Raw genomic sequence first — 56,238 nt, forward strand, 5'->3', positions numbered from 1 at the left:
ACGCAGGGCACGAAGCATCGACCCGCGCGGGTCGGCGTCCCTCGACGACTGCGACTCCGCAGCCAGTTGGCGGGACAGCGCGGCTTGACGTTCGTGCTCGGCGTCCACACGAGCTGCCCACGTCGCCCCTGCACCACCGAGAGCTGCCACGAGGCCCATCGCCAGTCCCGCGACCAGGACGCGTAATCGGCGCGTAGCCCTCTGCTGGACGTGGTTGCTGGCAGCCAGGAACTCGTGCTCGGCCGCGGTCAGGTCGTCCCGGTCCTGTGCCCACGCCTGGACCGAGGCGAGTCGCCCGCCCCGCAACACATCGTCGCCGGAACGCTGGTGGGCCAACCAGTAGCGGACGGCATCGTCGAGCTGCCTTCGGATCAGCAGGCCCTGCCGGTCCTGAGTCACCCAGTCCCGCAGCCGCGGCCACGCGGCGAGCAGAGCCTCGTGACTGATCTGCACGGTGTCCTCGTCGGCTGTCACCAGTCGGGCTCTCACCCACGGTTCCAGCACGCTCCCGGGAAGTTCCCGGCGGTCGACCCTGCGCCGCACCGCGCCGTGGTCCTCTCCCACTGTCACCAAGCGGAGCATGACCGACCGCAGCGCACGCCGGTCGAACTCCCCGAGGGTGGAGTAGACGGTCTCCGCGGTGGCAGCCACCGAGTAGCCGATCCCACCGGTGGCCAGATACCCGGCCGTCGTCAGGCTGTTACCGAACCGGTTCTGCCAAGTGGCGTGCAGGGCGTGCGCGAGCAGTGGCAGCGCGCCGGCAGAGTACTCGGCACCCTCGCGAGCGCCGAGGTCAGCGATCATCCGGTCGACCAGCCCCGGTTCCACCTGCAAGCCGGTTTGGCGGGCAGGTTCCGCGATCACCTGCTCCAGCTCTGTCGCGCTCATCGGCCCCAGGACGAACTGCTCGGACAGTGCCGCGGTCAACGCCTCAAGGCGAGTGCACTGCTCATAGAAGTCCGCACGCACTGCGATGACCACGACAGCGGGTGATGCGCCGGCCAGCGCCGTGGCGAACGCGGACCGCTCGACGGGATCGGCACACTGGGTGAACACCTCCTCGAACTGGTCGACGACGATCACGAGGCGAGACGAGGAGCCGTGGCCCAGCCCGACTTGCCGTGCGAGGGCCCCGAACTCCTCCGGTGCCGTGCGGAGTTGACGTGCCAGGTCCAGCGAAGGCACACCCGCGACCGCTCCGACGCGTGCCGCGAGTTCGCGCAAGGGGTGCGCCCCGGGTCTCATGACCACCCTGGGCCACTGCTCCGAACCGTCGATCGGCACGGCACCGGCGGCGAGGGAGGGCAGAAGGCCGGCGTGCAGGAGCGACGACTTGCCCGCGCCGGACGCGGCCACGATGACGACGGGCACACCGGTGTCGAGCCGTTCGAACAGCGTCGTGGTCAGTTCGGCGACGGCAGCTTCCCTACCGTAAAACCACCGCGCCTCACGCGGGCCGAAGCTCACCAACCCCGGGTAGGGGCAGGGCCCTGTGGAAAGGCTTGCCACCTCGGCCGGTGGCTGGCGGAGCGCTTGCCGCAGTTTGGTGATCGCGACCAGCGCTCGGTGGGTCATGGTGGACTGGGTGCGCTGCTCGCTGCGCGCGGTGGCCAGTTCATGCGTCAGCTCCGCGATCGTGTCCATCCTGACGCGCAAATCGTCATACATCCCACGGACGTCTTGGAACTCGGCGATTGCCAGCACCAGCTCCTTGTGCAATGCCTTCGCATGCACCTTGGACTCGTCCAGTGCGACCCCGACACCGTGCACGGCCTGCAGCACCCGGCTGATTTCGTCGAGCAGTTGGTCGGAGCGAGCATCACCGCGCTCCAGTGCGGTCGTCAACGCTTCGCCGAGCGCTTGTCGCAGACGCTCCTCGGACACTTCCCCCTCGCGGTCTCGCAGCGAGCGCGCGGTGTTGCCCATGACGTCGGCGAGGTGATTTCCTCCCATACCTCCCAACAAGTCCCCCAGAGGCCCTACGAACTCCCCCGTCACCCCCAGTGCGGTTCCCGCCAGCGGTGCTACCGCAGCAGCCGTCAAGAAGGCGTAGATGCCGTACGGCGTAGCCTTCCGCGCCCCTCGCCCGGTGGTCCGCCCCGCCGAACGCACCCATTCCCGCACACCGCGCTTGGCTCGCCGCCGAACATCGGATGCTCCTGCGTCGTCCGACGACTCTCCCACTTCCCCGTTCTCTGGCGTGATCACATCCGATACATCGCAGCAACCCGATGGCACGCACAGGTTTTCGGTAACGATCGCATCACACCACCAACAGTGATCCGCAATTTTACGGACAAGTCTTCGGCGGCCACCAAAATCCATCCCTGTGCCTGCCGATAACTCCGTCCACGCAGGTGGAGAGCGTACGGAGCCCAAGTCCTCGAAACGCTCACGGGCACGGCTGCCATCCGCCATGGCGCCGACCAGCGCGGCATGATGACCGCTGTGCCGCTCCGACTGGCCTGCCTCGGCGTGACCAACGCGTTCGCGCTGCTGCCACTGCTGTCCATGAGCGACCGGGATAAAGACATGGAGATCCTGGCGCTACGGCACCAGATCACCGTCCTGGAACGCCGACTCGACAAGACCCGTCCGGGGTTCTCACCCGGCGACCGCGCGTTCCTCGCGGCACTGCTGCACCGACTCCCCGTCGCCACGCTTCGTCGGCTCCGATTACTGGTGCGTCCGGAAACGGTCCTGCGCCAGCACAGGGACCTCCTCGACCTCCGCCACGCAGCCGGCTCTCGTCCCAAGCGGCCCGGCCGCTCACGGACCACCCGCTCGATCCGACTCCCGGTGCTGCGACTGGCACGCGAGAATCCCGCATGGGGCTACCGCCGCACCCATGGCGAACTACTAGCCCTCGGCATCGCAGTCGCCGCGCCCACCGTCTGGCGGATCCTCGAAGACGTCGGGGTCGCCCCGGCTCCCGAGCGCGCCCCGACAACCTGGTCGACCTTCCTCCGCTCGCAGGCCGAGGCGCTCCTGGCCTGCGACATCCGCAGACGGCAACGACTGGGCGGCATCCTCAACGAGTACCACCACGCCGCCTGACCTGCACGGGCGACATTTTCGGCAGGCACAACGCCTTCACCGGCCTGGACGGCGGCCTGCTGCGCCGCACCAACTTCCGACGCCGCACCTGGCTGCCCGTCGTCGGCGGCGACGCCCGGCACGGGTGGACGCCGATCCTGCCCGGCCTGCACTTCCACGACCTGCGCCACACCCACAAGACCTGGCTCATCGAGGACGGCGTCCCCGAAGTCCTCCAGCACAAGCGGCTGGGCCACCGGATGCCGGGCATCCGGGGCACCTACTCCCCTGTGACCAGCATCATGGTCGATGCCATGCTGGACGGGCTCCAGCGCCGATGGGAGCGATCAGCAGTGACCCCTACACCGGAGGCGAGGGTGACCACATACGATGATGTCGATCACACCAAGATCGCTTGCTCCCAATCTGCTCCCACGACAGCCGGAAAGCCGGTTGGTGAAGATCACCAACCGGCTGTCTGACCTGCATATATAGCTGGTGGACGATACTGGGATTGAACCAGTGACCCCTACCGTGTCAAGGTAGTGCTCTCCCGCTGAGCTAATCGTCCGAGGCGGAGACGGGAATCGAACCCGTGTACAGGGCTTTGCAGGCCCTTGCCTAAGCCACTCGGCCACTCCGCCATTGTTCCCGGAGCTTAGCACCAGGAAGCTGGCCTGAGCCCAAGGGGCCCTCTGCCGAGCGGATGACGAGACTCGAACTCGCGACCCTCACCTTGGCAAGGTGATGCGCTACCAACTGCGCTACATCCGCATACCCCGTGGATTCCCGGGGCTTTCGCCCTTTTGGGGCCTTGCCGTTCCGGTCTTCCGCGGTGCAGGGGGAACTTTATTACACACCCGGCCGCGGGATCAAATCGGGGGGTCCCGCGACCGCCCGCAAGCCTGTCACCTGCGCTTTCAGGTCAGGTCGGTCGAGATCAGGTGGGTCAGGGCCTCGTCCACGTCGACCCACAGGTGCTCGTTGCCCGGCACCACGACGTCGTAGGTGCGGTCCAGGAAGTCGGCCAGCTCCTGCGCCGACGCCTCGAACATCGCGTGGCCCGACGGCGAGCTGAGCTCGATCACGACGACCTCGGGGTCGTCGGCGGCCGGCCGGATGCGGACGTCGCCGTCACCCGCGTCGGCGATCAGGCCGTCGGCCAGCAGGTCGCGGGCGAACACCCACTCGACCCACCCGGCCCGGCCGGTGCGGAACGCGGCGACCACCGCGTACGGGTCTTTCGTGTCATAACGAAGCTCCACCTGCACCGGAACCGCGGGGGTTCGTGGTGCCAGCAGGTCGAAGACCGCCGTTGAGCGGAGCGTCACGTGATCATTGCGCATCGTCGTTACCCTCTTCTCCCTTCCGGTCCAGGAAACGACCGAGTTCTCCGGATGTGACGCGTTTGTGGCGAGGAACGCTCGACATCGCCGGGTTTATCACCCATTCGGGTTCATTTGACTCCACTGGGCTACCACCCCACTGCGTTCCGTGTTCAAGCGCCCGCGCCGCACCACATCTTGCTGGGTTTAACCTGAACCCGGTACCGGCCGTTGCGCGAATGTTGGACGTGAGGACATCTCTGGTGGCTGACGCACCCGCCCCGGCGCCCCGGCCCGGGCCCGACGGGCGTCCCTCCGACGCGTCGCTGGTCGAGAGGACCTCCACCGGCGACCGGGCCGCGTTCGAGGCGCTCTACGACCGCTACGCGCGGCCCGCCTACTCGCTGGCCCGGCGCATCTGCGTCGACCCCGACCTCGCCGAGGACGTCGTCCAGGAAGCCTTCCTGGCCCTGTGGCGCAACCCCGGCGCGTACGACCGGGCGCGCGGCGGGTTCGGGACGTGGCTGATGACCGTAGTGCACCACCGGGCGGTCGACTCCGTGCGGCGGGAGAGCACCCAGCGCCGGCGCACCATGCCGCTGACCGACGAGGTGTCCGAGCGCGGCGGCACGCCCGTCGCGGGCGCCGACGACGCCGCGCTGGCCGCGGTGGTCGGCGCGGAGGTCCGGGCGGCGCTCGACCGGCTGCCCGAGGACCAGCGGCAGGTGATAGCGCTGGCCTACCTGGGCGGCTACACGCAGGTCGAGGTCGCGGCGCTGACCGGCGTCCCGCTGGGCACGGTGAAGTCGCGCACGTTCGCGGCGGTGCGCAGGCTGCGGGCGCTGTTGAGATCGGCCTGGGCCGGCGAGGCCGGCGGAGAGACGACGGGAGCACACCGGTGACCGGGGAGCAGAGGGACGGCTGGTGCCCTCAGGAGGAGCTCGCGGTCGGCTGGGCGCTGCGCTCGCTCGAACCTGACGACGAGGCGCGGCTGCGGGCCCACCTGCCCGGCTGCGCGCGGTGCCGGGAGGTGGTCCGGGACACCGAGGAGGTGGCCGCGGCCCTCGGCGGTTCGGTGCGGCAGTACGACCCGCCGGCGCGGCTCAAGGCGAAGCTGATGGCCGCGGTCGAGCGGACGCCGCAGGAGCGCGTGGCGCGGGAGTCGGTCGCCCTGGCGGAGCGCGCGGCGCCGGTGGTGCCGCCCGGCGCCCGGCGCCCGCGCCAGACGGGCGGCCCGGGACGGCGGTTGCTGGTCGCGGCGGCGGTCGTGGTCGCGGTCGTGGCGGCGGTCGCCGCGGTGGGCGTCACGGCCGTGCGGTTCGACCGGCTCGACGACCGCGTCGCCGTGCAGGAGCAGCGCAACCAGGAGCTGACCGAGGCGCTGGCGCTGGCGTCGGACCCGGGCACCAACCGCGCGGTCCTGCGGGCGGAGTCCGGGGACCCGGTGGCGATCGTCCTGTCCGCCGCCGACGGGGCCGCCGTCATGGAGGTGGGCCTGGCGCCCAACGACGCGCGGGACCAGACCTACGTGGTGTGGGGCGCGAGCACCCCGGAACCGGTGCCGCTGGCGACGTTCGACGTGTCGCCGGACGACGGGCGGGTGCGGCTGCTGTCGCACTGGACGCCCGACGCGCACAAGCACACGCGGTTCGGCATCTCGCTGGAGCAGGGCCGGACCGCACCCGCGAAGCCCTCGGCCGTGCTGGCTTCGGGTCAGGTGGGCGCGTCGTGAGCGATGATGGGCGCATGACGACCGAGCAGCGCGACGGGACGGCCGAGCCCGCCGGCGACACCCGTCCCTGGTTCCGCCGCAACGCCGCGATGAACCTGACCTACCGCATCGGCGTCGGCGTGGTGGGCGGGCTCGTGCTGGTCGGCGGGATCCTGATGATCCCGTACCCCGGGCCCGGCTGGCTGGTGGTGTTCGCGGGACTGGCGATCCTGGCGACGGAGTTCGAGTGGGCCGGGCGGGTGCTGCGGTTCGCGAAGCGGTACTACGACGCCTGGGTCGCGTGGCTCAAGCGGCAGAACCTGCTCGTGAAGGCCCTCGTCCTGACCGCCACCGGCCTGGTGGTGGTCGTGACGTGCTGGCTGCTCGGGGCGTTCGCGCTGGTCGGCGGGTGGTTCGGGCTGGAGTGGCCGTGGTTGGCCAGCCCGATTTTTGGATCCGGGGGATGATGTTGTAAGCTGTGCGCACACCGCGAGAGCGGGTGGGAAAACCGAATACGGGCGATTAGCTCAGCGGGAGAGCGCTTCGTTCACACCGAAGAGGTCACTGGTTCGATCCCAGTATCGCCCACAGTGTGTTGTACCAGGTCAGCGGCTCGTAGACGGTCTTCGTCTGCGGGCCGCTGATCGTTGCGGGGAGTATTCGGGGAGCAAGTGATCCCGACCACAACGTATTTGCGAAGGTGGTCATGGCGTTGTGCTCCCCGTTTGCTCCCAGCGGTGCTGGAGTCCGGCGAGCATGGACTCGACCATGGTTGGGGTGACGTGGGAATAGACGCCCATGACGCCGTGGAACCTGTGCCCGATCCGCTTGTGCTAGAGCACTTCGGGCACGCCGTCCTCGATGAGCCAGGTCTTGTGGGTGTGCCGCAGGTCGTGAAAGTGCATCCCGGAACTGATCCACGGTCGGCCGGTGTCGCCGCGCAGTTCCGGCAGCCAGACACGGCGACGGAAGTTCGAGCGCCGATGGAAACCGCCGTCGGCTCCGGTGAACACGAACCGCGCATCCGGGTGGCGGTCGTGGTGGTCGTCGAGCAGGTCGGCCAGGAACTCGGGTAGGTGCACGGTGCGGACGCTGGCCGGGGTCTTGTGCAGCCCGAGGGTGAGCTGGCCGCCGACCTCGTGCAGGGCGCCGTCCTCGGCATCGACGCGGATCTCGCCGAGACCCGTGTCGACCCTGCTCCATCGCAGCCCGGTCAGTTCGCCCCAACGCAGGTCGTAGGTGGCCCAGGTCACCGCACTGACGTCATGGGCCGAACCCACTCGCGCACCAGTCCCCGAACCGGGTCTGCGCCAATCGGGGATCGACCAACCTCCCCCGACGCTGATCGGACTCCACATCCCGCGTCCGGCCCTCCGCCTCCTGACGCGTGCCGAACCCGTTCCACGAGTCGCCGGGCACCACCCGCCAGCTGAACTTTGGACTCTGTCGATCGAGCAATTCCGTCACCGATTGCGGGATCAGAGCGCTCGACGGCTCGCCGAGCCCCGCCCTCATGACTCAAGACGCCGTCGCCGGTTTCGAGCAGGCTGGGGCGTCGGCGTCGCCGAAGATAACCCAAGTCGAGATGCCGTGCGCCGTGACGGGTGGCCAGTCGGGTGAGGGTGCGGCGGCTGGTGATCAGGACCGTTGCGACGTGTCCGCCTGGTCGAACGGATGCCCGGACAAAACCCGGTCCACCAGGATCCCCCTTACTGCATGCGCACACCGAAGCCACCCTCTCACACTGGCCCCCAAAAGCCACTTAGTTCAACGAGAGCCCTCTACGTCGATCCGCTCCGCCATGTCAAGCAGGTACTTGGGAAGCTTCGAACTCGCATCTAGCACCTCGACACCAACCAGGAATCCACTCTCGTCGAAGTCGAGGTTGATCATTCCTTCAACCTCAACGGGGTCGCAGGGGTGCATGCGCGCCACCTGCGTGTGCACTCTTGGATCGGTGAAGTATATATACGCAGCATTCGCCCGACGATCGTACGTGACTCTAACATTCACCATGATCAGCGCCTCTTCCGCGAATTACCGACATACGCCCGATCCACCCCAGTCATCACGGTATTTACATTACCATAGATCGTCTCGGCGACGAACACCCTGAAATTCGGGCCACAGTAGCCCGACTTCCGCTGATCCTCGTGAAAACAAGAGAAGGGCTCCCCCCCGAGAACAGCCCGTGCATCCTCCACCGACACCCCGCGCTGCTCCAGGCGCCGGGTAGCGTGAAGCGTGAATTCGCCGGGTACTGCCGTACCTCCTGGATCAGTGCGCGACCGTTGCCTGGGGTGTTCAACTCGTCACCGACTTCGAATTCAGCGGCGTCGTCCCAACCCTGAGTGGCGGCGTTGCAGATCGGGTGGTGTGCTGTGGCGTGGATCGTGCGGGACCCTTCGGGCGTGGCCACGGTCAGGGCGACGTAGTCCTCAGGTCACGATGACGGCCAGCACCTCGTGCTGTTCCGTCTCCTCGCTCTCCGGTTCGCTGTTGGCGACCTTGTCGCCGACCTCGATCTGGTCGATCCGCCTGGTCGACCCGTCGGCCATCAGGACGAGCGTGTCCCCGGTGAAGCTGTTCTTGCACTTCTTCGACTGCCCCGTCAGATCACCGAACTTGACAGATTTATCCGGACCGCGTGCCCCTGCGAGGAGCATCGCGGCCGGCTTCCCACCCGGTATCACACCAGCACACGCATCAAGCACGTCGACGGGCGCGCCACCACCTTGTCTCCCGCCGAGATGTGCCGTCTCGGCGGACCGGCCGGGATCCACGTCGGACGATCGAGTGCAGATCGGTCTCGGAGAACCGGAGTGCTTGTCCGGAAACGTGCACGCGTTCTCCCGCCGCCCCGCCACCACCGCCTCCGGCCGCGGCTCCGCCATCCCGGACACGTCACCCGGTCCGGCACGTACCTGCATGAGCGGTTTCGCCTGCTGCGTCGTCAGCCGGTTTCTTCCACCAAGGTCCACACCTGCTTGAGCGGGAGGTCGGCTCGCACGTTCACGGGCAGTGCGGCGTAGTGCTGGAACACACGTGCCAGGAGGTCTCCGGAGTTCCAGACCTTGATGGCGAAGCGCTGCGTGGACAGGTACTGGCGTGCCTGCCTGGTGATGCCGCCCCAGGCGACGAGCAGGCCGACCGCGCCGTGGGCGGCCATCGCACCCTGCAGCTGCTGCACCACCGGAAGACCGACCTGACCGGCCTCGGACTTGACCTGCACCACGAGCCTGGGCTCACCCAAGCCGAGGAGTCCGGTGCCGGCGATGATGTCCACGCCCTGGTCGGTCCCCTCCGGGGAGATCTCACAGGTGAACCCGTCGGCTTCCAGCACCGCCGCGGTCAGGACGGCCAGGCGGTGCCCGGCGAAGGTCTCGATCAGCCGGCCGGCGATCCGGTCGGTGGCGTACTGGGCGATGTCCACACCGAGTTGTGCGGAGTCGGTGGCATCGTCGACCGTCTCGCCGGCCCCGTTGTTCGCCCTGCTCTGCTTGACCGACACCACCGGAGTTCGCGAGCCGGGGTCGCGGCCGTCTGCAAGCAACTGCTGCAGGCGCCAGGCGGCGTCGTTGCGGGACAGCTCGCAGACCGTGGAGAAGGCGCCGAGCGAGTACAGCAGATCCTGCTTGATCACCGTCCGGGACAGGTCGGTCACCAGCCACTCCACCGGCCGCACGTGCCGGCGGTCGGGTTCGGGCTCGTCCCCCAGGTAGCGGTAGTCACCGGTGACACGGCCGATCGCGATGTGCGGTGAGGACTTCAGGGGCATGACGACCAGGTCGCCGACGGCGATCCGCTCGCGCAGCGCCCACAGCTGGGCGGCGAAGTTCCGGAGAGCCTGGTCCTTGGCATCGGGCTTGGCGGCCAGCACCGCGTCGAGCACGGCGTCACGGGTGACGGCGCCGCTCAGGTCGACCACACCACCGAACCCGCCACCGGTGTGCCCGGTGGTCAGTGCCCACCGCTCGCGCTCCCCCGCCCTACCCGCCCGCACCAACCACGTCCGCACCCAGGACCTCCCCGTGACGACACCCGCACGAGCGAGCCTAGTCACCAGTTGACAACTGCTCCGCCAAGACCTGCAACAGCAACCCGACAGGGCGCAACGGGCAAGCAGGCCGATGACTCGAGGCCGAGAACCATGTCCAGCAACTGAAGGTGCAGTTGTCTTGGCAATTTCACGCCTCTTCCCGAAGCGCGTCACTTCCCTCCGTCAACCACACCTCGCCGGCTCTGCTACCGGAGCCGGGCTCATCCTGGTCGTCCCCAGCACGTCGGGCACGGCCGCCCGCCGGTTCGGCCTGCCCGCGATCCCGCTGTGCCCGGTCGCGGCCTGGCGCCGGGCGAGGGCGTCGCCATCTCGGCCCGGCGGTGCAACGCGTGGTTGTGCTGTCATCCCAGGAGCAGGTACCTCCATAATGGACTGTTGTGTCGATACGGCGTGTGGAGACGTGTCATGGCTCAGCCGCGATGTCGGTGGGCCCGGGGGCGCGTTCGCGGACCACCATCACCGGGCACGGCGCGTGGTGGATCAGCGCGCGGCTGGTGGAGCAGGGCAGCAAGCCGGTGAGCGCGGCACGGTTGCGGCAACCGATGACCAGCAGGGAAGCGTCGCGAGCGTGGTCGAGCAGTGCGCGGACCGGTGTGCCGCGGGCGACGACCGGTTCCAGCGCGACGTCGGGGTGCTTCTCGCGCCACGGGGCGAGGATGGCGGCCGGCGTGCCGCCGCGGTCGGCCGCCGTGGCGCCCTGGGCAACGGCCTCGGGTGGGGCGTGCCGGGCGTGGACCGCCACCAGTCGCGCACCGCGTGACTCGGCCTGGTCGAAGGCGTGGGCCAGGAGGGTCGGGTTGTCGTCGCGCACACCGACCACGACGGGGCCGGTGCGCTGTGCGCCGCGCACGACGACGACCGGACAGGCGCTCCGGCCCACGAGGGTGCGGACCGTGGAGCCCGGCAGCGCGGTGCACCCGCCCGACCCGCGCGAGCCGAGCACCACCAGGCGCGCCCGCGTGGATTCGGCGGCCAGCAGCCGCACCGGCTCGGCCACCTCGACGTGCAGGCTCAGGGCCACCTCGGGGTCGATCGCGCGCGCCACGTCGGCGGCTTCGTGCAGCCACTGCCACGCCTGGTTGTGCAGCGCCGCGCGGGAACGCGCCCCTGGTTCCGGCGCGTCAGGCGGCAGGGGCGGTTCGGCGTGCGCCAACCGCAGCAGCACGCCCCGCCGGCGCGCTTCGGCCGTCGCCCACCGCACTGCCTCGACCGCCGGCCCGGAACCGTCGACCCCGACCACCACGGGTCCGCTCACCCCGACCGCCTCCTCATCAGCTTCGCGCCCGCGTCGACCAGCAGGACGACCGGGATCGCCGCCGCGGCCAGGGCCCACCCCGCGGCGCTGGGCGGGCTGCCGCCCAGCAGGTGCGGCAGCGGCGGCACGAACAGGAACAGCAGCAGCACGGCCACCTCGAAGGCCACCGCGCCGAGCAGCAGCCGGTTGCCCCGCCACGTCGTGACCGGCCGGGTGGCGCTGCGGCAGGCGAACGCGTTGGCCAACTGCCCCAGCACGATCGCGGTGAACGCGGTGCCAGACGCGGTGGCCACCAGCGCCGGGTCGGCGAGGTCCCAGCCACCCAGGTGCAGCACCAGCGCGAACGCCGCCATCGACACCGCCGCCTCGGCCGGTCCCAGCACGCCGAACGCCCGGCGCAGCACCGACCGGTCGATCAGCGGGCCGGTGCGGGCGGGGCCGTCCATGGTGCGCCGGTTGGGCGGCTCGGCGCCCAGCGCCAGGGCGGGCAGCAGGTCCGTGCCGATGTCCAGCGCCAGCACCTGCAGCACGCTCAGCGCCAGCGGGAACGACCCGCCCGACAGCGCCCACAGCACGAACGGCGTCAGCTCGGCCACGTTGTCGGTCAGGTGGTAGGTCAGGAAGCGGCGGATGTTGGCGAAGGTGGCCCGCCCCAGCTCGACCGCGGCGACGATGGTGCCGAAGTGGTCGTCCAGCAGCACCAGGTCCGCGGCTTCACGGGCCACGTCCGTGCCGGACGCGCCCATGGCCACGCCGATGTCGGCCGCGCGCAGCGCCGGCCCGTCGTTGACGCCGTCGCCGGTCATCGCCACCACATGGCCGCGGTGCTGCAAAGCCTGAGCGATGCGCAGCTTGTCCTCGGGCGTGACGCGGGCGACGACCACACCGTCGCGGTCCAGCAGCGCTCCCAGGGCTGTGTCGTCGCCGGGCAGGTCGGCGCCCTCGACCACGAGCCCGTCGGGGTCGAGCAGGCCGACCTGGGCGGCGATGGCGCGAGCGGTGGCCGGGTGGTCCCCGGTGACCATGGCGAGCTTGACACCGGCCGTGCGGCAGGAGCGGATGGCGTCCGCGACGTCGTCGCGCGGCGGGTCCTGCAACGCCACCAGCCCCAGCAGCCGCAGGTCGCGTTCGGCGTCGACGCGGTCGGTGGCGCCGCCGGGGCGCGAGGCGATCGCCAGCACCCGCAGTCCCCGCCGCCCCAGTTCCGCGACCGCCTCGGCGGCGCCGGGCTCGGGCGCGCACAGCGGCAGCACCGAGTCGGGCGCGCCCATGACGTGCACCGCGCCGCCGTCGACCACCGAGGAGCGGCGACGGCGCGGGTCGAACGGGTAGCGGGTGACCCCGACCGGCTCGACGCGGACGTCCAGCCGCGCGGCGAGCACGTGCAGGGCGACCTCCATCGGGTCGCCCACGGGCGCCCAGTGGTCGCCGCGGCGCTCGGCGCGGGCGGCGGGCGTGCAGCGCACCGCGCTGACCGCCAGGGCGCGCGCGCCCTCCAGCGCCGCCGGCGAGCCCAGCGCCCGCCCCTCGGGGCGGTAGCCCCGCCCGTCCACGGCCACCTCCCCGGACGGCGTCCACACCCGCACCACCGACATCTCGTTGCGGGTCAGCGTCCCGGTCTTGTCGGTGCAGATGAACGTGGTGGCGCCCAGGGTCTCCACCGCGTCCAGCCGGCGCACCAGGGCGTTGCGCCGGGCCATCGCCTGCGCGGCACGCGCCAGCGACAGCGTCACGGTGGGCAGCAGGCCCTCGGGTACCAGCGCCACGGTGACGCCGACCGCGAACAGGAACCCCTCGGTGGCGTTGAGTCCCAGCAGCAGCGCCACACCGTAGAACGCGACGCCCACCGCGACCGCGATGAGGCCCACCACGGTGACCACCCGGTGCAGCCGCACCGACAGCGGGCTCTTGGGCCGCACCGCCTGGCGGGTCAGCTTCGCGATCCCGGCGAGCTGCGTGCCGGAGCCGGTGGCCGTGACCACGACGCCCGCCTCGCCCTCGGACACGTACGTCCCGGCCCGCACCCGGTCACCGGCGGCCGGGTGCGCGGGCACGCTCTCACCGGTCAGCATCGACTCGTCCACGGCGAGCGCGGCGACGTCCACCACGCGCGCGTCGGCGCAGACGCGGTCGCCGCCCTGCAACCGGACCAGGTCGCCGACGACCAGGTCGGCGGCGTCGACCACGACCGGTTCGCCGTCGCGCACGACGGTGGCCCGAGCGGGCATCAGGTCGCGCAGCCGCTGCGCGGCGCGATCGGCCCGGTACTCCTGGGCGAACGCGAACCCGCCGTTGAGCAGCACGACCAGCACGATCGCCACCGACAGCTCCGGCATCCCCGCCACCCAGGCCAGCGCGGCGGCCACCCACAGCAGCAGCGCGAAGAAGTGCGCGAACTGCTTGAGCAGCAGCACGACCGGGTGCGGTCCCCGCCCGGCGGGCAGCGTGTTGGGCCCGTCGGCGCGCAGCCGCCGCGCGGCCTCGGCCGAGGTGAGGCCGACCGCAGTGGAATTCGCGGTGCCGAGCACGTCGTCACCCGGTCCTGTTGCCGTCGTCGTCAGGGCCGCGGGCCGGTTCGCCGAGGACGTCCCCGGCCCCGGCCGGCCGGGCGGCGGGGTCGACCCCGCCGCGGTGCGCGGCCCGGGTGGGCCGGGTCGCGGCGTGCAGGACGAGCCCGCCGCCGAGGAGCAGCAGCACCACGCCCGCGCCGAGCGAGGTCCACGCGATCGGGGCGAGCACCGGCAGGGTGGCCGTGGCGGTGACGGGTGTGTCGACCGCGCGCGAGCCGTCGGCGTTCATCACCACCGCGGTCCACTGGCCGGGTCGTGCGGTCCAGGTCAGCCCGCCGAAGCCCGAAGCGACCCAGAACGGCTGGTCGTGCGGCGGGCTCGCGGGCGCGGCGCCGGTGGTGTGCCGGTAGGTCGGCCGGTCGCCGAAGCCCGTCACCCGGTCGTGGTCCACCCCGGCCAGGTAGCGGGCGACGTCCCCGGCCGGGCCGATGCCCACGAACGCGTCGGGGTCCACCCGGAACCCGACGCGGCCGAGCCGCTCCTCGCCGGTCACCCAGCCGGCGTCGGTCCAGTCCATCCCGTCGGCGCCGAGCTCCAGGGCGTAGCCCGTCGTGGTCAGGTGCTGGGCCGGGGTGGTGAGCGCGCCGCTCGCGTCGCGCCGGGTCTGGTCGACCCACAGCCCCAGCGCGCCGGCCGCCGCCGGCCCGGCACCTCCCAGCAGCAGCAGGACGCCGAGCACCATCGGGACGACCCGCCCCGCGGTCCCGACCGAGGGCTGCGCGGGCGGGTCGAGGGTGGCCGCGCCGGGCTCGTCGCCGCCGGTGTCCAGGCGGAAGGGCGGGTAGGCGTCGGTCAGCAGGCCGACGTAGGCCGCCACGCGCAGCGCCCAGCGGTCCATGCCCAGCACGAAGTCGAACACCCCGCGCGGGTAGCGGCCGGTGAACAGCAGCACCACGCCGGCGACGAGGACGAGCAGGCCGACCAGGCCGCCGGCGGGGCTGAAGGCCCACTCCCCCGCCCGGAGCGCCAGGTACCCGCCGCCGCCGAGGAAGACCGCGAGGACCACCAGGTGCGGGATCGCGAGCAGCCACTTCACCAGCACCAGCCCGCGCGAGAGCCGCTGCGGGTAGGCGATGTCCAGCGTGGCCGGGTAGTCCGGCTCCGCGCCCAGGCTGAACGGCGGGTAGCGGTCGGTCGCCAGCGCGCCGAACGAGTAGTACGCGACCCGCCACGTCCAGCGCAGGACGCCGACCGAGAAGTCGAACAGCGGGCGCGGGTAGCGGCCGGTGACCAGGATCGCGACGAACGCCGCCAGGCCCACCACGCCGAACGCCGCCCACAGGAACGCGAGCACGACGCAGTGCGGTACCACCAGCAGCCACTTGATCAGCCACAGCCACCGGTTGAGCCCCGGGTCCAGCCTGGCGTGCACGCGAACGGGACAAGTGGTCATGTCGGCCTCCTCCGGCGATCCGCTGCTCCCAGCCTGTTCCGGGCGCGCTCGGCCGCACAGAGTCGTTGGTCGCTCCGACGGTCCCCGGTGAGACGGGCCTTCCGACCCTGCGTCGGGTGCGGACCTGCTGCTCAGCTGCGGCACTGCTGGTGCTGGGCACCTCCTCCGACGACCGCCTGTCGGCGCTGCGGGCCGGCGAGGCGAGGAGCGCCGTGCTGCTGAAGACCACCGGGCCGGCCTGGCGACGTGCCCGCTGAGCCGGCCGAGCACGACCTGCCGCAGCCGGTTGCCGCCGTGCGCGGCGACGACCGGCACCGCCGCGCCGCGGGCCTGCTCCTCCAGCACCTCGGCAGCCGGACCACGCACCGGCAGGCCACGACCGGACCGGTGCTCCTGGCTCCACCTCATCGGACTCACTGGTGATCACCGGGGTGATCTCCGGTGATCGCCGGAGCGTCAGGGCGTCCTGCCGGGGTCGCGCAGCCTGCGCAGGAACGGGTCCATCGGTTCGGCCGGGGCCACGCGCACGCGCGCGTCGACCGCGATCACGCGGTCGCCGGTGAGGATGAGCGGGTTGAGGTCCAGTTCGGCGACCTCGGGCAGCAGCGCGGCCAGGTGCGACACGCGGCGCAGGACGTCGCGGACGGCCGCCCCGTCGTGCTCGCGGAACACCGCGGGCGCGGCGCGGAAACCGCGCAGCAGGTCGTCCAGGTCGGCTTCGGACAGCGGGGCCAGGGCGGCGGCGCGGTCGTCGAGCAGGTCGGTGTCGACGCCGCCCAGGCCGGTCACCACCAGTGGCCCGAACTGCGGGTCGGTCACCACGCCGACCAGCAGTTCCCGCCCGCGCTGCGCCACGGGCTGGACGAGCACGCCGGTCAGCCGGTCGCCGAACCGCTCGCGCAGCGCCCGGAAGCCCCGGCGCACCGTCTCCCGGTCGGCGAGGTCGAGCAGCACGCCACCGCCCTTGCTCTTGTGCAGCAGGCCCTCGGCCACGGCCTTGAGCACCACCGGGGCGCCGAAGGAGCGCTGGGCGGCCACCGCCGCCCCCTCGTCCCGGGCCAGCACGCCGCCGAGCACGGGCAGCCCGAACGCCTTGAGCAACCGGATCACCCGGTCGGGCGGGAGCCACCCGTCCTGCCCGGCGACGGCCGCGCGGGCCCCGGCCAGGTCGACGCCGGGCAGCGCGACGGGCTCGGGGGCGGGGCGGCGCAGCCACCGGCCGCGCTCGGCCAGCGCGGCCAGCACGGCGGCGGCCCGCGCAGGGTCGGCGTAGCGGGCGATGCCGTCCGCGCCCAGCGACACCGACCCGTCCTGGTCGGCGCTCACCGCGAGCACGGGCTTGGCGGTGCGGTGCACCCCGGCCGCCGGGTCGCCCACCGCCGTGGGCACGGTGACCGCGATGACCGCGTCCACGGCGGGGTCGGCCGCGAGCAGGTCCAGGCAGCGGGCGAACGTGCCCGCGTCGACCGCGGCCGTGGTGTCCACGGGGTTGCGGCAGCTCGCGGTGCCCGGCAGCAGTGCCCGCAACGCCTCGGTGGTGGCCGGGCCCGGCTCGGCGACCGACAGGCCGTGGCGGGCGCACGCGTCGGCGGCCAGCACCCCGAGGCCGCCCGCGTTGCCGAGCACGGCGACGTCGCGCCCGGCGGGCAGCGGCGTGGCGTGCAGCGCGGCCAGCACCTCCACCAGGTCGCCGACGCCGTCCACGGCGGTCACGCCGGCCTGGCGGAACAGCGCGTCGCGCGTGACGGCCGGGGTGGCGGTGGCGGCGGTGTGGGAGGCGGCGGCGCGCCGGCCGGCCTCGCTGCTCGCGGCGCGGATGGCCAGCACGGGCTTGCGGCGGGCGACGCGGCGGGCCAGGCGGGAGAACTTGCGGGGGTTGCCGAACGACTCCAGGTACAGCACCACGGCGCGGGTGCGGTCGTCGCGCTCCCACCACAGCAGCAGGTCGTTGCCGCTCACGTCGTACTTGTCGCCGGTCGACACCAGCTCGGTGACGCCCAGCCCCAGCGCGCGCAGCCGTTCCACCACGGCGATCGCGACACCACCGGACTGGGTGACCACGCCGATGTCGCCCGCGACGAGGGGGCCGGCCATGAACGTGGCGTTCATCGGCACGTCGGCGCCGGACACGCCGACGCAGTTGGGGCCGACCAGGCGCATGTCGTGCCGGCGCACGACGTCCAGCAGCCGGTCGGGATCCACGCCCGAGGTGATGACGACCAGGGCTTTCACGCCGCGCCGGCCGCAGTCCTCGGCGATCGTCGGCACCGCCTCGGCGGGGACGCACACGACCGCGAGTTCGGGCGCCAGGGGGAGATCGGCCACCGAGCCGTAGGAGGTGACGCCGTGCACCCGGTCGGCGTGGGGGTTGACCGCGTACAGCGCGCCCGGGTAGCCGCCGGAGACGAGGTTGCGCAGCACGGCGTTGCCGACCGAGGACCGCTTGCGCCCCGCGCCCACCACCACGACCGACGACGGCTCGAGCACGGCGCGCAGGCTCGCCACGTCGGCGGTCAGCTCGCGGTCGGCCACGGCTTCCAGGTAGCGCTCGTCGGGTTCCAGGCCGAGGTCGATCCGCACCTCGCCGCTGTCCGCCGTGGACGTCCACACCAGACCGAGGCCGGCGAACACCCGCAGCATCCTGGCGTTGGCGGTGAGCACGTCGGCGTGGAAGCGCCGGACGCCGCGCGAGCGGGCCAGTGAGACCAGGTGTTCCAGCATCAGCGTGCCGACACCGCGGGACTGCCGGTCGTGCGAGACGACCAGCGCGACCTCGGCGGTGTCGCCGTCGAGCAGCACGTAGCTCGCCGCGCCGACCAGCACCCCGGCGGCGAAGGCGCCGATGACGACGTGGCGCGGCTCGTCGGGCGAGGTGAGGCGGGCGACGAACTCGTCGAGCTGCCGGGGCGAAGCGCTGAAGAAGCGCAGGTAGCGGTCGTCCGGTGGCAGGCCGCGGTGCAGCGCGAGCAGGGCGTCGGCGTCCGCCGGCCCCAGCTCCCGCAGGGCCACCACGGACCCGTCGGCCAGCAGTGCCCGGACGGCGAGGCTCGTGGTCGCGACAGCGGCCCGGGGGGCGGGGGCGGGCTCCTCCACGGGAGAGCCGTCCACATCCAGCACGACCCTGTCGTCCATCCTCTCCTCCTCGGTGCTCGGCTCCCGGGCGGCGAACCGGGGTCAGGCGCCGCGGCCCCGCGAGCCCGTCAGGCCCCTGCCGCGTCCGGTCGGACGACGGCCAGCGGGCACGGGGCGTGGCGGACCAGGGCCTGGCTGGTCGAGCCCAACAGCATCCCGGTGAAACCACCGCGGCCGTGGCTGCCCACGACCAGCAACCGGGCCCGCTCCGCCAGGGCGAGCAGCGCCCGCACCGGGCGGTCGTGGACGACCGCGCGGTGGACCCGCACGTCCGGGTACTTCTCCTGCCTGCCCGCGAGGCGCTCGGCCAGCACGCGCAACTGCTCCTGCTCCACCTCGGCCCAGTCGACGGTGAAACGGGAGTGGTATGCGCTGTCGACCAGGAAGTCGTTCCAGGCGATGACCGCCGTGAGCGGGGCTCCCCGCAGGGACGCCTCCTCGAACGCGAAGTCGATCGCCTCCTCGCTCGCGGGCGAGCCGTCCACACCGACCACGACCGGGCCGTCCCCGACGCCTTCGGCGCGGACCACCACCACGGGGCAGGCGCCGTGCGCGGAGACCGCGACGGCCACGGAGCCCACCAGCAGGCCGGTGAACCCGCCCAGACCCCGCGAGCCCAGGACCACCTGCCGGGCCTCGCGCGACGCGGCGACGAGGGCGGCGGCGGGGTGGTCGACGACCACGGCGGTCTCGACCCGCACGTCGGGGACCGCGGCACGCGCGGCGACCGCGGCGTCCTGCACCCACTGCCGGCCCTGCTGCTCGAACGCCTGCCGCACCTCCGGCCCGTTCACGACCAACTCGGGGTAGCCGGTGGGGGGCAGCAGGTAGGCGTGCACGAGCCGGAGCGGCACGCGGTGCCGGGCGGCTTCCCGGGCGGCCCACCCGGTGGCGGCCAACGCCGACGCCGAGCCGTCCACACCGACCACGATCGGGGCACTCATCACGAATTCCTCCCGCACTGGACGTCGGCCACCGCACCACCGGCGGCGCGGGGCTCCCCGCCCTTCCCGACCCCGACGTTAACCAGGCGCCCCGGTTCGGGCAGCGGTCCTTGGTCCTCGACCGGCAGGGTCCCAAGGCCGTCGGGTCCCGCCCCTGCTCGTCCGGGACCTCGACCGGCGGCGCCCGCCACCCGCCGACGGCCGGAAGTCCCGGCCCGGCCGGTACCTCCGACCCTGCCGGGGACCGGCCCGGCCCCGCAACGCTCGGCGGCGGAGGTCCACCATGCAGCGCACCGAGGTCCAGCCCGATCCCGTCACCGCCGAGGACATCGCCCACCTGCCCGAGCCGGCACAGCGCTACCTGCGGTTCACGCGCGTGCCCGGCCACCCGGCCGACCTGTCGTTCCACGCGACCGTGCCCGGTTTCTTCCGCCTGCGCCCCGACCGGAACTGGCTGAGGTGCACCAGCGAGCAGCACAACGACGCCGTGCACCTCAGCCGCGACTTCCGGATGCACCTGGCACTGGCCCACCTGGTCCCCGTGCGGGCCACCGACATCTACTCCCACGGGCACGGCCGGATGCGCGCCACCGCCCTGGGCCTGTTCACCCTCGCGCAGGGGCAGGGCCCGGAGTTCGACCTGGGCGAGCTGGTCACCTTCCTCGACGACGCCGTGCTGCTGGCCCCGTCCATGCTGCTGCGCCTGCCCGTCGAGTGGACGGCCGTCGACGAGCACCGCTTCGACCTGTCCCTCACCGACCGGGGCAACGCCGTCACCGCCCGCGTCACCGTCGACGACCGGGGCGCGCCCCGCGAGGTCACGACCCGGGACCGCTGGGCCGCCCTGCCGACGGGACTGCGCAGGACCCGCTGGTCGACCCCGGTCGACGGCTGGTGCCTGGTCGCCGGCCGGATGCGCCCGCGCCGCGCGTGCGCCGTCTGGCACCTGCCCGACGGACCGTTCACCTACGCCCAGTTCGACTTCGTCAACGCCGACATCACCTACGGGTGAACCGGTTCCGATCCCGTGCCCGGGCTGCCGGAGCCGACCCCCGGACCGACTCGTCCGCGAAGCAGCCGCGCCAACGGTCGACGGGCAGGGCGGGTGGAGGCGATGCAGCGTGCCCTTGGGCCCCGCGAGCAGGCGACCGAAGTCCCTGCCGGCGCGAACCGGTACCGGCGCAGGCTGTGGACGGAGGAGAGGAGAGCGTGATGATCCTGGTAGGCGTGGACGGCTCGCCGGCGAGCCGCAAGGCGTTGCGGTGGGCACTGGAACAAGCGGTGCGCACCGGCGACACCGTCGAGGCGACGATGGCGTGGTCCCGCGAACCGGAATTCGTTCCGGCGGTGTCCTTGGGCGTGCACCCGCACGCGGACTCGCCCGCACGCCGGCACCCGGCGCGGGAGCTGCACTCCATCGTGGAACAGGTCCGCGCGACCGTGCCCGGCGCGCCGGACGTCGCGGAGGTCACCATCACCGGCGATGCGGGCACCGCGCTCACGCGGGCATCGCGCCAGGCGGACCTGCTGGTCGTCGGCTCGTGCGGTCACAGCCCGCTCGCCGAGGTGTTCCTCGGCAGCGTCGCCGCCGACTGCGTCCGCCACACCGCCTGCCCGATCGTGGTCGTGCCGCCCGAAGCGTGAAACCGGGCCGCCGGCGGGTCGCGACCGCGCCCGGCCGAAGTGACCGACAGCGGGACGGGTGGACCGGGTTCACCCTGTCCCCGAGGCACCCGGACGAAGGAGGCAGCGAGCATGGGCAGGACGAAGAAGATCGTCGTCGGGGTGGATGCCTCGCCGGCGAGTGCCGACGCGCTGGAGTGGGCCGTGCGGCACGCCGGAGACGGCACCGTGCAGGCCGTGGCGGTGTGCCGGATGCACCCGGACGTCTGCGGCGACGGGAACGCCTTCCACACCGCGCACCGCAGGGTGCTGCGCACCGCCGTGGAGAAGCTGGACCCGGCCGAGCGCGCGCGGGTCGAGCAGGTCGTCGTGGACGGCGAACCGGGCCCCGCGCTGGTGGACCTGGCGCGGGACGCCGACACCCTGGTGCTGGGCGGCCACGAGTACCACCGGACGGACGTGGCCGTGGTCGGCTCGGTCGTCGCCTACTGCGTGCGACACGCGCCCTGCCCGGTCGTGGTGGTGCCGGTCGGGGCGGGCGGCGAGGGCGCCGACGCCCGCCTGCACGGGGCCGCACGGGAGTTCCGGTGACCCGCTCGCCGTGGGCGACGCGTCGTTCGCGCCGACCGTCGACCTCGGCCGTGCGGCCACCGAAGTCCAGGTGTGCCCACGAGGAGCCGAGGAGGTGCCCCGCGCGGCCTCCGATCCTGTGCCGTGGAACCGACCGGCCGCACCCGGCGGCGGCCGGAGACCGGGTCCGGGCGGGCCGCACCAGGGTCGCGCGGTCAGGCCGACTCCCGCCAACCGGGCTCGACCGCGGCCCACTCGGCCTCCCGGCGGCGGCGCTGCGCGCACTGCGACCCGGCACGCCTCAGCGTCGTCCCGCGCGGGAGCCGCGCCCAGGGCCCTCGGTCGTCCGGGTGGTCCCCGGTGGTCGGGGACCTCCGGCTCTGCAAGCGGTGTCGCCGGTGGTGCGACCGTCGGAGGTGGACCCGAGCGCGGGGGCGCGCAACCGACGCGCACACCCGTCCGATCGCTCCGGAACCGTCCGAGGAAGGGGAACCGCCGTGAAGGACCGACAGGACACCTACAGCGCCCACGACACCGACCCCGCCAAGCGCTTCGAGCTGGAGCTGCCGGCGGACGACGGGCAGGAGCCGGCGCGCCGGTACTCCCCCGGCCTGCTGTGGGCGGGCGGCGCCGCGACCGCGCTGGTGGCCGGCCTCGTCGCCGTGGTCGGCACCCTGGTCGCGCGTGGGCTGCTCGACCTGGCCGTGCTCGCCCCGAAGGGCGAAGGGGCCTGGGGCGGGGCGGACGCGCTGACCTACACCCTGGTCGCCGCGGGCTGCGCGTTCGCGGCCACCGGCCTGTTGCAGCTGATGCTGGCCACGACGCCCGACGCGGTCCACTTCTTCACCTGGATCGTGCTGCTGTTCGCCGCGATCACGGCGGTCCTGCCGCTCAGCCTGGACGCCGACACGGGCAGCCGCGTGGCCACCGCCGTGCTCAACGCCCTGATCGGCATCGCGATCGCGGTGTCGCTGCGCGACGTGGCGCGCCGGTGCCGGTCATGAGCGCACGGCCCGCTTGCGACCCCAGCGGAAGTAGGCCGCCGGGCCGATGAAGTTGACCCCGATGACCAGCGCCCACAGCCCCTTCGACCCGTTCACCGCGGTCGCGGGGCGGTGGGCGAGATCCGTCCACGCCGCGGCGGCCAAGCCGACCTGAGCGGCGACGAGCACCGCGAGGGTCCGTTTCCGCGCTCGGGTCAGTTCGCTCCACTTCTTCCTCATGGCGACGATTCTGCGCGCAATCGCCCCGGTCCGGTCAGGGACCGAAGGTCCGGTGAACCGGGACCTAGGACACTGCCTCCCGGCCCGGGGGCGGGCGAGGCTTCAGGGCATGAGCCGAGTGCACGAGATCATGGACATCAGCACCGACCTGGCGGCCGGCGTGCCCTTCGGGGCCGCCGAGTACGCGCGGGCCAAGGTCGCCGCCGTCGGGAAGTACGCGCCCGCCGACGTCCCCTACGCGAAGGTGCGCTTCACCACCGACGGCCCCCGCCTGGTCGTCGCCCACGCGACGCTGGACGTGAACGGCACGCCGGTCAACGCCGAGGCGAGCGCGCCGACCTACCAGGAGGCCGTGGACCTGCTGCACGACCGGTTGCAGCACCAGCTCGCAGAACTGGGTCGTTGAGGAGGGCGGGGTGACGACACGGGTCGGGACCAACTTCCCGCTTGGCGGCGTGGAAGGTCTCCACGACCTCGGCCACCGAGACCTCGCCGATCACCTCGACGGTCGGCGCACCGACGTGCCGGAGACCGTGGACCTCCTGCACGGCCGGCTCGCGAAACCGGACCGTTGAACGCCTGAGGAGGCGGACATGACGAGCACGACGACCCGACCGGAGCACGAGACGACGACGCGGCTCGGTCACCTCGTCGCCGCACTGGTCGACACCGCCCTGCTGTGGGTGGTCAACGTCCGGCCGGGGTGGCGCTCCGTGCCGTTCCTGACCGCGGAGGCCGGTCAGGTCGTGGTGCTGGTGGACATCGCCCTGGCCGTCGGCGTGGTGGTCAACCTGGTGTGCCTGGCCCGACCCCAACGCCTGGTCCGCCTCCTCGGGGACGTCCTCACCACGGCGTTCGCGCTGGTCGTCCTGTGGCGGGCGCGGGGCGTCTTCCCGTTCCGCTTCGACGACCCCGCCGTCGACTGGGCGGGAGTCCTGAGGGTCGCGTTGCCCGTGACGGGCGTCCTCGTCCTGGTCGCCTTCCTGGTTCAGGTGGTCAAGCTGGTGCGGGCGTTGACGATGCCCTCGGGCACGTAGCCCGCAGACCTCCCGGCGTCCCGGTGCGGCGGCGGGATCGCGCAGGCGCGAACGACCGCCGCTCCGGCGGCTGCGGTCCCGGAGCGGGATGTCAGACGAAGTTCTTTGTGGAACAACGAAAGGAGTCGTCGTGAGGGCTGCTGTTGTCACGAAGCTGGGCGCGCCGCTGGAGGTGCGCGACGTGCCGACGCCGGAGCCCGCCGCCGGTCAGGTGCTGGTGCGGTTGGAAGCCTCGGGCATCTGCCACACCGACATCCACGCGGCCAACGGCGACTGGCCGGTCAAGCCGACCCCGCCGTTCGTGCCCGGCCACGAGGGCGTGGGCGTCGTCGAGGCCGTCGGCGAGGGGGTGGACCCGGCGCGGGTTGGCACGCGGGTGGCGATCCCGTGGCTCGGGCACGCCTGCGGCGAGTGCTCCTACTGCGTGTCCGGCTGGGAGACGCTGTGCGAGCAGCAGCGCAACACCGGCTACTCGACCGACGGCTGCTACGCCGAGCGCACCGTCGCCGACGCCCGCTACGCCGTGCCCGTTCCCGACGGGGTGTCGAGCACCGACGCCGCACCGCTGACCTGCGCCGGGGTGACGACCTACAAGGCGGTCAAGGTCGCCGGGGTGCGTCCGGCCGAGCGGGTCGCGGTGTTCGGCATCGGCGGGCTGGGGCACCTGGCGCTGCAGTACGCCCGCATCGCCGGCGGGTTCACCACCGCCGTGGACGTCGAGGACGACAAGCTCGCCCTGGCCCGCGACCTGGGCGCCGACCACACCGTCAACGCCCGCACCACCGACCCGGTCGCGGCCGTCCAGGCACTGCGCGGCGTCGACGTGGCCATCGCCACCGCCGCCTCCCCCCGCAGCTTCGAGCAGGCTTTCGCCTGCCTGCGCCGCGGTGGCCGACTGGTCTGCGTCGGCCTGCCCGCCGGCGGGGTCCTGCCCATCCCGGTGTTCGACCTGGTCCTCAAGGGGATCACCGTCATCGGCTCCATCGTCGGCACCCGGCAGGACCTCGCCGAGGTCTTCGCCCTGCACGCCGCCGGCCGCACCAGGGTCATCGCCCGCACCCGCAAACTCGACGAGGTCAACGAGTCCTTCGCCGAAGTCCTGAGCGGACGGGTCCCCGCCAGGCTCGTCATCGAGTTCTGACCGCGGTGGCGTCACCGGCACGCCGACCGGTCGCCCCCGAACCCGCACTCGCCCGGTTCGACAACGGCCGCCGGCGGCCACGGCGTCACCGCCGGCCGCACGCGGTCACAACAGCGGTCCGGGAGTGATGATCGGGCGCGGTTCGGTGTGCGCGCCGGTCCCGGCGTGCTCCGCCCTCGGTTCGCGGACCACCACGACCGGGCAGTGCGCGTGGTGCACGCAGTAGGAGCTGACCGAACCGAGCACGGCCGCGCGGATCGGTCCCGCCCCGCGGCTGCCCACGACGAGCATCTGGGCGTTGCGGGAGGCGCGGACGAGCACGTCGCGAGCGTCGCCCTCGGCGAGCACGGCCCGCACCCCGGCGCCGGTCCCGGCGAGCAGCTCGTCGAGCGCCGAGCGGTTGCCGGCCTCCACCTCGCCCCGGTCCACGCTCGCGGCCATCGTCGCCGACACCGGCCCGATGACCATGCCGTAGTCCACGTGCCAGGCGAGCACCGCGTCGACGGCGCAGCCGCGGAACCCCGCCTCCTCCACGGCCCACCGGAGCGCCGCCCGGCTCGCGGGCGAGCCGTCCACGCCCACCACGATGCTGCTGTCCATGTCGCCTCCTCGGTCCTGTCCCGAGCCTGCTCCGCGCGCAGGCGCGAGGTCAGGGGCGGCGGTCCTGCCGCGTCCGGGACCTTCGCCACCGGGTGCGAACGGCGCCGGACGGGCAAGGGGTACCCGTCCAGCGCCAGGGGCACGCTCAGCCGGCGTGCCCCGCTCCCGGGCGCACCGGCCGCCGTGGGCCCTTCGCGACCGCTCCCCCGCGCGGCCGGACGATCGCCAGCGGGCACGGGGCGTGGTGGACCAACGCCTGGCCGGTCGACCCGAGCAGCATCCCGGTGAACCCGCCCCGACCGTGGCTGCCCACCACGAGGAGGCAGGCGTCGCGCCCGGCCTCCAGCAGCGCGTGCACGGGCTGGTCGCGGACCACGACCCGGCTGACCGCCACGTCCGGGTACTTCTCCTGCCACCCCGCAAGGCGCTCGGCCAGCGCGCGGTGCTCCTCGGCCTCCACCCGCGCGCCGGCGGCGGCGAAGCGGGAGGCGTGGCGACTGCCCGCGAAGAAGTCGCTCCACGCGGTCAGGGCGATCAGCGGCACGCCCCGCAGGCAAGCCTGCTCGAACGCGAACGCCACGGCGGCCTCGCTGACCGGCGAGCCGTCCACGCCCACCACGACCGGGCCGTCGACCGGGGCGGACCGGCGGACCACGACCACCGGCGACGTGCCGTGCGCGGACACCGCCACGGCCACCGACCCGACCAACCCCGGGAAACCGCCCGGACCGCGGGACCCGAGCACGACCAGGCGCGCCCGCCCGCTCGCGGCGACGAGCACGGCCGCCGGGCTCCCGACCAGCAGGGACGTCGACACCTCGACCTCCGGGGCGACGGCGCGCACGGCGCGCTCGGCCGCGTCCAGCCGCTCCCGCCCGAGCTCCGCCGAAGCCTGCCGGATCCGGTTGCCGGTGAGCGCGATCTCCGGGTAGCCGCGCACCGGCAGCGGGTAGGCGTGCACCAGCTCTACGGGCACGTCGTGCCGCGCCGCCTCGGCCGCCGCCCACTCCGCGGCGGCCAGCGCCGCCGCCGACCCGTCCACACCGACCACGACCGGTTGCCCCGTCGAGGCCCCTCCCACGGCGTCGACCGGCCGGCGGTCGCGGGCGACCCACGCGTCGAGCCGCCGGCGCACGTCGGCGGCGACGGGGACGTCCGCGCCGGCCAGGGCGCGCACGAGGTCACGGCGGGTGACCACACCGACCAGGCGCGAGGCGTCCACGACGGGCACGCAGCGCACGCGGTCGTCCACCATCACGCGTGCCAGCAGCTCGACGGGCGCCTCGGGGTCCATCCCGTAGACCGGGGTGGTCATCACCTCCCGCACCAGCGCTTCGACCGACTCCCCGTCGCCGTAGCAACCCCGCAACAGGTCGGCCTCGGTGACGATGGCGATCAACCGCTCGTCACCGTCGACCACCGGCAACGCGGTGAAACCGTGCGAGGCCAACAACCCGGCCGCCACGCGGATCGGCACCTCGGGCGTCACAGCGACCACCGGGCTGCTCATGATGTCGCGTGCCTTCATGGCGCACCTCCTCCACCTCCGACGCTAGGCATGCGGCCACCGCAGGGCAGCGGCCGTTGGTCACCACCACCCGAGGACCTAGGGACCGCCTGCACGGGGCCGTCAGGGCACGAGCACGGCGGCGCCGTTGACCCGATCGGCCGCGAGGTCGTCCATCGCCCGGTCAGCCCGGTCGAGCGGGTAGGGGGTCACGCGCGGGTGGCCGACGCCGACCTGTCAGCCCCGACCGGCTGCGCGGTCGGACGGCGAACCCACGCCGGCGTCCGTCGCCTCGCGGCTTCACGCCGACCGGGGTGCGCCGCTCGGATCGGCGCCGGCACCGCGGCTGGGACGGTCGGTCCGCGGCGGGAACCCCGGTCCCCGCCGCATCAGGGCAGGGACGGGTCGGGTTCGAGCAGCAGGTCGGCGACGTCGCGGCGCGGGCTGGGCGGTACGGGTGAGCCGAAGCCGACGCGCAGCACGGTCTGCGGCACGACCGAGCCGCCCAGGGAGCGGCGCAGTTCGGCGCGTGTCCGCCGGATCTCGATCGGCTGGGACAGGAACGACGCGGACAGCCCCAGGGTGGCGCCGGTCAGCAGCACCCGTTGCAGCGCCTGCCCGGCCTGCAGCTCGCCCAGCGGTCCTTCCTGGAACGAGCACAGCACGACCACCAGCGGATCGGGTTCGTAGTCCTTGCCCGGTGGGCGTTCGGCGGCCCGGAAGTCGCGCAGCGCCCACTCGTCCTGGAGGGCGGGTCGGATGCCGGCGGACCGCGGGGGCACCCCGTCGTCGGTGCGCGGGCCGGTCCACGCGGTCAGCTCGGCGCGCACGGCCGGGTTCTCGGACTGGCTGCGGTGGGCCCGGGCGACGAGCACCCGGAGCCGGGAGCGTTCCTCCCGGTCGGCGACCACGTGCAACCAGGCGCGTTCGCGTTCGGCGGCGCGGATGAGGGCGTGCCGGTGCGCGGTGGGCACGGGAACGTCGTGGAAGGGCTTGCGGTTGGACCTCCGCTTCGGCACGGCCGCGATCAGCTCGCGCACCTCCCGGTCGGCGTCCCGGCGCCCACCCCAGCGGACCACGGCCAGCGCGCCGGGAACGCTCGCACCGGGCAGCAGGGTGACCAGTGGTCGGATGCCCCGCGCACGCAGGCCCAGGCGCAGGTTGAACAGGGCCGCGCCGCACGCCATGCGCAGCTCGCGCCCGTCGGGGTCGGTGGCGGGCAGCGCGCGCCCGGGATCGGGGTGCAGCTCGATGCGGTCGTGCGCCACCCGGAACCGCCACGGCTGGGTGTTGTGCACCGACGGTGCCAGGGACGCCGCGCGCAGCACGCCCTCCACCTCGTACGGCGCCAACCCGAACACCCCGTCCATCGCGTCCCGCTCCCATCGTGTCACCTGTTCGTACCAATGCCTCAACTGTCCGGTTCGCGGGGCGAACGCCACACGGCCGAAAGTCCCCGATCGGGGGAGTTCTCAGGCCCGTGCCGGTGGACCTCTGATCACCCGCTTGGGATGCTGGAGAACGTGGAGGAGCGCGAGGACCCCGCCTGCTGGGTGGTCTGCGCTTGGACGAGTTGCTCGACGAGATGCGCGAGCGGTTGACGGAGATCGGGTCGACGCGGGACAAGATGCAGGACCTGTTGGACGCGGTGTTGGCGGCCGGTGCGGGTCTGGAGTTGGACTCGTCGCTGCAGAGGTGTTCGGCAATCTGTACGTGACGGAGAAGGTCGATGGTGCGGATTTCACCGCGGATGACGAGGTGGTGCTGACGGCATTGGCGGCCGGTGCCGGTGCGCAGGCGGAAGGTCTGGTCGGCACGGTGTTCGCCGAGGCGGCGTCGTTCGTGTTCGGCCGGGTCGGGGTGGGTGGCGGCACGCGCCTGACGTGGCGGGTGCCGTTGTGATCACTCCTCGTCGGAGGGGGTGGGTTTGCGCAGTCGGGTGGCCAGGACGGCGGCCTGGGTGCGGCGTTCCAGGCCGAGTTTGGCCAGCAGGTGGGAGACGTAGTTCTTGACCGTCTTCTCGGCCAGGAACATCCTCTCAGCGATCTGGCGGTTGGTCAGACCCTCACCGATGAGGTCGAACACGGCGCGTTCCTGCTCGGTGAGAGAACGCACCGGGTCGCCTTCCTCCCGCTCCCGGCGGATGCGGCTCAGCAGGGCCGAGGTGGAACGGGCGTCGAGCAGCGACTCACCGGCGGCGACGGTGCGCACGGCGTTCTGCAGGTCGTGCCCCAGGATCCGCTTGAGCACGAACCCCGACGCACCGGCCATGATCGCGTCGAACAGGGCCTCGTCGTCGGTGAACGAGGTCAGCATCAGGCACTTGAGCTCCGGCATCCGGGAACGCAGCTCACGGCACAACTCGATGCCGTTGCCATCGGGCAACCGCACGTCCAACACCGCCACCTCGGCACCGCTGACCGGCACCAGGGCCAACGCCTCGGCCACCGACCCGGCCTCACCCACCACCTCCAAGCCGCCGTCGCCGTTGAGCAGCTCACGGACACCGACCCGGACGACCTCGTGGTCATCCACCAGGAACACGCGCGCCACCAAGAACCCCTTCTGCTGTCCGAGTACCAGGTTCGCCGGGATGAACGGCCGGGCACAGGGTCCAAAGACCCTGCCGCCGCCGTGACGCCACTGCGCCGTCACCCCCCTGGCGCGTCTTTCGGCAGAGCAGCGCCGGCCCGGCCCGCCACGTGGCCGCGGGTCCCGGGTCGGCGCGCCTGTCCCAGGGGCATCGCACCGCCCGTCAAGCGTCGCCGTCGGCGGCCGGTGCGTTCCGGAGACTCCAGAGGACGACGTGGAACTCGCCGTCGGCGGCCTGCGCTCGACCGACGACCAGCCCGCGGTCGTTGATCTCCCACGCACTGCTGTTGGGCCCGCCGCCGGGCAGGGTGCCGAGGTCGACGATGCGACCGCGGCGGTCCCAGAGCACCGCGTGGAGGTAGGCCCCACCCTGCACGGTGGCCGTTCCGACCACCGTGGCGTGGTCGTTGATCCGGCCGGACGTGCTCCACCCGCCTCCGGGCAGGCCGCCGAGTTCGGTGACCCGGCCCGCGCGGTCCCAGCGGACCGCCCGCTCCCCTCCGCCGACACCCGTGGTGGCCGTGCCTGCGACGTTGCCCTGCGCGTCGATCCCCGTCGCGTAGGCCCCCGTGACGCCGGCGGGAAGGCCGAGCCGAGTGATGTTCCCGGCGACGTCCCAGGTCACGGGGTGCCGTGCGCCGGCGCTGTAGGAGTCCCCGACGATCGTTCCGGCGTCGTTGACGTACGCGGCGGTGCTCTGGTCGTCACCGGGCAACGTGGGCAGTTCGGTGATGCGGCCGTGCGCGTCCCACCGGACCGCTCGCCACACGTTCTGCCGGTCGGGGCCGGGGGTGTACGCCACTCCGGCGATCACACCCCTGTTGTTGATCGCGAAGGGCGCGGAGTGCTCGTAGCCGGGCAGGCTGCCCAGGTTCACGGCCTTGCCGGAGGGTTCCCAGCGGACCGCGTGGACGTGCGTGTCCGGACCGGTCGTCGTGCCCGCTTCGCCGATGGCGACCCCGGAGTCGTTGACCGCGACCGCGGTGCTGACGGGCCTGCCCGGGACGGCGTCCAGCCGGGAGATGCGCCCCGTGCGGTCCCAGCGGACCGCGTTCTGGCGCAGCACCTCGCTTCCGGAGCCCACCTCGAACGCCGTACCCACGACGACACCGCGGTCGCTGACGTCGTTGGCATCGCTGTGGGAGTAGCCGGGTAAGGTCCCGAGCCCGGTCCGCTTGCCCGTGGAGTCCCACCGGGCGGCAAGACCGTAGGAGTTGTACGCGTCCTTGCCGACCACGACACCGTGGTCGTTGACCGCATTGGCGGTGACGGCGCCCAGATCCACCGCCCGGACCGCCGCGGCCTCCGCCGGACCCGCTGTCCCGGCGAGCGTCGCCGCCGCGGCGCCGGCAGCCACGGCCAGGGACGTGATTGGTGATCGTTTCATCGGATCCTCCACAGGACGAGTCGTTGCCCACAGCCTCGGCCAGGCCACCAGGGCGCGGGTAGGGACCTCCGACATCGAACGCAGGGGCTCTCCGCCCCCCAGGGACGAAGGTCCCGGCCACGACGGGCCCGCGGCCACTGCCCTCGGCCTCCGCCCTCGGAGAGGCTGAGGTGACAACGGCGCATCGACACCGGGCCCGACCCGACCGAGTCGCTCGTGGCCCCGATGGCCGCGTGCGCGGCGACGTACCGCGCACAACACGCTCCGGCACGCGCCGGAAATCATCATCGACCTGGACGAGGTGTGAACCGTGAGCACTGCCGCCCCGATCGTCGTCGGGATCGACGGAAGCCCCGCGGGGGAACGCGCGCTGCGGTGGGCGATGGACGAAGCCGTGCGGCGCGGAGCGCCGCTGCACGTGGTCAACGCCTACGCCTACGAACCCCTGGCCGACTGGACCGCGACGACCGAGCAGGACGCCCGCGCCCGCTCGGAGTCGCTGGTCGAGGACGCGCTGCGCGCGGTCGCCGTGGGCAGGTCGGAGTTCCCGCGGATCATCCGCCGCTGCGTGCGCGGACCCGCCGCCGAGGCGCTGGAGGAGCAGGCGCGCGGTGCGGCGATGCTGGTCGTCGCCGCCCACGGCGGCAGCCGGTTCCGGCAGGTCCTGCTGGGCAGCACCAGCGCGCACTGCGTGCGGCACGCCACGACCCCGGTCGTGGTGCTGCCCGCGACGGCCGACGAGTCGGCGGTGGCCCGGTGAGGGTGCGCGACGTGATGACCCGCGACGTGGTGACCGTGACGCCGGAGACGTCGGTCCGCGACGCCGGCGCCCTGCTCGCCGCACGCGGGTTCACCATGCTGCCCGTGGTGGACGGGCGTGGCGAACTGCTGGGCGTGCTCACCGAGGCCGAGGCCCTCAAGGACCGGCTGCCGGTGGACCCCCGCACGCTGGTGCACGGCGAAGCGCCGCGCGGCGTGCCCCGACCCGCGCGCGCCATCCGCGACGTGATGGTCGAACCCGTGGTCGGCGCCACGCCCGACGCCGATGTCGCCGAGGTGGCGCGGCGGATGCTGGAGCACGACGTGCGCAGCGTCGCCGTCGTCGACGGCAGGCGCCTGGTCGGCGTGGTGACCCGGCGCGACATGCTGCGCGCGGTCAGCCGCGACGACCGGGCGCTGGAGGCCGAGGTCCGCCGCCGGCTGTGCCTCTACGGCGGCCCGGGCCGCTGGCGGGTCGGCGTCACCGACGGCCGGGTGTCCATCGTGGACGCGCTGGACGACGAGCGCGACCGGCACGTGGCCGCGGTGCTGGCGGGCGCGGTCGCCGGCGTGGTGGACGTGTGCTTCCCCGAATCGGACTCCGCCGGGGTGGGGCATGCCGTCGGCGACCGCTGAGCGCGCGGCCGCCCCCCACGGCCTGCCGGCGCCCGAGGTCGTGCTGTTGGCCGAGACCGACGCCGGCGCCGGCCTGACCGGCGCGGTGGCCGCGCGGCGGCTCGCGGCGCTGGGGCCGAACGCGCTGCCCGAGCGGCGCGGCCCCGGCCGGTTGCGGCGCTTCCTCGGCCAGTTCCACCACCCGCTGATCTACGTGCTGCTCGGCGCGGGGGCGTTGACCTTCGCGCTGGGCGAGGTCGTGGACGCCTCGGTGGTGCTGGCCGTGGTGCTGGTCAACGCCGTGGTGGGCCACCTCCAGGAAGTCCGGGCCGAACGCGCGCTGGACGCCCTGGTCGCGATGGTGCGCACCACGGCGACGGTGGTCCGCGACGGCGCGGTGACGCGCGTGGAGTCCGAGCGGCTCGTGCCCGGTGACCTGGTGCTGCTGGAGGAGGGCGACCAGGTCCCGGCGGACCTGCGGCTGGTGGGCGTCCGCGAGCTGCGGGTCGACGAGTCGGCGCTGACCGGGGAGTCGCAGCCGGTGGCCAAGGACCCGCTGCCGGTGCCGCACGACACCGCGCTGGCCGACCGGACGAACATGGCCTACTCCGGCACGTTGATCACCTCCGGTGGCGGACGGGGCGTGGTGGTGTCCACGGGCGCGGACACCGAGATCGGGCGCGTACACCGGCTGGTCGGCGCGACCGAGGCGGTGCAGACGCCGCTGACCCGCAAGCTGGCCCGGTTCAGCCTGCTGCTGACCTGGGTCATCCTGGGGCTCGCGGTGCTCTCGGTCGCGGTCGGGGTGCTGCGCGGCGAACCGTTCGCCGACATGGTCACCGCGGCGGTGGCCCTGGCCGTCGGGGCCATCCCCGAAGGGCTCCCCGCGGCCGTGACCGTCACCCTGGCCATCGGCGTGGCCCGGATGGCGCGGCGCAACGCCGTGATCCGGCGGCTGCCCGCGGTGGAGACGCTGGGCAGCACGACGGTGATCTGCACCGACAAGACCGGCACCCTGACCGCCAATGCCATGACCGTGCGCGAGGTCGTCGCCGGCGTGACGAACTGGCGGGTCGGCGGTGTGGGGTACGCGCCGCACGGCGACGTCCCGCCCGTTCCCGACGCGGTGCGCGAGGTCCTGCTGGCGGGATTGGCCTGCAACGACGCCGACGTGGTGGAGCGCGACGGCCGGTGGGCGCCGATCGGCGACCCCACCGAGGCCGCGCTGGTCGTGGCCGCGCGCAAGGCCGGGGTCACGGGTGTGCCCGAGCGCGTGGACGAGTTGCCGTTCACCTCGCAGCGCCGGTTCATGGCCACCCGCCACACCGGGGGCGTGGTCTACCTCAAGGGCGCGGTCGAGCGCATCGCCGAGTTCACCGGCGCCGTCGACCACGCCGAGGCCGACCGGTTGGCCGCACAGGGGCTGCGCGTGCTGGCGTTCGCCCGCGCGCACCTGCCGCTCGACGTCGAGCTGACCGAGGAGGCGCTGCGCGGCCGCGCGGTGTTCCTGGGGTTGCAGGCCATGCACGACCCACCGCGCCCCGAGGCGCTGGACGCCGTGCGGGCCTGCCGGGACGCGGGCATCGAGGTCCGCATGATCACCGGCGACCACCGGGCCACCGCCCGCGCCATCGCCGACCACTTCGACCTGGCCGAGGACGCCGTGCACGCCCGCGTGTCGCCGGAGGAGAAGCTGCGGCTGGTCAAGGAACTCCAGGCGCGCGGCCAGGTCGTGGCCATGACCGGCGACGGCGTCAACGACGCCCCCGCGCTGCGGCGGGCCGACATCGGCGTGGCCATGGGCCGCGGCGGCACCGAGGTCGCCAAGCAGGCCGCCGACATGGTGCTCACCGACGACGACTTCTCCACCATCCGCGCCGCGGTGGAGGAGGGCCGCGCGGTGTTCGACAACCTGCGCAAGTTCATCATCTGGACCCTGCCCACCAACATGGCCGAGGGCCTGGTCATCCTCACCGCGATCATGGCCGGCACCACCCTGCCGATCCTGCCGGTGCAGATCCTGTGGATCAACATGACCACCGCCGTCGCCCTGGGCCTGACCCTGGCCTTCGAGCCGCGCGAACCGGACGTGATGCGGCGCCCGCCGCTGCCGCCCTCCCTACCGCTGCTGACCGGGGCGCTGGTCCAGCGCATCCTGTTGGTGTCGGTGGTCCTGCTGGCGGGTTCGTTCACCGCCTTCCACCTCTCCGGCGGCGCCGTGGACGAAGCGCGCACGGTCGCGGTCAACGTCTTCGTCGCCGCCCAGATCGCCTACCTGGTCAACTCCCGCTCGCTGGAGCGCTTCCGCCCGCACGTCGGGCTGCGCGCCAACCCGTGGCTGCCCGCCGGCATCGCGGTCACCATCGCGCTGCAACTGCTGTTCACCTACGCGCCGTTCATGAACACCCTGTTCCACACCGCGCCCATCGGCTGGGCGTCGTGGGCGTTCGTGGCGGCCCTGGCGCTGGTCGCCTACGGCGTGGTCGAGCTGGACAAGTGGTGGCGCCGCCGATGACGGGGCGAACACCGACGCGACGAGGCCCGCCCCGGAACTCCGGGGCGGGCCTCGGTCTCGCGTGCGGTCACCTCGTCGTGGGTGAGGCCGCCACGGGGGCACGGCGCGTGCCCCGCTCCGCCCACCGCCCCTGTGACCGACGACGCGCCGGGTGCCGCAGGTGAGACGCCGTCAGCACGGCGGTCGACGGTTACGAGTCCGCCAACCCCTCGACGACTTCGCCGAGCGGGCGGCGCGGGGTGGCCAGCAGCGGGTCGGCGCCGAACGCGGCCCAGCCGACGCGCAGCACGACCTGGGGCGACAGCAGCCCGTCGAGGACCTCGTCGCGCACCCGGTCGCGGGTGGCGGCGACCTCCAGCGGCTGGCTGAGCGGGCAGGCCGCGAGGCCCGCGGCGGTGGCTTCCAGCAGGACGGCGCTCATGGCCTCGCCGGCGCGCAGCGTCGAGAGGCGGTCGTCCGACGAGGTGCCCAGCACCAGCAGCAGCGCGCCGTCCTCCTCCCGCTCACCCGAGGGCTCGTCGACCAGGAGGCCGCCGGGGAACTCGCGCAGTCGCAGGTCGCCGTGCCGCGGCACACCGCTCGGCGCGTTGGCGGCCGGCACCCCGTCGGAGTCGGCGTGCCGGCCGCTCCACAGCCGCAGTTCCCACCGGTAGGCGGGGTCGGCGTCCTGCCGGGCGGCTGCCTGCTCGATGGCGGTCGCCAGCTCGAACCGCGTTCGCGAGCCGGTGATGTGGCGCAGCACGGCGTCGTGCTCGGTGGCCCGCTGCTCCAGCAGCAGCGACACCGCGTCGGGCACGTCCCACGTCGAGTAGCGCCGTCGGTCGGTGCGCCGCCGGGGGATGGCCGCGGCCAGCGCGACCTCGGTCCCGGTGGGCTCGTGGCGGGCGAACTCCACGGCGGCGAGGTGGTCGGGTTCGGCGGGGTTGGGCAGGTGGTGCGCGACGGCCCGCCAGCCCAGGCCGGCCAGGGCGACGCGCAGGTGGTGCAGCGCCGCGCCGCAGCTGAGCAGCAGGTCCGCTCCCCTGGGGTCGGTGGCGGGGATCGCGCGGGTCGGGTCGGCGTGCAGGTGGACGCTGCGGTCGCCGATCCGCCATCGCCAGGGTTGCGTGTTGTGCACCGACGGCGCGCGGCACGCCAGTGCCACGGCGGCCCGGATCGTCCCCCGGTCGGGTTGGCTGCGGTCCATCCCGCCTCACCTCCACGTTCGTGTTCGCCTCCGACCCTGCCCCGGCGGCGCGCTCGGCCGCAGGGTCCGAGGTCCCGACCCGTCAGGGACCAGTGGGACGGCCGACGACTCCAACGAAGTCCGTCGAAGTGCGTGGGCCGGGTCAGGCGATGTCGCGGCGGCGGAAGGCGAGCAGGCCCGCCGTGGTCAGCAACGCGGTGATCGTGAGCAGGGCGAGCAGCGGGGTGGCGGTGGAAGCCGCGCCGGGCAGCTCGGGGACGTGGGTGAACGGCGAGAGGTCCAGCAGCCGCTGGTCGATCTCCAGCAGCGGGCCCGGTTCGGTGATGAGCAGGAACGCGACCAGGGCTGCCCGGGCCGCGGAGGCCAGGCGCGGGGCCAGGCCGTAGCGGCCTGACGGTGGTCTTGCCCGCTCCGTTGGCCCGAGCAGGCCGTGCACCTCGCCGGCGCGCACGGTCAGGTCCAGCCCGTCGAGGGCCTGCGTGCGGCCGAACCGCTTGCGCAGGCCCTGGGTGACGACCGCGCTCACGCCTGGTTCCCGACGAGCATCGAACGCGCCCAGGCGGCGGCGCGGGTGGGTTCGCCGACCAGCAGTGGGCCCGGGGTGCCGCCGACGTGGAAGGACACCGGCTTGCCCGGCACCGCGCAGTGCAGCGCGCGCAGCCGCCTGGCGATCGCCTTGGCCGCCGAGCCGGGCAGCCGGCCGGTCCCGATCCGGGTGTCGAAGGCGTGCGCGGTGACGTGGTGCCCGAGCGGCGCGAGGGCGTCGAGCCACTCGCGCACACCGCGGCCGGTGGACACCCGGTCGCCGGCGGCCTGGTCGGCGGCGGACTTGCGGGTGGCGGGGCGGCTGAGGCCGAAAGCGTGCGTGGGCGCCCCGACGACCAGCAGGCCGACGTCGTCGGGCAGCACGTCGGGTGCGTCGGAGACCTCGACGACCTCGGCGGCCAGCGCCTCGCCGATCGCCTCGGCGATGGCCTTGGTGTTGCCGAACATGGATTCGTAGACCACGAGTGCCCGTGCCATGGCGGACCACCTTCCTGTGGCCTCCCACGGTGCGCCGCCGCCGCGTGACCGGGCAGCGGCGAACGGTCCCCGGCCGGCCGGGACCTTCGACACCGCGTCCCGGGACCGGGGGCTCTGTGGCCGGGTCGCCGGCCGGAGCAGGGTCGAGGTGCAGCGCATCCGAGGAGGACGAGATGAAGGCGATGGTGTTCCACGGGCCCGGCCGGCGGTCCTGGCAGGACGTGCCCGACCCCGAGCCGGTCGACCCGACCGACGCGGTCGTCCGGGTCACCGCGGCCACGATCTGCGGCACGGACCTGCACATCCTCAAGGGCGACGTCCCCGAGGTCGAGCCCGGCCGCGTGCTGGGCCACGAGGCGGTCGGCGTGGTGGAGCAGGTCGGCGCGGCGGTCACCGGCATCAAGCCCGGTGATCGGGTGCTGGTGTCGTGCATCAGCACGTGCGGCCGCTGCTCGTACTGCCGCACCGGGGTCTACGGCCAGTGCCTGGGCGGTGGCGGCTGGGTCCTCGGCCACACCGTGGACGGCACGCACGCCGAGTACCTGCGGGTTCCCTTCGCCGACACCTCGACGCACCTGCTGCCCGACGGCGTCGGCGACGCGGCGGCGGTGATGCTGTCGGACATCCTGCCCACCGCGTACGAGGTGGGCGTGCTCAACGGGCAGGTGCGGCCCGGGCAGACCGTCGTGGTCGTCGGGGCCGGGCCGATCGGGCTGGCCGCGGTCGAGACCGCGCGGCTGTTCAGCCCCGGCCACGTCGTCGCGGTGGACCTGGCCGCGCCCAGGCTGGAGGCGGCCAAGCAGTTCGGCGCGGACGTCACCGTGGACGCCGCCGAGGACGTCGAGGCCGTGGTCGCCGAGCTGACCGGCGGGCTGGGCGCGGACGTGGCGATCGAGGCGGTCGGCGTGCCGGAGACCTTCGAGCTGTGCACGCGGCTGATCCGCCCCGGTGGCCGGGTCGCGAACGTCGGCGTGCACGGCAAGCCCGCCACGCTGCACCTGGAGCAGCTGTGGATCCGCAACGCCACCATCACCACCGGTCTGGTCGACACGATCTCCACGCCGACGCTGCTGAAGATGCTGGCGGACGGGCGGCTGGACGCCGACCGGTTCGCCACGCACCACTTCGCCCTGGACGAGTTCGACCTGGCCTACGACGTGTTCGCGCGGTCGGCGGAGACCGGCGCGCTGAAGGTGGTGCTGACCCGATGACCGCGGTCGAGGAACGCCTGGACGCGTGGCGCGGGTTCGGCGACGGGCCCTGGCGGCGCGGGATCGACGTCCACGGCTTCATCCGGGCCAACCACACCCCGTACGAGGGTGACGCGGCGTTCCTGACCGGGCCGACCGAGCGGACCGCCGCGCTGTGGCGGGGCCTGTCCGGGCTGTTCGCCGAGGAACGCCGCCGCGGGGTCCTGGACGTGGACGTGCGCACGCCGTCGTCGATCACCTCTCACCGGCCGGGGTACCTCGACCGCGACAACGAGTTGATCGTCGGGTTGCAGACCGACGCGCCGCTCAAGCGGGCGATCATGCCCAACGGCGGCCTGCGGATGGTCGAGACGAGCGTGCGGGCCTACGGCTACGAGCTGGACCCCGCGGTGCGGGAGGTCTTCACCAAGTACCGCAAGACCCACAACGACGGTGTGTTCGACGCCTACACCGAGCAGATCAAGCGCGCCCGCCGCGCCGGGATCATCACCGGCCTGCCCGACGCCTACGGGCGCGGCCGGATCATCGGCGACTACCGGCGGGTGGCGCTTTACGGAGTGGACCGGCTCATCGAGGCCAAACGGGCCGAACGGGCTTCGATCGACACCACGCCGTCGACCGAGGCGGTGATCCGCGACCGCGAGGAGCTGGCCGAGCAGATCCGGGCACTCCAGGAGCTCAAGGAGATGGCCGCCTCCTACGGCGACGACATCTCCGGACCGGCGCGCACCGCCCGCGAAGCCGTGCAGTGGCTGTACTACGCCTACCTGGCGGCGGTGAAGGAGCAGAACGGCGCGGCGATGTCGCTGGGGCGCACGTCGACGTTCCTGGACATCTACCTCCGGCGCGACCTGGAGTCCGGGCGGTTGACCGAGTCGCAGGCGCAGGAGCTGGTCGACGACCTGGTCATCAAGCTGCGGATCGTGCGGTTCCTGCGCACCCCCGCCTACGACGAGCTGTTCTCCGGCGATCCGACCTGGGTGACCGAGAGCATCGGCGGCATCGGCGAGGACGGGCGGCCACTGGTCACGAGGACCAGCTTCCGGTTCCTGCAGACCCTCTACAACCTGGGCCCGGCGCCGGAGCCCAACCTGACGGTGCTGTGGTCGCCCGCGCTGCCGGAGGGGTTCAAGCGGTTCTGCGCCCTGGTGTCGATCGACACCAGTTCCATCCAGTACGAGAACGACGAGCTGATCCGCCCGCGCTTCGGCGACGACACCGCCATCGCCTGCTGCGTGTCGGCGATGAGGGTCGGCAAGCAGATGCAGTTCTTCGGCGCCCGGGTCAACCTCGCCAAGGCACTGCTGTACGCGATCAACGGCGGTCGCGACGAGGTGACCGGCGAGCAGGTCGCTCCCCCGCAGCCGCCGATCGGGGGCGAGCACCTGGACTACGACGAGGTTCGCGCCGCGTTCGACCGGGTGCTCGACTGGTTGGCGAAGACCTATGTGGACGCGTTGAACACCATCCACTACATGCACGACAAGTACGCCTACGAGCGCATCGAGATGGCCCTGCACGACCACCCGGTGCAGCGGCTGCTCGGCTGCGGTATCGCGGGCCTGTCCGTGGTCGCGGACAGCCTGTCCTCCATCAGGCACGCGAAGGTCCGGGTGGTCCGGGACGACACCGGACTGGCCGTCGACTACGTGGTGGAGGGCGACTTCCCCCGCTACGGCAACAACGACGACCGCGCCGACTCACTGGCCGTGGGCCTGGTGGAGGACTTCATGCGCCTGGTGCGCGGCTACCCGGCCTACCGCGACGCCGTGCACACGCAATCGGTGCTGACCATCACCTCCAACGTCGTCTACGGCCGCCGCACCGGCAACACCCCCGACGGCCGTCGCGCGGGCGAACCGTTCGCACCGGGCGCCAACCCGATGAACGGACGCGACCGGCACGGCCTGGTCGCCGCGGCCCTGTCGGTGGCCAAGCTGCCGTACGACCAGGCGCTGGACGGCATCTCGCTGACCGCGAGCATCACACCCACCGGACTGGGCAGGACGGTGTCCGAGCAGGTGGCCAACCTCGTGGGCGTGCTCGACGCCTACGTGGACGCGGGTGGGTTCCACCTCAACGCCAACGTGCTCGACCGCGGGGTGCTGCTCGACGCCATGGCGCACCCGGAGAAGTACCCGCAGCTGACCATCCGCGTGTCCGGCTACGCGGTGAACTTCGTGCGCCTGACGCCCGAGCAGCAGCGCGACGTGATCAGCCGGACCTTCCACGGGTCGCTGTGATGACCACCGGGGCCGTCCACTCCTGGGACCTCGCCACGGCGGTGGACGGCCCCGGCACCCGGTTCGTCGTGTTCACCGCCGGGTGCCCGCTGCGCTGCCTGTACTGCCACAACCCCGAAACGCGGTTCGCCCGCTTCGGGCGGCGCGTCACCGTCGACGAGGTCGTGGCCGAGATCGGGAAGTACCGGCGGTTCATCCGGGTCGCCGGCGGTGGGGTGACCATCAGCGGCGGCGAGCCGCTGCTGCAACCGGAGTTCACCGCCGAACTGCTGCACGCGGTCAAGGGCCTGGGCCTGCACACCGCCCTGGACACCTCCGGCTTCCTCGGCGACCGGGCCACCGACGCCCTGCTCGCCGACACCGACCTGGTGCTGCTGGACATCAAGTCCTGGGACCCCGCCACCTACCGGCACGTCACCGGCAGTGAGGTCGCCCCGACCCTGGAGTTCGCCCGCCGCCTGTCGGACCTGGGCAAGCCGATGTGGATCAGGTTCGTCCTGGTGCCAGGACAGACCGACCACGCGGCGAACGTGGAGGGCATCGCTTCGTTCGTCGCCACACTGCCGTCGGTCGAACGCGTGGACGTGCTGCCCTTCCACAAGATGGGCGCGCCGAAGTACGAAGCCCTCGGCCTGCCCTTCGCGTTGGCCGACACCCCGACACCAGAAGCGGAACTGGTCGAACGGGTTCGCGGGCAGTTCCTGGCACACGGCCTGCGCGCGTGACCGGGAGAGGGGTCAGGGAAGGACGCCTCGTTCCCGTAGCAGGGCTCGGGCGTGGTCGACGGCCTCGGGGGTGTGGGCGAACACGCGCAGATCCAGTGCGCCCAGTGCCCGTCGGTGCTGGTCGCGCACGCCGGAGACCAGGACGGTGACACCGCGGTGTTCCAGGCGGCGCACGGCGTCGCGCAGCACTTGTACGCCGGTGGCGTCGACCGCGGACAGCCGGGACATCCGCAGGATCACCACCGCCACCGGCGCGATCCCGGTCAGCTCCAGCAGGAAGCGGTGGGCGGCGGCGAACAGCAGCGGGCCGTCGAGGCGGTAGGCGACGATGTGCTGGGCGAGCAACGCCCGTTCCTCCTCGCGGTAGTCGCCCGGTTGCAGCGGGACCTCGTCCAGGCGCGCGGTCCGCGACACCGCGCGCAGGGCGAACACGCCCGCGAGCAGCAGGCCCGCGATGACGGCGGTGACGAGGTCCAGCGCCAGCGTCGCCACGGCGGTCAGCGCGAGCACCGCGGCGTCGGGGCGCCCGGTCCGGGCCAGGGCGCGCACCGAGCCGACCTCGACCATCCGGACCGCCGTGGCCAGCAGCACACCCGCGAGCACCGCCAGCGGGACCCCGGCCACCCACGGCGCGGCGACCAGGACGATCAGCAGGAGCACCGCGGCGTGGGTGAGGGCGGCCAGCCGCGAGGTCGCGCCGGAGCGGACGTTGACCGCCGTGCGCGCGATGGCCGCCGTGGCGGGCACGCCACCGAACAGCGGTGCGACCAGGTTGGCCAGCCCCTGGCCGAACAGCTCGCGATCCGGGTCGTGCCGCTGGTTGACGCTCATCCCGTCGGCGACCGCGGCCGACAGCAGGCTCTCCAGCGCGGCGAGCGCGGCCACGGCCACCGCCGAGGGCAGCAGCGACCACAGCGCGTCGAGGTCCAGGAACGCCAGGGAGGGCGCGGGCAGCGAGGCGGGCAGCTCGCCGATGCGGGCCACGGGCAGCGCCGCCCACTGCGCGAGCAGGGTCGCCACGACGACGGCGGGCAGCGAGAACGGCACGCCGGGCCGCCACCGGGCACCCGCCAGCATCGCCAGGGCGACCCCGCCGGCCAGGGCGACGGCCTCCCAGCGCGGCGCCGTGACGAAGTCCGCGAGGGCCGCGACGGCGGCGAGCACCACGTGGTCCTCGCCGGGCGCGGACACCCCCAGGGCGGCGGGCACCTGCTGCAGCGCGATCACCGCCGCGATGCCGATCGTGAACCCCTCCACGACCGGCACGGGCACGTACCGCATGTAGCGGCCCGCGCGCGCCACCGCGAGCAGCACCAGCAGGGCACCCGCGAGCAGGCCGACGGTGAGCACGCCGTCCACGCCGTGGCGGGCGACGATCGGCACCAGCACCACCGTCATCGCGCCGGTGGGCCCGGACACCTGGAGGCCGGAGCCGCCGAACACCGCCGCCAGCGCACCGGCCACGACGGCGGTGACCAGGCCGGAGGCCGCGCCGAGCCCGGAGGCGACGCCGAACCCGAGGGCCAGCGGGAGCGCCACGATCGCCACCGTCACCCCGGCGAGCAGGTCGCGGCGGGTCGCGCCGGCCCAGTCCGCCCTGACCGGCAGGAACGTCGTCACGACCGCTCCTCCTCGCGCAGCATCGCCAGCAGCTCGTTCTGCCCGGCCAGCAGCCCGGTGAGCACCTTCCGCGCGACGCGGAGCAGCTCGGCCACGCCGTCGCCGGCCAGCGCGTACACCACGGTCGTGCCCTCGCGCGTCGCGGTGACGATCCCCGAGCGGCGCAGCACCGCCAGCTGGGCCGACAGGCTCGACGCCTCGATCCCGATGTCGGCCAGCAGGTCGCGCACCGGCTTGGGACCGTCCTGGAGCAGTTCCAACACCCGGATGCGCACCGGGTGCCCGAGCATGCGGAAGAACTCCGCCTTGGCCTGGTGCAGCGGGAGGGGCACGACGGACTCCTGCGAGGTGAAGAGTTGAAAACTTCTTCAAGTTTACAACACCGCAATTCCACCCGACGCGGCGCGGCGGCCTTCCCGTGCGCCGCCGGTCCGCTCAGCACCCCGGGCCGTGCGCCACGCGGGCGCGGGGCTCGGCGTCGTGCCCGCCGATGTGGTGGTGCCTTCCTCCTTGTAGCCGCGCACGTGGATGTTGTGGTGGTTGGCGCGGCGGTAGGTCAGGCGGTGGATCGGCCACGGGTAGCCGTGGTAGGCGAAGATGACCGGCTTGTCCGGGGTGAACAGCGCGTCGAACTCGTGGTCGGGCATGCCGTGCGGGTGCTCGGTCTCCGGCTGCAGCCGCATCAGGTCCACCACGTTGACCACCCGCACCCGCAGCTCGGGCAGGTGCTCGCGCAGCAGGGCGGTGGCGGCCATGACCTCCAGCGTCGGCGCGTCACCGGTCCACCGCATGCGCCGCCACGCCCGGCAACCGCAGATCACGCAGCAGCAGACCGCCGTTGGCATGCGGGATTGCGCCCATCCGCAGCGGACCCTCCGGCGCCAGCTCCAGCAACTCCGGCTTCGGCCGGCCCTCGGCGTCGAACAGCTCCTGCGGCCGGTACGAGCGCAACCACCCCTCCAGGATCTTCAGGTGCTCGGGGTTGTCCCGCACGCCCGACAGCGGCACCTGGTGCGACCGCCACGTGCCCTCCACCGGCACCCCGTCCACTTCGGCCGGCCCGGTCCAGCCCTTCGGGCTGCGCAGCACAATCACCGGCCACCGCGGTCGCCCGCCGTGCTCGCCGGCCTTGATCCGCCGGATGTCCGCCAGCACCCCGTCGAGCACCTCGGCCATCCGGGCGTGCATCACCGCCGGGTCATCGCCCTCCACGTAGTGCGGCGCATAGCCGTAGCCGCGCAGCAGCGCGTCCAGCTCCTCGTGCGGGACGCGCGCCAGCACCGTCGGGTTGGCGATCTTGTAGCCGTTGAGGTGCAGGATCGGCAACACCACACCGTCACGCACCGGATCCAGGAACTTGTTGCCGTGCCAACTCGCCGCCAGCGGCCCGGTCTCCGCCTCCCCGTCCCCGACCACGCACGCCACCACCAGGTCCGGGTTGTCGAACGCCGCACCGAACGCGTGCGCCAGCGAATACCCCAGCTCCCCGCCCTCGTGGATCGACCCCGGCACCTCCGGCGCCACGTGGCTGGGCACCCCGCCGGGGAAGGAGAACTGGCGGAACAACCGCCGCATGCCCTAGTAGGCGTCGACCAGGTCCAGGCCGGTGGTCTGCGACTGCGACATTCGGACCCCAAGGCCCGCTTCCCCAGGCGCGACCTCGGCGCGACCTCGTGGTCGCCGGATTTCGCTGCTGCCGGCGATCCGCGCGCCGCTGACCGCCGTGGTCGTCCTGGCACTGCGCCACGACCGCCGCTGGAGCGGCAAGGCGTCGGACGTCCCTGTCGATCAGGGACCTTCGCCCGCGTCGCCCGGCCGCCGCCGGAACGAGGCTTGGAGCCGAAGACGGAGCAGAAGGAGATGACACCATGACGGCGTTCGCTCAACCCCACAAGGCCAAGGCCACCGGCACCGGCGGCAAGGTCGACGCCACCGCCACGGCGGCCACCCGCGCCGAGACCGGCGCCATCGCGCTGGCGGTCCTGCGGATCACGACCGGGTTCGTGTTCCTGTGGGCCTTCTTCGACAAGCTGTTCGGCCTCGGCTACGCCACCAAGGCGGCGAACGCCTGGATCAACGGAGGGTCGCCCACCAAGGGCTTCCTGGGCCGCGTCGCGGTCGGCCCGCTGGAATCGACCTTCCACGCCTGGGCCGGCACTTGGTGGGCGGACTGGCTGTTCATGATCGGCTTGCTGGCCATCGGCGTCGCCGTCACCGCCGGCATCGGCCTGCGGGTCGCGGCGATCGCCGGGACCGTGATGATGCTGCTGATGTGGGCCGCCGAATGGCCCCTCGCGCAGTTCACCTCGGCCGGCGAACCCAGCATGTCGACCAACCCGGTCGTCGACTACCACGTCATCTACGCCGTCGCCCTGATCGCCGTCGCCGCCGCGGGCGCAGGCGCCACCTGGGGCCTGGGCCGCTGGTGGGCCGGGCTCCCGATCGTCCGCGACCACACCTGGCTGCGGTGAGCCAACCGCAGGAGCACAAAGGCTCGGCGGTTACTACGGAGACTCCGCTGCCCCACCACCCGCATCACGGACCTGACCCGAGCCGTCCTCGCACTCCACCTCAACACCGTGTGGAGTTGGAAAGGGCTCACTGCCACCAGCCGCCACCGATCAAGCAGCGATCGCCCGACCCGACATCCACCGACGACAGCAACCCGGCCGCACCCTCAACCAGCACCACCACACCACCCGACCAGCACGGACGACATTTTCGGCAAGCACACGGCGCCCGGCGGTGGTCGCGGCACACCGGTGTCGCGGATCCGGTGGGGAACCGCCCCTCTGGTCGGCGCGTCCGGGTGGCCGGCACCGGCCACCCGGCCACCGCGTGCGAATAGCCGGTCACGCGGTGTGGCGATCATTTCGGTGATCGCGCCGGAGAATGCGCGCCGGCCGCCAGGACCGCGCGACTTTGCCCGGCGCCACCGCCGGCGGAGACCGGCTCCCGTCCGCACACGGGCGGGCCCGACGACCGGGAGGGTATAGGCGATTCCTATAACCAGCACGGCGGCGGGCCGTGTTAGCGTCACGGCACAATTCTTCGTGACGGCCGTGAAGGACCGATATGACGACCCCTCCCTGGATTGTCGATCCAGCTACCTGCGCGCTGCTCGTCATCGACATGCAGAATGATTTCGTGCGCGAGGGTTTTCCGATGGCCGTGCCGATGGCCCGTGAGCGGGTTCCGGTCATGCGCGGCGTCATCGACACGTGCCGGGGCGCGGGAATTCCGGTGATCTACACGCAGCACATCCTCTACGGCACCTTCGACGTGTCGCCGCTGGAGACCGCGTACATTCCTCGGCTGCGCGAATCCGGTATGCGCGACGGCAGCCACGGTGCGGAGATCATCGAGGAGCTCGCGCCGGAGCCGGGCGAGATGGTCATCCGGAAACACCGCTACGACGCCTTCCACAACACACCGCTGCACAGCGTGCTCAACACGATCCGCGGTTTCCGCGGGGTGGACACGGTGATCGTCATCGGCACCCTGACCGAGGCGTGCTGCGAATCGACCGCCCGCAGCGCGTACATGCACGACTACCGCGTCGCCTTCATCGAGGACGCGACCGGCGCCCTGTCCGACTCCGCGCAGGAGGCGACGCTCCGCTCCATCCGCGGTTTCTTCGGCCGGGTGCTGCCCGCGTCCGCGCTCACCGAGGAGCTGGGCGGATGAGCAAGGACGTCCGTTACGAGCGCAGCGCGGTCACCCTGCTCGCGCTGGGCTTCGGCCTGGTCGGCCTCGACCGGTGGATCATCGCCCCGCTGTTCCCCGCGATGGCCGGCGAACTCGGCCTCGACTACCAGGACCTCGGCGGCATCGTCGGCGCGCTCGGCGTGGCCTGGGGCGTGTCGTCCCTGCTGATGGGCCGGTTGTCCGACCGGATCGGCCGCCGGAAGGTGCTCGTCCCCGGCATCCTGCTGTTCTCGCTGTGCACGGCGTTCACCGGACTGGCCGGCGGGCTGGTCAGCCTGATCGCCATCCGGGTGGTCATCGGGCTGACCGAGGGGGCGTACAGCCCGGCGGCGTTCGCCGCGACCGCGGAGGCGTCCCACCCGAAGCGCCGCGGCCTGAACATGGGCATCCAGCAGAGCACGTTCGCGCTCTTCGGGGTCGGTCTCGGACCGATCCTCGCCACCCAGCTGCTCCAGGTGCTGCCGAGCTGGCACTGGGTGTTCGCGCTCCTGATCGTGCCCGGCGTCGTGCTGGCCGTCCTGCTGGCCAGGGTGATCCGGGAACCGGACGTGCTCGTCGCGCCCGCCCCGGTCGCGGCCGAGCGGCCGAAGTGGAGCCACCTGTTCCGGCACCGCAACATCCCGCTGGCCATCGTCGCCCTGTGCGGCACGATGACGTGCATCTTCGTGCTCAGCGCGATGGTGCCCAGCTACCTCACCGACTTCCTGCACCTGAGCACCGTGCAGATGGGGTTGATCGCCTCGGGCATCGGGTTCGGCGCGTTCTTCGGCCAGCTCGTCATCCCCGGCGCGTCCGACCGGATCGGCCGCAGGCCCGCCGTGCTGGTGGCACTGGTGCTGTGCGCCGCGCTGCTGGCCGTGTTCACCGCGCAGGGCCCGGTGATGCCCGTGCTGTTCCTGCTGCTGTTCTTCGTCGCGTTCGGCGCGAACGGGTGCCTGGCGCTGATCGTGGGCGCGTTGACGGCGGAGTCCGTGCCGCCCGCGCTGACCGCCACCGCCATCGGGACCGTGATGGGCATCGGCGAGATCTTCGGCGGCGGCGTCGCACCCGTGGTCGCGGGCTACCTCTCGAAGCACTACGGCATCCAGTACTCGCTGTACCTGGCGCTGGGCGGGTTGCTCCTCGCCGTGGTCACGGCGGTGTTCTTCGTGGAGACCGCGCCGCGCAGGTCACGCCGGGCCGCACCTGCGGCGCGGGGCGAAGTGGTGTGAGACGGTGGACGGCATGGATTTGGAGGGCGTGCGGTCGTTTCTGGCTGTGGCCAAGCACCACACCATCTCCAAGGCCGCCGCCAGCCTGTACGTGACCCAGCCGACGATGAGCCTGCGGCTGCGCCGCCTGGAGGAGGGGCTCGGCTTCCCCTTGTTCGAGCGGGGGTGGCGCGGTGTCACCCTGACCCGCCAGGGCGCGTACTTCCTGCCGTACGCCGCCCAACTGGTCCGGGACCTGGCCAGTGCGTCGGAGGTGCTCGGCGAGGCGGGCCGGGGACAGGGCCGCCCGCTGAGCTTCGCGACCGTCGCGCGGGACCAGGAGGACCAGCTGGTCGTCGGGGTGGACTCGTGGCTCACCGGCCGGATGACGGACGCGGTCGTGGACACGTTCGACGCCGCGGTGGGGCCGCACGGCTTCCGGATCACCGGCAGGCCGGCTCCCACCCTGATCGACCTGCTCGAACTGGAGCACATCGACTACGCCGTGTTCTACTCGACGGGCACGGGCGACGCCGTCCACGCGCGCCCGCTGCTCCGCGACCGGATGGTGCTGGTGCACCGCGGGGACCTCGTGCTGGACGGCGAGCGGGAGTCCGCCGTCCGCGAGGCGCTGTCGGCCCACGACTTCCTGCTGTTCGACAACCCCGTGCTGACCCACCACGCGGGCGTCACCACCCGGCTGATCGACGACTACGGCCTCACCCGGTTCCGCGTGGTCGACGACCTCGACGTGATGCTCTCCCTGCTGCGCAAGGGCGGCACGATCTCGATCCTGCCGGTCAGCGCGATCCCGCCGGACTCGCGGGGCGACACGATCGCGATCACCGAACTCGGCCGGTTCCCGCCGGAGATCACCATCGACCTCGGCTGGCACGCGCGCAGCGGCCGGGTGGCCGAGTCCGACGCGTTCCACGCGGCGATCGCCGCGGCGATCGCCGCCCGACCCGCCGGACCGGACGCCCCCGCGTTCCGGGCGCCACCGTCACCCTGACGGAGCCGGCGGCGGGTGGCCCGTTCGAATGTCGTTCGGGTGTGGTGGGTTTGCGGCGGCCCGTCGCACAGCGGACAGGGTGGTCCGGGTGTTCAGCCCGAACAGGGTGTGCTGCGCGTTGCTGGTGACCGTTTCATCGCTGCCGGCCCAGTCGCCGGTCAGCGCGTTGATCGACCGGCGCCACGGTGACGCAGACCTCGGGCACCGGTGCTCCGGTGGCGGCGTCGGTGACGGTTCCGGTGATGGCGCCCGCCGGGTCCGGTTTTCCCGTGACCCGCGTGATAATGTCATGCATCTGAATCGACCTGAAGTGCACCATTGCGGACCTGCACTGCTATCGGCGTGCAGGTTCCGAAAAGTACGACCATTCCGTGTCGGTCGGACTGGTGGTGAAGTCACCCGGTCGGACCTGTTCGTTTTGCCGCCCTTCCGGTCCAATGGCACGGAACGTTCGCGCCTGCTGTCGTCGCGTGATCCGTAGGGGGAAACTGATGGTTGCTCGCGAAAGGCCATTCGTGCCGTAGGTCGCCACGGGGCTCCTGCACACGGCGCGCCCTCGGCCTGATCTGCCGGGCTTTGACCTGTTTCTCGGGTCGATATCCAGCCTGTCTTCGGTTCTCCGTGCGTTGCGCCGGAGCCGTCGTGCCATGCACATCTGTGCGCCGGTGCGTGCCGAGTCGGTGCCGCGCGACGGCCAGGCTCTCAAGCCCATGCTCCGGGCCGTCCCGCACATCCGCTCCTGGTGTGGACCCCGTCGCTTTCGCCCGCTACGAATGCCACGCTCTCAACCACTGCGCCTTCGCCACCCTCGCCGCAGACCTGACCTGCTTCAAACGACTCACCGAACCCACCACGTGCGACGTGGTCCAAGGCGGCTGCCGCCTGATGACGGACGCCGCTCTGCACGCACCAGACTGAGAGGTAACAGTGCACAGAAGCGCCGCCGCGCCCCTCAGCGCGGCCTTACTCCTTCTCCTCGGCATGGCCGTGCCCGCCGCCGCGGGAACCCCCGGCGCCAGCGCGGCCACCGACGGGGCGACGCTCTACCGCGACAACACGGTCGACGTCTCCTACCGCCAGGTCGCCCCCGGCGACGCGACGTGGAACCAGGTCCCGGCCGCCCTCCGCGGCAGAGCAACGGGGGGCTCTTACGTCGCCCGGCTCCAGCTCGAGAACGTCTCCGACCACCCCGTCTCCAAATGGTCGCTGACCTTCGAGCTCTCCGACCGCATCACGGACACCTCCGCCGCGAAGCTCGCCGCCCCCCAGGGCGCGCGCACGACGCTCCAGGGCGTCGGCCCCACGAACACCGTGCAGCCGGGCAGGACCGAGACCGTCTGGTACCGCGCCGAGCCTGGCGCCACGGCCGATACCCCGACCTGGGCGTCCTTCGCCGAGCACGGCGTCTCGCCGACGGAGGACACCGACGGCGATCGCCTCCCCGACGACCTGGAGGTGCGCGCCGGGCTCGACCCCAAGTCCGAGGACACCGACGGCGACGGCCTCTCCGACTTCGCCGAGCTCGGCTATCGCTTCAGCAGCCCGCTCAAGGCCGACACCGACGGCGACGGCATCAAGGACGGCGCCGAGGACCCCGACGAGGATGGCCTCACGACCGCTCGCGAGCTGGAGCTCCGCACGGAACCCACCAACGCCGACACCGATCAGGACGACCTCGCGGATGCCCGCGAGCTGGAGCTCCGCACGGAGCCCACCAACGCCGACACCGACGGCGACGGCGTCCAGGACGGCGAGGAGACGAAGCTCAACACCTCTCCCCGCGCCAAGAACTCCGCCTTCGACGTGACCCGCCGCGCGGACGGCGGCGCCACCGCCGCCGAGGCCGCGCTCGAAGACCTGCGCGCCGAGCAGGTCGGCGGCTTCCAGGTCACCGAGCTCCCTGCCGAACAGCGGGAGTTCCCGACGTCCACTCCGGGCTACCTCGGCAACGGCTTCCAGGTCTCCGCCCCCGCGGACCTCGCCGCAAAGCTCACCTTCCGCCTCGACCCCGACCGTGCGGAGGGCACCGCACCGGCCCTCTACCGCTACGACGAGAAGGCCCGCCACCTCGTCAAGCAGGCGGGCCAGCAGCGCAGCGGCGGCACGATCACGGCCACCGCCACGGCCCACGGCTCCGCCAAGTACGTCGTCCTCGACAGCGACGCCTTCGACAAGGCGGGCCCCGAGGCCCCTGGCAAGCGAATCCTCGACGACGGAGACCCGGCTGTCCCGCCCCCGACCGACATGCTGATCCACCAGTCGTCCTTCCGCGAGGGCCACCGCAAGGCCCCCGACCCCCAGCACCCGCCCGTCCCGGCCGACCCGCGCGTCGCCGACGACCTCACCTTCAACGACTACGACTTCGACGAACTCACCGACCTCGGCTGGGAGTTCTGGGTCGCCCGCATCACGCCCGAGTCCTGGATGTGGGCCGAGTTCAACGACATCATGAACTTCGGCAAGCTCGGCGCCGACGCCGACTACGCCCAGTCCGTCGACGACCTCCGCAACGCCTTCCGCTACGGCCGCGGCGGCCAGAGCGCGGGCACGGTCACCGTCGACGACAACTTCGACCCCGGCCGCTACCTCTACCGCGGCTCCGGCACGGCCCTCTCCCGCGCCGTCGGCGCCTCACCGCAGGAGAAGGCGTACACCGACAAGGCCGGCCAGATCATCAAGCAGTCCCTCATCGACAACAAGGGCCGCACCGATCAGCTCAAGGTCCAGGAGGACCTCTCCAAGAACTTCCTCTTCCAGCAGTTCCTCCGCCAGGGCGTGAGGTACCCGGTGTACGACTTCTCGCTCTGGGACGCCAACCAGCGTGCCCTCTCCATCGCGATCCACCAGTTCCACGGCCACACGATCGCGCTGAAGGACTACAAGGTCGAGGGCAACTCCTTCTCCGGCAAGCTCGTCTTCCACTCCTACGACCACTTCGGTCTCGACCCGGACGACGAGATCAGGGAGTACGGCTTCATCGACTGGTTTACGCTCCAGCACTATGACCGGTTCGACGGGAAGTACCCCCCGGCGATCGCGCAGGCGGACGTCGAGATCCCCGTCAGCGGCACGTTCTGACCTCGCCGACCTGATGCCCCACAAGCACTCGCCGGGCCGGGTCCTGGTCGTCACGCTGCTCGTCGTGACGGCCGGGTGCCTGGCCTGGTGGGTCGCCGTCCTCGCGGGCCTGGAGGCCCACTTCGGCAGCGGCCTCGACGAGCAGCGCTTCAACCGGCTGCAGCAGGAGTACGACCGCCACGAGGACGCCTTCGCCCGGGCCGACGCCCGGATGCGGAAGCTGATCGCGGAACACCCCCGCGCCGAACGCATCGACTGGAGCCAGTACCAAACCTGCGTCCGCGAGCCCGGCCGCCCCTCCGACACGTGCACGACAACGCCCCCGAGCGACCAGCAGGTGTACGACGCCCTCTGGGGTGTCAGCGTGATCCTCTACCAGTCCAAGGACGAGGACCGCATATTTTACCGCTTCTACCACGAGGACCCCCCGCGCTACACGATCATGAGCGCCCCCGAGGACACCGCGGAGGAGGCCGAGGAGTACGCGGACGCCCACGGCTTCCGCTCCACCCGCCCCCTCGGGCCCGGCTGGACGATCCTCGGCCCGATCGACGATGTCGGCCGCGAGGGGGAACAGTTCCCGTAGGAACGGTCACGACCGACCGCGTCACTGCTCCACCCCGTACCAGCGTCAGTCTCCATGGGCCTGCTGTCGGGGGGATGGTTCGTGGTGCCACCTGTCCGCCTCTCACCAGCCCACCCGACGTGTCTCCCGGTATCCCACCGATGTCACCGACGCCCAATGGGCCGAGCCGGACCCGCTGCTGCCGGATCCGGCGTGCCTGGCCGGTCGGGGTGGGCGGTGGGAGAAGCACTGCCGTCGGGTGATCGTGGACGCGATCCTGTACGTGGTCGACAACGGCACCAAGTGGCGGGCCCTGCCCCCGGACTTCACACCGTGGCCCACCGTCTACAAGCGCTTCGCCTTGTGGAAGAAGGCCGGTGCCTCGCAGCGGCTGCTCGACGGGTTACGCGACCGTGTCCGGCTCGTGGAAGGACGGACGGCGCCGTCGGCGGCGATCATGGACTCGCAGTCGGTGCGCGCCGCCGAGACGGTCGGCCGCGAGACCCGCGGTTACGACGCGGGCAAGAAGGTTGCGGGCCGCAAGCAGCACATCGTCGTGGACACGCTGGGCCTGCTGATAGTGGTGCTGGTGACCCCGGCCTCGACACAGGACCGGGTCGCCGCGCGCAGCCTGCTACCCCGGATGCGCGACACCGCCCCCAGTAGCTCGGAAACAGCTACTAAGGAGTGGTTGAGGCATAAGCACTTCCCCAGCACTCGGCACTACGCGGCGACCGGCGGCGAGCAGCCGTGGAAGTACTACGACCTCGGCGACGGGTACTGCACCTACGACTTCTTCGCCAAGTGCCAGCATCGACTGGCCTGCGCTCGCTGCTCCTTCTATCTGCCCAAACAGTCCAGCGCCGGGCAACTGCTGTCCATCAAGGACGGCGTCGAGCAGATGCTCGAACGCCTCACCTTCACCGACGACGAACATGCCGCTCTCGAAGGCGACCGCGACGCACTCACCACGCTGGCCGAACGCCTCGCCAACGTCCCCACTCCCACCGGCCCGGCCCCGGAGCAACTCGGCGCGGACCGCGCGTTCATCGCGCTCGCCGCCGTCCAGGACAGCATCACCGGAGGACGACCATGAACACCCAGTCGCTACTCAGGTTCGTGCCCGAACAGGACCTCGCTGCCACTGCCGCCGAGCAGGAAGGTGAACCGGTTGAGATCCGCGCGGAGCCCAGCGACGTCGTAGGCACGGCTTCCAACGAAACCGCTCAGCGACTCGCTGAGCCGATCGGTGTCAACGGCAAGCCAGTCATGCAGGAACCGCTGCAGCTCAGAGAGCTCGGCAGCGTCACCGGTATCCGGGTTCACAGCGGGCATGGTGGGCGCCGTCCTCAGTCAAGTGGCGTTGTGGTGCGCGCCGTCAGCTTGGCAGATGTCGGGATGCTCAGCGGTGAGTCAGGCGCCCACTGCCATGCTGAGGGCAGCCGGCCCACGATCGGCCTCGCGCTACGGCTAGGTCAACGCCGTTTCCAACTCGGCCCGGTGCACGACAACCCATTCGTAGGCGGCCCGCACAGACCGGGCAGCACCCGAGTCGCGCAGGCGCACCATTGCCGCGTCACCCGCTGCCGCACCCGCCTCGATCCCGCGCCAGCAGCGGTCCTGCCACCACAGGACCGTCTCCACGACTCGACTACGGTCTACCGGGCCATAGGCATCACACATCACGCGCAGCCGATGCGACGTCGTGGCGAGATCGTCCACAGCCGGGCCGAGATCCAGGTACTGCCAGCACATATGTGCCACGTCATGGATACGAGCACCCGGCGCGGCGATGTCCCAGTCGAGGAAGGCGACCGGCAGCAGCAGGCCCCTGCCGCCGTCCCGATACACGGTGTTCTTGGGCGACAAGTCGTTGTGACAAACCACCTCCTGGTCACCGGCCAGTGGCGTTCCGGCCGTCAGGTCGTGGAACCGGCGAACGAGTCGAGCAACCTGCACCAGGCTCTCGGTCGAGTTCACGCGATCGGTCGGGGACTGCCAGGCGACGTAGCCGTCCACGAACGTCAGGACCTCGCGTCCCTGCTCATCCAGTCCGAGCACCCTCGGAGCGCCTGCCCACCCGTGCTGCTCGAAATGACGAAGCAGTCGATGGACGAACTCGGCACGATCTCCAATACCGCGTCGCACCGTATCTCCTACCCGGACGACGCGGTTGACGAAGCCACCCGGCAACGGAACCTCAACCATTCACCCAGTCTGGGCGATCGTTACCGGATATTCGCAATGACTTGCCCGTTCCACGGCAACGCGGGTTGGCGCTGGGTACGCGACCACGACCCGCAGGGCTGGGCGGAGGCGGTCGGGTTCGACCGCGCCATCCGCCACGGCTACCCCCACGCCTCCGCCAAAGGCCAACAGCTGCGCGAACAGTACTTCCTGCACCGCTCCTGCATCCCCCTGGACCAAGCCGACCTGGACACGCCCGCCAAAGCCAAGCGGCGCCTGCAGCTGGTCGACGCCGAGCCCACAAGCACAGGGACAGAGGACGACGACCCGGACGGTTGCTCACCCTGGTCGTGCCGCTCCGGTGAACCCGTCACCGGTACAGCACTGCACGCCGACTCCCGGGCCTGTTTCATGAGCCGGCGGTCACTTGGCGATGAGCTTCGCGGCGTCGGGGGCGTAGACGGTCATCCAGTGCGGACGCAGCCGGTAGTAGAACACGTCCTTGTCCCACTCGGTGTGATCGCCGTAGAAGTCCTTGAGGTACGTGAGCAAGTCCGGCCAGTCCGAGTCCGGGTCGCCGTCCTCCGGGTTGAGGACCTCCACCGTGCCGTGCGTGAACACGCCCAGGTCTTCGCCGCGCATGTGCGCGACGCTGGCGGCGGGGCGAGCCGCGAGGTGGCGGGCCTTGGCGGCGCTGCGCGCTGTGCCGAAGTACCACTTGCCGTGCAGGAAGTGCCCGTCCGCGCCGCTGATCCGCGGCTCGCCCTTCGCCGTCACGGTGGACAGGGCGAGGGTGCACATGCCGACCAAGACCTGGGTGAGCTGCTCGGCGGTCAAAGTGTGCTCGGTGACGATCGAGCGGAGGTGATCGGTGGAGCGGGACAGGGAGGCGTCGAGCAGGGCCTGGAGTTCATCGAGTTCTTCGGGCGTCTCACGCACCAGTCCACGATAGTCACCGCTGGACCATCCCCGGCATCGCACCGCGGCCATAGGACACGGCCACTGCCCCGAACACGAGGGGGCCACCGTCGTCGTCGGCCTCAACGCGACGGCGTGGCGACGCGCCGCCAGCTCTCCGAAACAGCGGTAGGCCGGACAGCCCGACACCGCGTGGGGGTGGATCCGGTGTCAGTCCCGGTCGTCAGCTCACAGGTTGGCGTGCACGGTGCGCACGGTCTGCTCGGCTTGGTCGTCGCGCAGGTCGAAGGCGGAGCCGTCGGTGAACTGCAGGCGCAGGAACCACTCCGGGGTGACGTGGCGGCCCAGCGGTGCCGGTGTGAAGGCCCGGGCGGTGGCGACGGGGCCTTCCCACCAGGTCACCAGAGGCGGCACGTCGCGGGTCTGCGCCAGGGACCGTACGCGGCCCAGCAGACCACCGGAGGCGGGTTCCTCGGGGATGGCGACTTCACCCTCCACGATCAGGGCCAGGCGCCGGTTGGTGATGAGCAACCAGCACTCGTCGCGGCCGACGGTGAACAGGTCGGCGAAGCGGACC

The 56,238-nt window shown here is 72.4% G+C and carries 55 protein-coding genes, 4 tRNA genes and 2 pseudogenes (2 of these 61 only partly in view); 31 read left to right on the forward strand and 30 right to left on the reverse strand.

Annotated elements, in window-relative coordinates; translation table 11 throughout:
- On the reverse strand, positions 1–1,953 hold the 5' portion of the coding sequence (locus tag JOE68_RS02725) for an NACHT and WD repeat domain-containing protein (RefSeq protein ID WP_204840771.1). The gene continues 1,935 nt to the left of window position 1, outside the view; only the first 1,953 of its 3,888 coding nucleotides appear in the window; its start codon is at positions 1,951–1,953; its stop codon lies beyond the left edge, outside the window.
- Positions 1,954–2,475: 522 nt separating this feature from the next.
- Here JOE68_RS02725 and JOE68_RS30795 point away from each other — a divergent pair.
- Positions 2,476–3,057 carry a hypothetical protein gene (locus JOE68_RS30795; protein ID WP_307819462.1) on the forward strand — a complete coding sequence of 194 codons (582 nt, stop codon included), beginning with the start codon at positions 2,476–2,478 and terminating at the stop codon, positions 3,055–3,057.
- Between the two features lie 475 nt (positions 3,058–3,532).
- Here JOE68_RS30795 and JOE68_RS02735 read toward each other — a convergent pair.
- The 4 genes from JOE68_RS02735 to JOE68_RS02750 all read right to left on the reverse strand — a co-directional run bounded on the left by JOE68_RS02735 (position 3,533) and on the right by JOE68_RS02750 (position 4,382).
- Positions 3,533–3,607: transfer RNA gene (locus JOE68_RS02735), tRNA-Val, on the reverse strand.
- 1 nt (position 3,608) lies between these two features.
- Positions 3,609–3,680: transfer RNA gene (locus tag JOE68_RS02740), tRNA-Cys, on the reverse strand.
- Between the two features lie 57 nt (positions 3,681–3,737).
- Positions 3,738–3,810 (reverse strand) — tRNA-Gly (locus JOE68_RS02745).
- A 146-nt stretch (positions 3,811–3,956) separates the two neighbouring features.
- Complete coding sequence (locus JOE68_RS02750; RefSeq protein ID WP_033435346.1) at positions 3,957–4,382, reverse strand: SsgA family sporulation/cell division regulator; 426 nt, start codon at positions 4,380–4,382, stop codon at positions 3,957–3,959.
- Positions 4,383–4,624: 242 nt separating this feature from the next.
- Here JOE68_RS02750 and JOE68_RS02755 point away from each other — a divergent pair, with 242 nt between their 5' ends.
- From JOE68_RS02755 to JOE68_RS02770, 4 genes are all read left to right on the forward strand, one after another.
- Positions 4,625–5,263 (forward strand): sigma-70 family RNA polymerase sigma factor, encoded by a 639-nt coding sequence (locus JOE68_RS02755; RefSeq protein WP_307819464.1) that lies wholly within the window; start codon positions 4,625–4,627, stop codon positions 5,261–5,263.
- Positions 5,260–6,093, forward strand: a complete 834-nt coding sequence (locus JOE68_RS02760) for an anti-sigma factor (RefSeq protein WP_204840773.1) — start codon at positions 5,260–5,262, stop codon at positions 6,091–6,093. The genes JOE68_RS02755 and JOE68_RS02760 overlap by 4 nt, the downstream gene beginning before the upstream one ends.
- Positions 6,094–6,107: 14 nt before the next feature.
- Positions 6,108–6,539 carry a TIGR02611 family protein gene (locus JOE68_RS02765; protein WP_204840774.1) on the forward strand — a complete coding sequence of 144 codons (432 nt, stop codon included), beginning with the start codon at positions 6,108–6,110 and terminating at the stop codon, positions 6,537–6,539.
- 49 nt (positions 6,540–6,588) lie between these two features.
- Positions 6,589–6,660, forward strand: a tRNA-Val gene (locus tag JOE68_RS02770).
- 245 nt (positions 6,661–6,905) lie between these two features.
- On the opposite strand, the gene JOE68_RS02775 is transcribed toward JOE68_RS02770, so the two are convergent.
- From JOE68_RS02775 to JOE68_RS02800, 6 genes are all read right to left on the reverse strand, one after another.
- Complete coding sequence (locus tag JOE68_RS02775; RefSeq protein WP_204840775.1) at positions 6,906–7,325, reverse strand: tyrosine-type recombinase/integrase; 420 nt, start codon at positions 7,323–7,325, stop codon at positions 6,906–6,908.
- 514 nt (positions 7,326–7,839) lie between these two features.
- Entirely contained in the window at positions 7,840–8,088 is a 249-nt protein-coding gene (locus JOE68_RS02780; protein ID WP_204840776.1) for a DUF2283 domain-containing protein, read from the reverse strand.
- A gap of 937 nt (positions 8,089–9,025) precedes the next feature.
- On the reverse strand, positions 9,026–10,090 hold the full coding sequence (locus tag JOE68_RS02785; protein WP_204840777.1) for a restriction endonuclease: 1,065 nt from the start codon (positions 10,088–10,090) through the stop codon (positions 9,026–9,028).
- Between the two features lie 445 nt (positions 10,091–10,535).
- Positions 10,536–11,387 (reverse strand): universal stress protein, encoded by an 852-nt coding sequence (locus tag JOE68_RS31665; protein WP_204840778.1) that lies wholly within the window; start codon positions 11,385–11,387, stop codon positions 10,536–10,538.
- Complete coding sequence (locus JOE68_RS02795) at positions 11,384–13,915, reverse strand: cation-translocating P-type ATPase (protein ID WP_204840779.1); 2,532 nt, start codon at positions 13,913–13,915, stop codon at positions 11,384–11,386. Before JOE68_RS02795 ends, JOE68_RS31665 begins: the two co-directional genes overlap by 4 nt.
- Positions 13,916–13,919: 4 nt before the next feature.
- The gene (locus JOE68_RS02800; RefSeq protein ID WP_204840780.1) at positions 13,920–15,350 is read right to left on the reverse strand and encodes a DUF4389 domain-containing protein; all 1,431 of its coding nucleotides are present in this window, start codon (positions 15,348–15,350) and stop codon (positions 13,920–13,922) included.
- Positions 15,351–15,466: 116 nt separating this feature from the next.
- Between JOE68_RS02800 and JOE68_RS02805 the strand changes: the two genes are divergently transcribed.
- Complete coding sequence (locus JOE68_RS02805) at positions 15,467–15,607, forward strand: hypothetical protein (RefSeq protein ID WP_346038563.1); 141 nt, start codon at positions 15,467–15,469, stop codon at positions 15,605–15,607.
- The gene (locus JOE68_RS02810) at positions 15,597–15,773 is read left to right on the forward strand and encodes a hypothetical protein (protein ID WP_204846387.1); all 177 of its coding nucleotides are present in this window, start codon (positions 15,597–15,599) and stop codon (positions 15,771–15,773) included. Before JOE68_RS02805 ends, JOE68_RS02810 begins: the two co-directional genes overlap by 11 nt.
- Before the next feature lie 33 nt (positions 15,774–15,806).
- Here JOE68_RS02810 and JOE68_RS02815 read toward each other — a convergent pair whose 3' ends face one another.
- Both JOE68_RS02815 and JOE68_RS02820 read right to left on the reverse strand, forming a co-directional pair.
- Complete coding sequence (locus JOE68_RS02815; protein WP_204840781.1) at positions 15,807–18,482, reverse strand: bifunctional acetate--CoA ligase family protein/GNAT family N-acetyltransferase; 2,676 nt, start codon at positions 18,480–18,482, stop codon at positions 15,807–15,809.
- Between the two features lie 68 nt (positions 18,483–18,550).
- On the reverse strand, positions 18,551–19,426 hold the full coding sequence (locus JOE68_RS02820; RefSeq protein WP_204840782.1) for a universal stress protein: 876 nt from the start codon (positions 19,424–19,426) through the stop codon (positions 18,551–18,553).
- Positions 19,427–19,709: 283 nt separating this feature from the next.
- Between JOE68_RS02820 and JOE68_RS02825 the strand changes: the two genes are divergently transcribed.
- From JOE68_RS02825 to JOE68_RS02840, 4 genes are all read left to right on the forward strand, one after another.
- Positions 19,710–20,438 (forward strand): DUF6544 family protein, encoded by a 729-nt coding sequence (locus tag JOE68_RS02825; RefSeq protein ID WP_204840783.1) that lies wholly within the window; start codon positions 19,710–19,712, stop codon positions 20,436–20,438.
- A gap of 200 nt (positions 20,439–20,638) precedes the next feature.
- The gene (locus JOE68_RS02830; RefSeq protein WP_204840784.1) at positions 20,639–21,070 is read left to right on the forward strand and encodes a universal stress protein; all 432 of its coding nucleotides are present in this window, start codon (positions 20,639–20,641) and stop codon (positions 21,068–21,070) included.
- A 111-nt stretch (positions 21,071–21,181) separates the two neighbouring features.
- Entirely contained in the window at positions 21,182–21,640 is a 459-nt protein-coding gene (locus JOE68_RS02835; protein ID WP_204840785.1) for a universal stress protein, read from the forward strand.
- Between the two features lie 476 nt (positions 21,641–22,116).
- Complete coding sequence (locus JOE68_RS02840; protein WP_307819466.1) at positions 22,117–22,623, forward strand: DUF6069 family protein; 507 nt, start codon at positions 22,117–22,119, stop codon at positions 22,621–22,623.
- Here JOE68_RS02840 and JOE68_RS02845 read toward each other — a convergent pair.
- Positions 22,618–22,842, reverse strand: coding sequence for a PLDc N-terminal domain-containing protein (locus tag JOE68_RS02845; protein ID WP_204840786.1), 225 nt, complete (start codon positions 22,840–22,842; stop codon positions 22,618–22,620). The two genes, JOE68_RS02840 and JOE68_RS02845, sit on opposite strands and share 6 nt — an antisense overlap.
- Before the next feature lie 109 nt (positions 22,843–22,951).
- On the opposite strand from JOE68_RS02845, the gene JOE68_RS02850 reads away from it, so the two are divergent.
- The 4 genes from JOE68_RS02850 to adhP all read left to right on the forward strand — a co-directional run bounded on the left by JOE68_RS02850 (position 22,952) and on the right by adhP (position 25,020).
- Positions 22,952–23,248: an HPF/RaiA family ribosome-associated protein gene (locus JOE68_RS02850; protein ID WP_204840787.1), complete on the forward strand. Its 297-nt coding sequence runs from the start codon at positions 22,952–22,954 to the stop codon at positions 23,246–23,248.
- A 10-nt stretch (positions 23,249–23,258) separates the two neighbouring features.
- Positions 23,259–23,417 (forward strand): hypothetical protein, encoded by a 159-nt coding sequence (locus JOE68_RS02855; RefSeq protein WP_204840788.1) that lies wholly within the window; start codon positions 23,259–23,261, stop codon positions 23,415–23,417.
- A gap of 18 nt (positions 23,418–23,435) precedes the next feature.
- Positions 23,436–23,879: a hypothetical protein gene (locus JOE68_RS02860; protein ID WP_204840789.1), complete on the forward strand. Its 444-nt coding sequence runs from the start codon at positions 23,436–23,438 to the stop codon at positions 23,877–23,879.
- 130 nt (positions 23,880–24,009) lie between these two features.
- Positions 24,010–25,020, forward strand: a complete 1,011-nt coding sequence (adhP, locus tag JOE68_RS02865; RefSeq protein ID WP_204840790.1) for an alcohol dehydrogenase AdhP — start codon at positions 24,010–24,012, stop codon at positions 25,018–25,020.
- A 105-nt stretch (positions 25,021–25,125) separates the two neighbouring features.
- Here adhP and JOE68_RS02870 read toward each other — a convergent pair whose 3' ends face one another.
- From JOE68_RS02870 to JOE68_RS02885, 3 genes are all read right to left on the reverse strand, one after another.
- The gene (locus tag JOE68_RS02870; protein ID WP_204840791.1) at positions 25,126–25,620 is read right to left on the reverse strand and encodes a universal stress protein; all 495 of its coding nucleotides are present in this window, start codon (positions 25,618–25,620) and stop codon (positions 25,126–25,128) included.
- A 145-nt stretch (positions 25,621–25,765) separates the two neighbouring features.
- Positions 25,766–27,148 (reverse strand): universal stress protein, encoded by a 1,383-nt coding sequence (locus JOE68_RS30810; protein WP_204840792.1) that lies wholly within the window; start codon positions 27,146–27,148, stop codon positions 25,766–25,768.
- Between the two features lie 368 nt (positions 27,149–27,516).
- Positions 27,517–28,521, reverse strand: a complete 1,005-nt coding sequence (locus tag JOE68_RS02885) for an Acg family FMN-binding oxidoreductase (RefSeq protein WP_346038564.1) — start codon at positions 28,519–28,521, stop codon at positions 27,517–27,519.
- A 170-nt stretch (positions 28,522–28,691) separates the two neighbouring features.
- On the opposite strand from JOE68_RS02885, the gene JOE68_RS32380 reads away from it, so the two are divergent.
- Together JOE68_RS32380 and JOE68_RS32385 are read left to right on the forward strand one after the other, a co-directional pair.
- Positions 28,692–28,844, forward strand: a complete 153-nt coding sequence (locus tag JOE68_RS32380) for a hypothetical protein (RefSeq protein ID WP_346038565.1) — start codon at positions 28,692–28,694, stop codon at positions 28,842–28,844.
- Positions 28,823–29,029, forward strand: a complete 207-nt coding sequence (locus JOE68_RS32385) for a hypothetical protein (protein WP_346038566.1) — start codon at positions 28,823–28,825, stop codon at positions 29,027–29,029. Before JOE68_RS32380 ends, JOE68_RS32385 begins: the two co-directional genes overlap by 22 nt.
- Here JOE68_RS32385 and JOE68_RS02895 read toward each other — a convergent pair whose 3' ends face one another.
- Both JOE68_RS02895 and JOE68_RS02900 read right to left on the reverse strand, forming a co-directional pair.
- Entirely contained in the window at positions 29,030–29,683 is a 654-nt protein-coding gene (locus tag JOE68_RS02895) for a response regulator (RefSeq protein WP_239562105.1), read from the reverse strand.
- A gap of 199 nt (positions 29,684–29,882) precedes the next feature.
- Positions 29,883–31,106: a hypothetical protein gene (locus JOE68_RS02900; RefSeq protein WP_204840794.1), complete on the reverse strand. Its 1,224-nt coding sequence runs from the start codon at positions 31,104–31,106 to the stop codon at positions 29,883–29,885.
- A 310-nt stretch (positions 31,107–31,416) separates the two neighbouring features.
- Here JOE68_RS02900 and JOE68_RS02905 point away from each other — a divergent pair, with 310 nt between their 5' ends.
- The 3 genes from JOE68_RS02905 to JOE68_RS02915 are packed head-to-tail and all read left to right on the forward strand — an operon-like array spanning position 31,417 to position 34,995.
- A complete protein-coding gene (locus JOE68_RS02905) occupies positions 31,417–31,866 on the forward strand; it encodes a universal stress protein (protein ID WP_204840795.1) in 450 nt (149 codons plus the stop codon).
- Positions 31,863–32,501 carry a CBS domain-containing protein gene (locus JOE68_RS02910; protein WP_204840796.1) on the forward strand — a complete coding sequence of 213 codons (639 nt, stop codon included), beginning with the start codon at positions 31,863–31,865 and terminating at the stop codon, positions 32,499–32,501. Before JOE68_RS02905 ends, JOE68_RS02910 begins: the two co-directional genes overlap by 4 nt.
- Positions 32,482–34,995, forward strand: coding sequence for an HAD-IC family P-type ATPase (locus JOE68_RS02915; protein WP_204840797.1), 2,514 nt, complete (start codon positions 32,482–32,484; stop codon positions 34,993–34,995). The genes JOE68_RS02910 and JOE68_RS02915 overlap by 20 nt, the downstream gene beginning before the upstream one ends.
- Positions 34,996–35,185: 190 nt before the next feature.
- Here the strand turns inward: JOE68_RS02915 and JOE68_RS02920 are convergent, their stop codons facing one another.
- The 3 genes from JOE68_RS02920 to JOE68_RS02930 all read right to left on the reverse strand — a co-directional run bounded on the left by JOE68_RS02920 (position 35,186) and on the right by JOE68_RS02930 (position 37,204).
- On the reverse strand, positions 35,186–36,181 hold the full coding sequence (locus tag JOE68_RS02920) for an Acg family FMN-binding oxidoreductase (RefSeq protein WP_204840798.1): 996 nt from the start codon (positions 36,179–36,181) through the stop codon (positions 35,186–35,188).
- A 142-nt stretch (positions 36,182–36,323) separates the two neighbouring features.
- Positions 36,324–36,707: an efflux permease Rv1217c-related protein gene (locus JOE68_RS32510; protein ID WP_239565090.1), complete on the reverse strand. Its 384-nt coding sequence runs from the start codon at positions 36,705–36,707 to the stop codon at positions 36,324–36,326.
- Positions 36,704–37,204 (reverse strand): flavodoxin family protein, encoded by a 501-nt coding sequence (locus JOE68_RS02930; RefSeq protein WP_204840799.1) that lies wholly within the window; start codon positions 37,202–37,204, stop codon positions 36,704–36,706. The genes JOE68_RS32510 and JOE68_RS02930 overlap by 4 nt, the downstream gene beginning before the upstream one ends.
- A gap of 173 nt (positions 37,205–37,377) precedes the next feature.
- On the opposite strand from JOE68_RS02930, the gene JOE68_RS02935 reads away from it, so the two are divergent.
- The 3 genes from JOE68_RS02935 to pflA are packed head-to-tail and all read left to right on the forward strand — an operon-like array spanning position 37,378 to position 41,383.
- Complete coding sequence (locus tag JOE68_RS02935) at positions 37,378–38,415, forward strand: zinc-dependent alcohol dehydrogenase family protein (RefSeq protein WP_204840800.1); 1,038 nt, start codon at positions 37,378–37,380, stop codon at positions 38,413–38,415.
- Complete coding sequence (gene pflB / locus JOE68_RS02940; protein ID WP_204840801.1) at positions 38,412–40,658, forward strand: formate C-acetyltransferase; 2,247 nt, start codon at positions 38,412–38,414, stop codon at positions 40,656–40,658. The genes JOE68_RS02935 and pflB overlap by 4 nt, the downstream gene beginning before the upstream one ends.
- Positions 40,658–41,383: a pyruvate formate-lyase-activating protein gene (pflA, locus tag JOE68_RS02945; protein WP_204840802.1), complete on the forward strand. Its 726-nt coding sequence runs from the start codon at positions 40,658–40,660 to the stop codon at positions 41,381–41,383. Before pflB ends, pflA begins: the two co-directional genes overlap by 1 nt.
- Positions 41,384–41,395: 12 nt before the next feature.
- On the opposite strand, the gene JOE68_RS02950 is transcribed toward pflA, so the two are convergent.
- The 3 genes and pseudogenes from JOE68_RS02950 to JOE68_RS02960 all read right to left on the reverse strand — a co-directional run.
- Positions 41,396–43,003 carry a SulP family inorganic anion transporter gene (locus tag JOE68_RS02950; protein WP_204840803.1) on the reverse strand — a complete coding sequence of 536 codons (1,608 nt, stop codon included), beginning with the start codon at positions 43,001–43,003 and terminating at the stop codon, positions 41,396–41,398.
- Positions 43,000–43,335, reverse strand: a complete 336-nt coding sequence (locus tag JOE68_RS02955) for an ArsR/SmtB family transcription factor (protein ID WP_204840804.1) — start codon at positions 43,333–43,335, stop codon at positions 43,000–43,002. The genes JOE68_RS02950 and JOE68_RS02955 overlap by 4 nt, the downstream gene beginning before the upstream one ends.
- Positions 43,336–43,491: 156 nt before the next feature.
- Positions 43,492–44,581, reverse strand: a pseudogene (locus tag JOE68_RS02960) (phosphoketolase family protein); the annotation flags it as partial.
- A gap of 290 nt (positions 44,582–44,871) precedes the next feature.
- On the opposite strand from JOE68_RS02960, the gene JOE68_RS02965 reads away from it, so the two are divergent.
- The 5 genes and pseudogenes from JOE68_RS02965 to JOE68_RS02985 all read left to right on the forward strand — a co-directional run bounded on the left by JOE68_RS02965 (position 44,872) and on the right by JOE68_RS02985 (position 48,913).
- Positions 44,872–45,474, forward strand: a complete 603-nt coding sequence (locus tag JOE68_RS02965; RefSeq protein WP_204840805.1) for a DoxX family membrane protein — start codon at positions 44,872–44,874, stop codon at positions 45,472–45,474.
- An 18-nt stretch (positions 45,475–45,492) separates the two neighbouring features.
- Positions 45,493–45,582: pseudogene (locus tag JOE68_RS02970) on the forward strand (IS5/IS1182 family transposase); the annotation flags it as partial.
- Positions 45,583–46,078: 496 nt separating this feature from the next.
- Positions 46,079–46,690, forward strand: a complete 612-nt coding sequence (locus JOE68_RS02975) for an isochorismatase family protein (protein ID WP_204840806.1) — start codon at positions 46,079–46,081, stop codon at positions 46,688–46,690.
- A complete protein-coding gene (locus JOE68_RS02980) occupies positions 46,687–47,922 on the forward strand; it encodes an MFS transporter (protein ID WP_204840807.1) in 1,236 nt (411 codons plus the stop codon). The genes JOE68_RS02975 and JOE68_RS02980 overlap by 4 nt, the downstream gene beginning before the upstream one ends.
- Before the next feature lie 13 nt (positions 47,923–47,935).
- Positions 47,936–48,913: a LysR family transcriptional regulator gene (locus tag JOE68_RS02985; protein ID WP_239562663.1), complete on the forward strand. Its 978-nt coding sequence runs from the start codon at positions 47,936–47,938 to the stop codon at positions 48,911–48,913.
- A 133-nt stretch (positions 48,914–49,046) separates the two neighbouring features.
- On the opposite strand, the gene JOE68_RS02990 is transcribed toward JOE68_RS02985, so the two are convergent.
- Positions 49,047–49,232, reverse strand: coding sequence for a hypothetical protein (locus JOE68_RS02990; RefSeq protein ID WP_204840809.1), 186 nt, complete (start codon positions 49,230–49,232; stop codon positions 49,047–49,049).
- Between the two features lie 662 nt (positions 49,233–49,894).
- Between JOE68_RS02990 and JOE68_RS02995 the strand changes: the two genes are divergently transcribed.
- Genes JOE68_RS02995 through JOE68_RS03005 form a run of 3 tightly spaced genes read left to right on the forward strand, consistent with a single transcriptional unit; the run spans position 49,895 to position 53,652 of the window.
- A complete protein-coding gene (locus JOE68_RS02995; RefSeq protein ID WP_204840810.1) occupies positions 49,895–51,991 on the forward strand; it encodes a DUF3289 family protein in 2,097 nt (698 codons plus the stop codon).
- Positions 51,992–52,004: 13 nt separating this feature from the next.
- Positions 52,005–52,577, forward strand: coding sequence for a hypothetical protein (locus JOE68_RS03000; RefSeq protein WP_239562106.1), 573 nt, complete (start codon positions 52,005–52,007; stop codon positions 52,575–52,577).
- Positions 52,546–53,652, forward strand: a complete 1,107-nt coding sequence (locus JOE68_RS03005) for an IS5 family transposase (protein ID WP_204840812.1) — start codon at positions 52,546–52,548, stop codon at positions 53,650–53,652. The genes JOE68_RS03000 and JOE68_RS03005 overlap by 32 nt, the downstream gene beginning before the upstream one ends.
- Before the next feature lie 11 nt (positions 53,653–53,663).
- Here the strand turns inward: JOE68_RS03005 and JOE68_RS03010 are convergent, their stop codons facing one another.
- The 4 genes from JOE68_RS03010 to JOE68_RS03025 form a co-directional block, all read right to left on the reverse strand.
- Positions 53,664–53,882, reverse strand: coding sequence for a hypothetical protein (locus JOE68_RS03010; protein WP_307819468.1), 219 nt, complete (start codon positions 53,880–53,882; stop codon positions 53,664–53,666).
- A 144-nt stretch (positions 53,883–54,026) separates the two neighbouring features.
- Complete coding sequence (locus JOE68_RS03015; protein ID WP_204840814.1) at positions 54,027–54,764, reverse strand: phosphotransferase; 738 nt, start codon at positions 54,762–54,764, stop codon at positions 54,027–54,029.
- 402 nt (positions 54,765–55,166) lie between these two features.
- The gene (locus tag JOE68_RS03020; RefSeq protein ID WP_204840815.1) at positions 55,167–55,682 is read right to left on the reverse strand and encodes a pyridoxamine 5'-phosphate oxidase family protein; all 516 of its coding nucleotides are present in this window, start codon (positions 55,680–55,682) and stop codon (positions 55,167–55,169) included.
- Between the two features lie 207 nt (positions 55,683–55,889).
- Positions 55,890–56,238: the 3' portion of a hypothetical protein gene (locus tag JOE68_RS03025; RefSeq protein WP_204840816.1), read on the reverse strand. The gene runs 284 nt beyond the window's last position; 349 of the gene's 633 nt are visible here — the last part of the coding sequence; its start codon lies beyond the right edge, outside the window; the stop codon is at positions 55,890–55,892.

The sequence above is a fragment of the Saccharothrix algeriensis genome (assembly GCF_016907655.1).
Classification (GTDB): domain Bacteria; phylum Actinomycetota; class Actinomycetes; order Mycobacteriales; family Pseudonocardiaceae; genus Actinosynnema; species Actinosynnema algeriense.

Coding starts and splice junctions, on each gene's coding strand:
- pflB (WP_204840801.1), top strand. CDS start 38,412: ATGACCGCGGTCGAGGAACGCCTGGACGCGTGGCGCGGGTTCGGCGAC.
- JOE68_RS02980 (WP_204840807.1), top strand. CDS start 46,687: ATGAGCAAGGACGTCCGTTACGAGCGCAGCGCGGTCACCCTGCTCGCG.
- JOE68_RS02825 (WP_204840783.1), top strand. CDS start 19,710: ATGCAGCGCACCGAGGTCCAGCCCGATCCCGTCACCGCCGAGGACATC.
- JOE68_RS02930 (WP_204840799.1), bottom strand. CDS start 37,204: ATGGCACGGGCACTCGTGGTCTACGAATCCATGTTCGGCAACACCAAG.
- JOE68_RS02915 (WP_204840797.1), top strand. CDS start 32,482: ATGCCGTCGGCGACCGCTGAGCGCGCGGCCGCCCCCCACGGCCTGCCG.
- JOE68_RS03000 (WP_239562106.1), top strand. CDS start 52,005: ATGCCCCACAAGCACTCGCCGGGCCGGGTCCTGGTCGTCACGCTGCTC.
- JOE68_RS03005 (WP_204840812.1), top strand. CDS start 52,546: ATGTCGGCCGCGAGGGGGAACAGTTCCCGTAGGAACGGTCACGACCGA.
- JOE68_RS02845 (WP_204840786.1), bottom strand. CDS start 22,842: ATGAGGAAGAAGTGGAGCGAACTGACCCGAGCGCGGAAACGGACCCTC.
- JOE68_RS02935 (WP_204840800.1), top strand. CDS start 37,378: ATGAAGGCGATGGTGTTCCACGGGCCCGGCCGGCGGTCCTGGCAGGAC.
- JOE68_RS03015 (WP_204840814.1), bottom strand. CDS start 54,764: ATGGTTGAGGTTCCGTTGCCGGGTGGCTTCGTCAACCGCGTCGTCCGG.
- JOE68_RS02750 (WP_033435346.1), bottom strand. CDS start 4,382: ATGCGCAATGATCACGTGACGCTCCGCTCAACGGCGGTCTTCGACCTG.
- JOE68_RS02765 (WP_204840774.1), top strand. CDS start 6,108: ATGACGACCGAGCAGCGCGACGGGACGGCCGAGCCCGCCGGCGACACC.
- JOE68_RS02830 (WP_204840784.1), top strand. CDS start 20,639: ATGATCCTGGTAGGCGTGGACGGCTCGCCGGCGAGCCGCAAGGCGTTG.
- JOE68_RS02850 (WP_204840787.1), top strand. CDS start 22,952: ATGAGCCGAGTGCACGAGATCATGGACATCAGCACCGACCTGGCGGCC.
- JOE68_RS02975 (WP_204840806.1), top strand. CDS start 46,079: ATGACGACCCCTCCCTGGATTGTCGATCCAGCTACCTGCGCGCTGCTC.
- JOE68_RS02995 (WP_204840810.1), top strand. CDS start 49,895: ATGGCCGTGCCCGCCGCCGCGGGAACCCCCGGCGCCAGCGCGGCCACC.
- JOE68_RS02900 (WP_204840794.1), bottom strand. CDS start 31,106: ATGAAACGATCACCAATCACGTCCCTGGCCGTGGCTGCCGGCGCCGCG.
- pflA (WP_204840802.1), top strand. CDS start 40,658: ATGACCACCGGGGCCGTCCACTCCTGGGACCTCGCCACGGCGGTGGAC.
- JOE68_RS02800 (WP_204840780.1), bottom strand. CDS start 15,350: ATGACCACTTGTCCCGTTCGCGTGCACGCCAGGCTGGACCCGGGGCTC.
- JOE68_RS02965 (WP_204840805.1), top strand. CDS start 44,872: ATGACGGCGTTCGCTCAACCCCACAAGGCCAAGGCCACCGGCACCGGC.
- JOE68_RS02860 (WP_204840789.1), top strand. CDS start 23,436: ATGACGAGCACGACGACCCGACCGGAGCACGAGACGACGACGCGGCTC.
- JOE68_RS02990 (WP_204840809.1), bottom strand. CDS start 49,232: ATGGTGCACTTCAGGTCGATTCAGATGCATGACATTATCACGCGGGTC.
- JOE68_RS30810 (WP_204840792.1), bottom strand. CDS start 27,148: ATGAAGGCACGCGACATCATGAGCAGCCCGGTGGTCGCTGTGACGCCC.
- JOE68_RS02780 (WP_204840776.1), bottom strand. CDS start 8,088: ATGGTGAATGTTAGAGTCACGTACGATCGTCGGGCGAATGCTGCGTAT.
- JOE68_RS02820 (WP_204840782.1), bottom strand. CDS start 19,426: ATGAGTGCCCCGATCGTGGTCGGTGTGGACGGCTCGGCGTCGGCGTTG.
- JOE68_RS02870 (WP_204840791.1), bottom strand. CDS start 25,620: ATGGACAGCAGCATCGTGGTGGGCGTGGACGGCTCGCCCGCGAGCCGG.
- JOE68_RS02815 (WP_204840781.1), bottom strand. CDS start 18,482: ATGGACGACAGGGTCGTGCTGGATGTGGACGGCTCTCCCGTGGAGGAG.
- JOE68_RS02835 (WP_204840785.1), top strand. CDS start 21,182: ATGGGCAGGACGAAGAAGATCGTCGTCGGGGTGGATGCCTCGCCGGCG.
- JOE68_RS02985 (WP_239562663.1), top strand. CDS start 47,936: ATGGATTTGGAGGGCGTGCGGTCGTTTCTGGCTGTGGCCAAGCACCAC.
- JOE68_RS02920 (WP_204840798.1), bottom strand. CDS start 36,181: ATGGACCGCAGCCAACCCGACCGGGGGACGATCCGGGCCGCCGTGGCA.